The sequence below is a fragment of the Actinomadura montaniterrae genome (assembly GCF_008923365.1).
GTDB classification, from domain to species: Bacteria; Actinomycetota; Actinomycetes; order Streptosporangiales; family Streptosporangiaceae; genus Spirillospora; species Spirillospora montaniterrae.
Window position 1 is genome coordinate 1 of the sequence record NZ_WBMR01000076.1, and the last position, 40441, is coordinate 40441.

Below are 40441 nucleotides of genomic sequence, written 5' to 3' on the forward strand. Positions count from 1 at the left end.
CGCGCCGCCGCGGCGCCCGCCGACGCCCCCGGCCCGGCCGCCGAGATCAGCGCCGTGCGCGGCGAGATGCTCGCCCGCCTCGCCGCCCGCGGCCGCCTCTCCGGAGTCCAGCAGGCCCGCCGCCGCGCAGCCCGGGCCCGCCAGGTCACCGACCCGGCCAAGCCCAGGACCAGCGGCAGCGCGCCCGCCGTCCGGCAGGGGCTCGGCGTGATGCTGCCCGGCCCCGCGTGCCTGCCGCCGCTCCAGCCCAGCACCGAACCTCAGCACCCGGCCGCCGCCGAGGTACCCGCGCTCACCGTCGCCGACCTGCGCGAACTCCAGCAGGCCGCCGACAACACCGCCGCCATGGCCGGATGGGCGGCCGGCACCGCCGCCCCGCACCGGCCCGACCAGCAGACCGCCCCCACTCCCACGCCGCCGCCCGCCGCCGAGGTACTCGGCCGCGCCCGCCCGCGCCACAGCGACGCGGCCCGAGCCCGCGCCGCCGGACCCGCCCAGCTCGGCGCCCTCGCCTCCGACATCCTCCAGCCGCCCCGAACCCGGTAGGTAGGCAGCCGAGATCACCGGAAACCGGCAGTAACGATCTTGGTCCGTACTGCACTGCTCACAACGCCGGGGCTTTGTTAGTCCGGGTAGGTCAACTCGACAGTCCCCTCGATCCTGGTGTCGCCGGGGCTCTTGCTGATGACCGTGTAGTACTCGCCCTTTGGGAGATTGAAGTGGAAGGCTTGCTCGGTGCCGTTGCAGCGCGCGTACCGCTCACCCCACATGTGCTGCTTGTCGGAGTTGCGGTTGATCTCGATGGTCACTGCCGGGCTGAAGCCCCCTGTGCTGGCGCAGGTCAACTTCAGGATCACCGGTCCAGCGCCCTGTGACCAGGGCGGAAGTCGGACATGATGCTGGATGGAGAACTGGAGTTTGTCGGTTCCGGCGCTGGCAGAGCCGGTGGACAGGAACTGCCATCCCCCAAGGATCGTGAGCACGGTGAGCCATGCGGCGGCGCGGCGCTTCACACGTGGACGCGGGCGGGTGAAGTTGGATGAGGGCGACACGAGATGCTCCTTCTCGGGGTCGATCCGAACGACAACCGATACCTACCCAGCGCGAGCATACGGACACGGAATGTCACCACTCCTGCGCTCGCCGTCGCCGACCTGCGGGAACTCCAGCAGGCCGCCGACAACGCCCGCCGCCGAGGTACTCGGCTGCACCCGCCCGCGCCACAGCGACGCGGCCCGCGACCGCGCCGCCGGGCCCGCCCAGCTCGGCGCCCTCGCCGCCAACGCCATCCGACCGCCCCTCCGCCGGTAACAGCGCCGCCGGGGCGCCGCGATCACAGGTCGCAGGCGAAGAAGCGTTCCGAGGGGTCGGTGTAGATCCCGGCCGGGACGCTGAACATGTCCAGCGTGACGCCCTGCCCCTCCTTCAGCGCCGTGAGGCCCTGCCGCTGGTAATAGGTCTCCAGGCCGCTCCCGGCATCGAACTGCCCGTACAACCGGTAGTAGCGCAGTTGGCTGTAGAGCTTGCGGCAGGTGGCGATGAGCGCCGCGGCAATCCCGCCCGAACGGTGCGCGGGATCGACCGCCACGGCCTTGAGCTTGATGACCTTCAGCAGCCCCACCAGCGACTCCATCTCCGGAAGGCCGATGTTCGCCAGCACCCGCGCCGGCGGCAGCGCCACCAGCACCCCCACCACACCGTGTTCCGGATGCTCGGCGACCAGGACGCACGACAGCCCGATGACCAGATCCTCCATCGCCCCGTCGCCCTGCGAGGCCGCCACCGCCAGCTCACGCGTCAGCGCCTCCGGCCCCTCGTCGAGCCCCTTCGCCACCACGGCGGCGAGCCGCCCGTCCGGCACCGCGTCCGCGAGCCTGCTCTCCAGGGTGACCCCACTCCCGGTCAACGCGACCAGGCGCCGCGCCGTCTCGACGTCCTCGCCCCTCGCCATGCGGATCCGCACACCGCTCGCCAGCACCAGCCCCTCCGCCAAACCGGCGACGGTCAGCGCAGCGCCACCGCCGCGCGCGGAGGCCAGCGGCGGAGGAGCCGGACGGCGACGCCGGGCGGACTTGTCCTTCTTCGGGTTGGGCCGTTTGGTGACCATGCCGGAAGCGTAAAGGCGCGGGCCCATCCACGCTGTGGCCGCGAAGCCAGGTCCACACCGCCCGCCGAGAACCCCAGCCCTGCGGGCTGTAGCGGCCTTCGGCCGCCCCCCTTTTCCCTCCCAACCGAGGTCGGATGGTACGCGGGCCGCAGAACCCGTCAAGGGCGCCTACGGCGTCGCTACGCGATGGCCTACGGCCACCCTTGACGGAACCATGCAGCCCGCTGGCTCAGGATCTTGTCGGTCGGGAGGAAAAAGGGGGGCGGGGAGGGGAGGTCACGGGGCCCGGTCCCCGTCCGGCCGCTGCTGAGCACGGGGCCGGGGATAAGCCGCCCACCCGCCGCACGGCCCCCGCTCCCTGCGCGGCGTTCCCGTGGTCGCACGGGCGGGCGAGGGAGGGCGACCAGGCCCGGACGACGAGCACCAGGAGCACGAGCTCGGCCCCGCCGGCGCCCGCACCACCCGGGCCGCTCGGCACGGAGCGCCGCCGACGCCGCGCCGCGATGAGCACGGGCACCACCGCCGAGACAGCCGCGCTCGCCGCGGCCGCGACGACGCCCGCCATCGACTGCACAACCAGGATCGTTGTCATGCAGCCAGGCCACACCCCCGCACCAGGTGAACCGCCGGGAGAACGACCAGGAGATCAGCCGGGAGATTCACCGCCACCGTAGATGCAGTTTTAAAACTGCTATCATGGAGCGTGGAGAATCAGCCAAGAGGAGGCGCGTCATGAAGTGCACCGGAGCGATCATCTTCCACGACGACGAGGACGACGAGCCCACCGGCATGTGGTGCTGGGTCTGCGGGTCCGAGGACCACGACCCGCGCCCGAGCTGCATAGACGACTGACCCACAGACCAGAGCGGGCCCCTGGGCAACCAGGGGCCCCGTTGCCGTTAGCGGTCGAAGACGGCCCCGACGAGCTCGGCGACCTCGCTTTGACCGGCCCGGAAGTACCGGCCCGAGGTCGCCACCGAGGCGTGGCCGAGGAGGTATTGCACCTGCGCAGGGTCGGCGCCGCCGCGGCGTAGCCGCGTGCCGTAGGTGTGCCGGAGCCGATGCGGACGCAGGCCCGACAGCCCGGCCGCCTCGCCGACCGCCAGGACCACGGCAGTGATGCCGGAGATGCCCAGCGGCCCGCGCTGCCCCAGCCACAGCGGCCCGTCCTCACGGCCGCGCTCGGCGAGGTAGTCCAGCACCGCCGCCCGAGCAGCAGCCGGGAGCGGCACCTCGCGCACCTGGTCGCCCTTGCCGTGCAGCCGGACCACGCCCGTGCGCGCGGTCACCGCGACGTCGCGCACCTCCAGCCGGGCGCACTCCTCGACCCGGGCGCCGGAGTACAGCAGCACGGCGACGATCGCCCGGTCCCGGGGCCCACGCCGTGCGGCCGCGCGCTCCACCGCGCCGGCCTGCCGGTCCTCCAGGGCGTCCGGTTCGCCGGGCGGCTCGACCCGCAGCGGCCGGATCGTCAACCGCAGGCCGGCGAGCTCGTACAGCAGCCCGACCGCCGCGCGGCCCTGGTTGACAGCGGCGACCGAGGCCCGCGCGTCCAGCAGCGAGCGGCGCCACGCCTTCACCGCGGCGTCCGCCCCGACCACATCGGCGAAGGCGTCGGGATGGTCGGCGCCGTGCTCGACCAGCCACGCCGTGAACGCTCGGCACTGCCGCCGGTAGGCGCGCACCGTGTGCGCCGACAGCGCGGCCCGGTCGAGGTGGCGCTCGACGTCGGCCAGGGCGCGCGCGGCGGCCGCCTCCAGCTCGGCGCCGAGCCCGCGCTCGGCCGGCAGCACGATCGTCCGGGGCTCGCCGCCGGGATACCGCGCGATGACGCCCTCTCCGTCGCCCCCGTTCCAGCCGCCGGCGGGGCGGAGCGGCACGACGTTCCCGCGGTCGTCTCGGCTGTTACCGGCCATCGCGCACCTGCTCACTGTTATCCGCTGAGTTTCGCTCCCGCCGACGAGGGCGCCGGGATCACGTTATCCGCCGAGTTCGCCAAGCAGCCCAGCGGATAAGACTCATTATCCGCTCAGTTGGTGATCCAGAAGAACGCCATGCCGAGAAGCACTGACAGGCCCCACAGGCCCATGAAGACGGTGACTAGGAGACGCCGGGAGGCTCGCAGCTCGAACCCCCGCGGATCGAAGGTGCAGTAACGCACCTGGGCATTAGGCAAGGGAGCTTCGCACCGTAGGTACGGTCGTCCCTCCACCAGAACTCTGAACACGACGCGCTGGCGACGGCCGATCAGCGCCGGGCCGACCAGGAGCGCGCTCCCTTCGGTGCGCGCCTGCGGGATCGGCGTTGCCGACGCCGAGTCAGTCGCCTTCACCTCCAGCAACTCCACGACCCGGGCAGTCAGGTCGAAGCGGATCGGGTCGCCGTTGTCGAAGGCGGCCCGTGGGATGTCACGGCGGCCGCGGCCGATCAGTACCACCTCGGCCAGGTGCGGACGCCTCAGCTTCGTGCCGTGGTGCAGCAACTCCACCTCCGCGCGGCCGTCCAGTGCTCCCAGCAGCGGCGCCACCGTTCGCAGCCCGAAGTCCAGCCGCTGCCGGGCGAACCGGGTCAGGTAGCTGACCGCCACCGTGGCGATCCCGACCAGCAGCGCCACCACCACGCCGGCGCCCGTCCAGAACGTGCCCGAGCTGTACCAATCCCCCGCCAGTGTTGACATGCCCGGCATTCAACCGGGGCCCGCCTGCCCACGCCGGACGATCGCCGAAACCGGCCGCCGAGCACCCCGCCACGAGATCATCATTTCAACATTGCATTTCATTATTTCATCTCATTGCATAGCAAAATGAAATGCAATGCTGCTATGATGAAGGGGTCGGACGGTGAACGGTCACCGTCGCCAACCCGAAGGAGTTCGGGCCCCCATGACCAAGGTCTGCGATCACGCGAGCGTCGGTGTCTTGCTGCGCGACCCGACCGGCGCCGTGCTGCTGATCAAGCGCGGCACCTTCCCGCCCGGCTGGGCGGGCGTCGCCGGGCACGTCTACGACGAGCACCCCGGCTACTACGAGGCCGCCATCGCCGAGGCGCGCGAGGAGGTGGGCGTACAGCTCACCTCCGGCCAGATCCCCGAGCGCGCGACGTGCGGCGGGTGGCGCGACAACCAGTGCCGCCGGCAGCCCTGCCAGGACCCCGAGCAGCCGTGTCCGGGCATCGGGCACGACTGGGCGGTGTGGCTGGTCGACGTCCCCGAGCGGCCCGAGCTGGAGCTGTCCGAGCGCGAGACCGCCGGGGCGATGTGGGCGACCCCGCACGAGCTCGGCTACCTCATGGGCCGCACCGTCGCCTACGCGTCGGGGCACGTGCCCGCCGCCGAGTGGGCCAGCAGCCCGGGGCTTGAGCCGGTGTGGGTGCGTTGGCTGTGCGAGGCCGGGCTGATCGACCTGCCCGGCAGCGTCCTGGACCGTATCGAGTCCCGGCTCAACGGCTGATCACGAGCCCCCGCCCGATCCGGCCAGGGAGGCGGCGCCGGCCGCGCCGCCTCCCGGCCGGAACTCTGAGAGGTTGAACGCCATGACCGACGACACCAGCGCGGCGAGCACCTCGCCCGAGCAGCCGACCGGCGAGGCCACCGCCGACGCGTCCGGGCAGGGCGGCGGGGCGACGTGCGCGTTCCCCGGCTGCACGAACCCGCCTCGCCCGGCCGACCCCGAGCGGCGAGGCGCCCGCCCCAAGTACTGCGACGTCCGCGACGACCAGGGCCGTCCCGCGCACACCGCGCTCACCGCGTTCCGCGAGCGGCAGCGCCTGGAGCGCCGCGCCGCCGGCGGCGCGGCCCAGGACGGCGAACTCGGCGACCTGAACCGGCCGGTGACCATGGCGACGGCCCGCGCCGCCGAGATCCGCCGTGACATCGTCACCGACATGGAGCGGTTCGCCGCCCGGCTGGACGGGATGCTGTCCGCGCTGCGCGCCGCCGGCGACCCCGAGGCCGCCGAAGCGCAGATCGAAGCCGTGCAGGCCGAGGCCGCCGAGCAGGTCAGCGCCGCCCGTGCCGAGCTCGCCCGCGAGGCGCAGCGCCGGCAGGCCGCCGAGACCGATGCCGCCGAGGCCCGCACTGCCGCGGTCGAGGCCGACGAACGCCTTACCGAAGCCCAGCAGGCCGCCGACGACCGGGTGAGCGCCGCCCGCGCCGAGGTCGAGCGGATCCGCCAGGAAGCCGAGCAGCAGGTTGCCGCCGCCCAGGCCGACGCAGAGCAGGCCCGCGCCGAGGCCCGCGACGCCCGCAACGACGCCGCCGCCCAGATCACCGCCGCGCGCGCCGAGGCCGAGCAGCAGGTGACCGCGATCCGCGCCGAAGCCGATGCCCAAGCGGCCCGGGTGCGCGACGAAGCGGCGGGGCAGATCGCCGCCGCACAGCAGAGTGCGGACGAGAAGGTGACCGCGGTCCGCGCCGACGCAGAGGCCCGCATCGCGACCGCCGAGCAGGCCCGCACCGACGCCGAGACCGCCGCCGCCGAGCAGATCGAGCGGGCCACCAACGAAGCCGAGCGGGCCCGCAGCGAAGCCGAGCAGACGCGCGGCGAGGCCGAGCGGCGCGTCACCGAGGCCGAGCGAAGGACCACCCGCGCCGAGACCGCCGCCGAGGAATTGCGGGCCGAGCTCGACCGGGCCCGTGCCGACGCCGACCGCGACCGGGAGGCCGCGCGCGCTGATCTGCAGGCCGCCCGGGACGAGGCCGCCCGGATCCGCCAGGAGGCCGCGCAGCAGGTCGCCGACGCCCGCCAGGCCGCCGACCGCGAGCGCGACCTCGCCGCCGAACGCCTCACCGACCAGCGCGAACGCACCGCCCGAGCCGAGCAGCTCGCCGACCAGGCCGCCGCCCGCGCCGACCGTGCCGAGGCCCGCGCCCAGAACCTCGCCGAGCAGCTCGCCGCCCGCACCGTCGGCGACACCCCGCCCGACGATGACCAGGACCACGACCAGGGCGGACGGTCCAAGGGCCGCCGCAAGACGCAGGAGGGATGACCATGACAACCAGCCACCAGGACGACACCGACGACCGGCACCGCGCGATGGTGGACGCCTGCGAGCGGATCATCCGGTACGGGTACGGCCTGCCGCCCCGCACCCCCGCCGAGCAGGCCGCATACGACGAGTTCGCCGACCTGGACGCCGACGCGCCGCCGTTCGCGATCCGCAAGCAGCGACCGCCCGAGGGCATCACCGACGCCGACATTCGCGCCCGCGCCGAGCGCGAGGTCGCCGCACGGCCCCCGCGCAAGCCCAGCCCCCCGGCCACCGGCGAACCACCCTGGTAAGGAGGCTGAGACCCCATGCACCCCTCCCCCCGATGGATCGCCACGGCGTTCACCGGCTGGACGCTGACGATCGGCACGGCGTGCGCCGCCGGGTCGCTGTGGCGCGGCGAGTCCCTGCTGACCAGCGTCTTAGGCGGTCTGGGCATCGCCGCCATGTTCACCGCGCTCAGCGTCGCCGTTGAACACCAGGAGCGGCGCACCGGCCCCGAGGCCCGCGCCGAGCGGCGCCGCCGCGAGGCCGAGGAGCTGCGCCGCATGGTGTACGGCGACGAACAGCCCCCGGACGTGCCCCGATGAGCCGCCGCCGCGCAGAGCCCCCGCAGCCGACCGGGCAACTGACGTTCGAGGACGCCCTAGCCGAGCTCGCCGACGAGGCGCCGCAGCCCGCCGCCGAGGGCCCGCAGCGAACCGAAGCGGGCGCCGCTTCACCTCATCTCGCGACGCCGGGCGAGCCCGCCGGCGACCCGCCGGAGGAGACCGGAGACGCCCGCCCCGGACAGCTCGTGTTGCTCGGCGAAGCGGGCCCCGATTCGCGACGCGGGCGAGCCGGAGCGATTCCGAGCGAGGTCTGGTCCGCGCTGCTCGGCCACGAAGCGACCCGCCAGCGGTACGAAGCCAAGACGTTCCGCCGCGCGCCCGAGGCGTGCTGGTACTGGACCGGCGCGATCAGCAGCACCGGGCACGGCAAGCTCAAGGCCGCCCGCGAGGACGGCCCCTCGATCGTGGTAACAGCCCACGCCTACGGCTACCAGGCCGCCCACGGCGTCATCGTGGCCAGGCCCGGCGAGGACCTGGTCATCGGGCACACCTGCGATGAGGCGTCCTGCCAGAACCCGGCGCACTGGGAGCTCATCCCCCGCGAGCAGAACGACGCCGATTACCGGGCCCGTCGCTGGCGGCGCCGCGGCCCCCTCGCCGATGTACGCGGAGCGCACGGCCGCGCGGTTGCGATCCGGGCCGCGATCCTCGCTGCGCTCGGCGAGGGCGGCGACGTTGAGGCCGCCATCGCGGCGGCGGCCACCGCCGGCCTCACCGAGGTCGACGGCCTGTTCTAGCCCCCCGCAGGTCAGGCGCGAAAGCCATCCGGTAGGGGCCGTTCCGGCGGCGCGTAGGGCGGGAACCTGCGCGCGGCCACGGCGGCGAGCTGCTCGACGGCGGCCGCGTCGTAGACCGTGGGCAGGCTGGTGATCCAGCGGCGCGCGCCACGGGCCCGCAGCAGGGGAATCCCCTCGATCTCGGGCCGTCGCCAGTACGGCAGCCGGGCGCCGTGCACGGCCAGGACGGCGTGTGCCTGGACGGGCCCGCCGAGCTGCTCGCCGAGTTCCATCGTGAGCACGGTCGACACCCGGCGCCGTTCCAGCGCCGTCCCGGCGACGACTTTCGCGCCGCGCGTCCGGCCGACCAGGAGCTCGCCGCGGCGGTGCCGAATCATCGTGTTCCGGTGCCAATTCTTGGAGTCGACCACGACCACGCCAGTCGGGCCGATCACCAAATGGTCGATGTTGGCGACGTCGGTTTCGCGGCCGAGGCCGCGATCGTGCAGGACCACGTACCCGCGCCGCTCCAGGGGCCGCAGCACGCGAGCGGTCGACCGCTCCCCCACGGCGCCCTTGCGCCATTTCGCGGCGTCGCTGCGGCGCCCGCCGGGGCGCACCAGGATCACCACGGCGACGGCCACCAGGGCGATGCCGATACCGGCCTGGAGCGATTCCGACAGCACCCACGCCAGCACCAGCACGGCGGCGATGATGCCGCCCCCTATCGCCAGCCGCCGGCGACGGTCGACGGCGCCCAGCGAGCGCGCCATATCGGCGGCCGAGGCCCCGGCTCGGGAATTACGGGCGCGGTGCTCTTCCGCGTTCACGCGGCACCTCCAGGTGGTGGGGAATTCCCAGCAGAAAGCCGCGCGGCGCCGCGCGGAAATGGCGATCCGGTAACAGTCCGAGCGGTGCTCACTGCCGCCCGAGCTCCCCCATCACCAGGCCGAGCGGTGGCAGGCCGAGGCGCCAAGCGCTGCCCCGGCGGCGCCGTCAACAGGCGGCCGGAGGCTGGAGGCACCCGCTGACGCGGCCGCCTCCACGAGCACGCGCGGTAACAGTCCATCCGGCGCCGCCACGCACCGGCCGAACCCCACGAACCTTGATCACTCCACGCGCCAACCGCTCGACCCACCAACATCACCGACTCACCTCCAGCCAGTCACCAACAGTGCCCCACAGCACCACTCCCCCACAAGCCAAAGAACGACCTTCACACCTAGGCATTATTAATGATCATGGTAGGCTGGACGCTGCGCGTTGATCTTCGTCAGACGCGCCGCAGGTCAGGGCCGCAGGCGGCCCGCGAGCCCGGGAGGTGAGTCGGTGGCGATCGGCACTCTGGCGCCGGGCTACGATCCGCGCTACCTGACTCGCGAGGTCGGGCGGGGCGCCGAGAACTACTACCTGTCATCAGTGGTGGAGCACGGCGAGCCGCCGGGGATCTGGTGGGGCGAGGGCGCGCGCGCTCTCGGCCTGGAGCCCGGGACCGAGATCGACGCCGCCACGTTCGAGCGGTTGTATGAGCATTTCCACGACCCGCGCAGCCCTGATTTTCATGACGGGTCGGTGCCGGACGAGGAGAAGGAGAGGCTCGGCCGCCGAAAGTCCACGTTCAAGTCGTGGGAAGAGATCTTCGAGAAGAAGATGCAGGCCGAGCCGGAGGCGTCACCGGAACGCTTGGACGAGTTGCGGTATGCGGCCAAGAAGGAAGCGCGTCAGGCGGTCATCCTTTTGGACGCGACGTTCTCGCCGCCGAAGTCGACCACGCTGGTTCACGCCGGGCTTCTAGCGTCCGCGAGCGAAGCGGAGAAGGCCGGGAACGAAGCGCTCGCCGCTCGGTACCGTGAGGCCGCCGACACGGTTTGGGAAGGCGTCATGGTCGGCGCCGAGGCGTATCTCAACTACCTCCAGGAGCACGCGGGCGATGCCCGCGTGGGTTACCACGGGGCTAAGTCAGCGGGCCGTACGACGGGGCGATGGGTCGAGGCCGGGGGTTGGGTAGTGGGCCGGTTCAGGCAGCACACCAACCGCAATGACGACCCGCAATTGCACGTCCATCAGGCCATCCTCAACCGGCAGCAGACCGCAGACGGGAAATGGGTGACGCTGGACAGCCGCGCGCTGTTCAAGGCGCGGCCCGGAGCGTCGGCGGTCGGCGCGCGGGCCATGGAGGAGTTCCATGCCCGGCGGCTCGGCCTGAAGTACGTGACCCGCCCGGACGGGAAGGGCCGAGAGGTCGAGGGCGTCTCGGCGGAGCAGATCGCGGCCTACTCGACCCGGCGCGTGCAGGTCACCAAGGACCTGGAGGAGCGGATCGCCGCCTACGTCTCCAAGCACGGGCGGCAGCCCTCCCCGCGGACGTTGTTCAACATGGCGCAGCACGCCACCAACGCCACCAAGCGCGCGAAGAACAAGGAACACGCCGTCAGCGCGTCGGAGCGGCTGCGGCAGTGGGAGGAGCGGTCGCGGGCTCAGGAGATCGGCGAGCTGAAGGGGATTCCGGGACAGACGCTCGGCCGGATCGCCGAGGGCCAGGCCCCCGAGGAGCTCGGCGCCGCCGAGGTGGACCGGGTCATCTCGGCAGCGGTCGCCGAGGTACAGGCCGGCAAGACGTCGTTCAGCCGCTTTGAGCTGGTCAGAGCCCTTGAGGGGCACCTCCCCGATTACCTGGGCGGGCTGCATCAGGAGCGGGTCGAGGCGCTGCTTGAGGACCTGACGGAGATGGCGCTCGGCAGCCAGGAGACGACCGGGATCCGGCTGCTGAACGCCCCGGAAGTGGTCCAGTTCCCGGCCGAGATGATGCGGCCGGACGGCCGGAGCATCTACCAGGCGCCGGCGGCCGAGCGGTTCACCACGGCGGCGTTCCTGGATCGCGAAGCGACGTTCATCGGCTCGGCGCTTCAGACCGATGCGCCGCGCCTCGATCCCGAGCGGGCCCGGGAACTGGTCGGGATGAGCGTCGAGGAGGCCAAGCGAGCCGCGCTCGAAGGCCAGGAGGTGCCCGACTCCGACGCGCCGCGCCCGTTCCAGGACCAGGCCGACGCCATCGTCGGCCTGCTCACCTCCGGGCGTCGCGTCGACCCGCTGATCGGCGCAGCCGGGACGGGCAAGAGCTTCACCGTCAGCAAGTTCGCGGACCTGTGGCGGGCGGAGTTCGGCACGCCGGTGTTGGGCCTGACGATCGCGCAGAACGCCGCGAACGTGCTGAAGGGCGAGGGCCTGGACGACGCGATCAACGCCGCCCGCTGGCTGACCCAGGTCAACCGCGGTGAGGCGTCCCTCATCCCCGGCCAGGCCATCGTGCTGGACGAGGCCAACATGATGGACACCGACACTCTCGAACAGGTCCGGCAGCTCGCCGACGCCGCAGGCTGCAAGATCGTCGCGGCGGGCGACCACCGCCAGTTGTCCGCAGTCGGCGCGGGCGGCCTGGTCCGCCGCCTGGTCGACGTCGGCGGCTCCCAGCAGCTCACCACGGTCGTGCGGTTCCGCGAGGAGTGGGAGCGGGAGGCGTCGGTACAGTTGCGCGACGGGATGCCCGAGGCCCTGCGCGCCTATGACCACCACGGGCGCCTGTACGAAGGCACCCGCGAGGAGATGGAACAGCAGGCGTTCGAGGCCGCGCTCGCTGACCGGCTCGACGGCAAGCAGACGCTCTTGATGGTCGGCAACAACGAGCGGGCCGCGGAGCTGGCCGGGCGGATCCGCGATGAGCTGGTCGCGCTCGGCAAGGTCGAGCGCGAGGGCCTGCGGTTGCACGACGGGAACACCGTCGCGCCCGGCGATGAGATCACCGCCCGCCTCAACGTCGAGATCGAGGAGGGCGTTGAGCTGACCAACCGGGACACCCTCCAGGTAGGCGCCATCAACGAGGACGGGTCGCTTCTGGCCCGGTGGGTGCGCAAGGACGGGCAGCCCGGCGAGGACCTGGTGACGATCAAGGCCGACTACGTCCGCGAGAACATCGAGCTCGCCTACGCCGGGACCGTCCACTCCGCCGAAGGCCGCACCGTGGACACCGGATACGGCGTCCCCGACGAGCAGACCACCGCCGAAGCGCTGTACGTGATGAGCACCCGGGGCCGGGAGGGGAACTGGCTCTACGTCCCGGTTGAGCACACACGCCAGGCGGACATGCGGCCCGGTCCCGTGCAGGCCCGCGAGGAGTCGGCGGCGCTGCTGCGCGACGTCGACGGGGCGTGGGCTCCCGAAGCCGCACCGCTCGACGACGAAGCGGCGCCGCAGCCGGAGCGGCCGGCCGAGCTCGACGGGGATCGGATCTCGGTGCTAACGGCGATCCTGGAGAACCGCGAGGAGGACCAGACCGCCACCGAGGCGATGATCGAGGAGGGCGAGCGGCCGCGGAACCTGGCGCACCTGGGCGCGATCATCACCGACCAGATCCGGGAGAAGCTGCCGCTGGCCTACATCAGGCGCGCCGAGGAGCGCGGGACCCTGTCCCCCGCCGACGCCGCCGCGCTGCGCCAGGACGAGGCGCTCGGCACGCTCGGCAGGCTCTTGCACCGGCTGGAGCTGTCGGACCACAACGCCGACCGGATCCTTGACGCCGCGATCGCCGAGCGGGAGCTCGACTCCGCCGAGTCCGTCGCCAAGACGCTCACGTGGCGGATCGGGAAGGCCGCTGAGGAACGCGGTATCGATCTTGACCGGCTGGAGATCAGCGAGAAGGCGATCACCACCTCATGGCGGGATCGGATCCCGGCCACCGGGGACCCGCGCACGGACGAGCTGTTGGGCGAGCTCGGCGACCGGGCGCAGATGCGTCAGGCCGAGCTCGGCTACGACACGCTCGACCAGCCGCCGGCGTGGCTGGTCGAGGAGATCGGCCCGGCCCCGGCCGCCGAGGACCTGGACGCGCGGGCCGCGTGGGCGGAGCGGGCCGCGCCCGTCATGGCCTACCGGGAGCAGTACGGCTACGAGGCCGAGTCCGACGCGATCGGGCCCGCCCCGTCCCGCAAGGCGCCCGAGCAGCGGGCCGCGTGGTGGGCGGCGCGTGACGCGCTCGGCAACCCCGACGCCTCCCGCGAGATCAGCGGCGCCAGCGACGGCGAGCTGTGGGTGATGCGAGCCGCCTACGAGCGCGAGGCCGCGTGGGCGCCGGCCTACGTCGGTGACGAGCTCAGCCAGGTCAGCCGGGAGGCGCGGGAGCGAGCCGCCGAGGCCGTCCGGTTGCGGGCCCGCGCCGCGGCGATCGCCGGGCGCGACGCCGAGGCCGCCGCCGCCCTGGAGGCCCGCGCGGACGGACAGCAGACCCTCGCCGACGCGGCCGACCAGCAGCGCCGCGCGTTGACGCAGGTGTACGAGGCGCGCAAGGCGTGGGCGGAGGCCACCAGGGACGCTGCGCTGTTGGCGCAGCGCGCGGACGCGGAGTTGCGGCGCCGCGAGCACATCGACGCCGCGGCGCTGCCGCCGCTGCACGCCGACACCGCCGACGCGCACCAGCGGATCGAGCAGCAGCGCGCGGCCGAGGCCGAGCGGCGCGCCCTGGACGACGCGCAGCGAGTGCCGGACGGTCAGCTAGAGCTCGACCTCGGGCCGAGCGTGGAGAGGCTCGCGGCATGGGACGCGCCCGCGCCCACCACCGGCGAGCAGGCCCGCGAGCAGGACGCCGACCGGATGCCGCCCCTCACCGAGGCCGAGCAGCAGCACGTACGCGAGCAGATGGCCTTGCGGGACCAGGTGGCCCGCGAGCAGGAGGAGTACGACCGGCAGCGCCGCGCGTACGCGCGGGGCGAACTGGACGAGCTGCCGCCCGACCCGCGCGACCACGCCGCGGCCGGGCGAGTGCGCGCCATGGAGGCCGAGGCCGAGCGCGAGGCCGCCGCCGCAGCCGAGCGGCGCGCCCAGGCGATCCGGCACGCCCGAGCGCAGGCCGAAGCCGACCGCCAGGCCGAAGCCCGCGAAGCCGAGCAGCGGGCCGCACAGCTCGCCGAGCAGGCCCTCGCCCGGCACCAGGGCGACCACCGGGACCGCGCCGCCGAACCCGAGCACGCGCCAGAAGCCGACCGGCCCGCCGCCGCGATGCCAGGTCAGCAGGCCCTCGATGTGTTCGGCGTCGCCGAGCGCGGCGAGGTCGACCGGGAGGCGCAGCCCGATCTCGCCGAGCGGGTCGAGAAGGCCGCCGCCGCCGCGGCGATCGCCGGGGCCCGGCAGGAGCGCCAGGAGCACGAGCAGCGCGCGCAGCAGGAACGCGAACACGAGGAACTCCAGCGCGCCCAGGAGCGCGAGCAGGAGCGCACCGAGGCCGAGCGCGCCAAGCTCGAAGCCCGGACACAACAGCAGCAGCGCGAGCGCAGCGCGGCCCAGATCGCGGCCGAGGCGTTCCCCCAGGGAGTGCGCGAGGCCCTCGCCCAGTCGATGGGCCACGAGCGCGACGGCGAGGGGCGCGAGCCCCACCGGCCGGCGCCCAGGCGAGGGCCCGAGCCGCCCAGCCGGGACGGCGGGTTGGGGCGCTGACCCGTCCCGGACACGATCCCTTTCGGCGGCGGCGATGCGCGCTACCGTGAACGCATGAGCAGCGGAGCGGACCACGGGGCACCCGAAGCCCCTTCGCTCGCCGCGCTCAAAGCCGCGTTCGCCGACGCGCCCCGGCCGGATACCCGTCCGCTGTCGGAGGCGGAGAAGACCGCGCTACGCGACCGGCTCAACAGCGCGCGGCCGGGCCAGACGGTGAAGCTGACGCACCGCGAGCACACGGCCCGCACCGAGATGGGCATCATCCGGACCCGCGAGGACGTCGTCTCGCTGTATGAGCTGGTCCAGGGCGAGTACCGGCAGCCGCAGGCCAGCCCGGTATCGGCCGAGTTCGGCGCCGGGATCCTCGCGGCGATCGAGTGGGCCACCGGTGTAGAGGCCATCGGCCCCATCACCGGTGAGGCGGCCGAGCAGTTCCCGCCCAGCGGCGCCCAGCTCTACCACGAGCAGGTGGCCGCGCTCGACGTGGCCGAGCGGCGCCGGCAGCACGCACGCGGACAGAACTTCGCGGTAGGCGTCGAGCACACGCTCATGTGGCTCACCGCCCGCACGACCGAACGCCCGTGGGGTTAATTCGACTGACCACCCAGACACAAAAAGAGGCGCCGACCGGTCAGGGTCGGCGCCTCTTGAGGTCTGGCGAGGAGATCAGCGGCGGTCGCTGGCGTCGCCTGCCTGCGGCGTTGCTCGCCGCGATCGTACGTACTCGTTGAACTGCTCTTCGGTTACGCCGGTCTCGGCGATGATCTGCCGCGTTCGCTGGGTCGCCGCCTCGACGTCGCCAGGCGCGTAACCGGTGTCCGGCCGGATCTGCATGAGGCGGTACAACTCTTCGCAGATCTCATCCAGCCCCGGACGGCGCATGACGGCGTCCAGCGTGGCCGTGTCGTCGCGGGGCGCCGCCGGGACCGGATGCGGGTCGGGGGCGCCCGGCTCGGGGCACTGTTCGGTGCGGCCGGCGGCGCGGTCCATCACGTCATCAAGCCAGCGATGGAAGTCGCCGGCGGCGTGCGGTTGGGCCTTGGGCATGTCGTAGGCGGCGTTGTAGGCGGCGCGAAGCCAGAGCATCCCGTTGACCAAGTCCGGGTGATGCAGCCAGCACGGCCGTAGCGCATCCTGAGTCCACGGCCAGCCGGTGAACAGGACGTCGCGCACCCAGACGACCAGCTCGCCGAGGACCTCGCGGCGCTCCTCCGGCGGAACGTGGGCCAGGTCGACAGGCCGGGTCTTGGAGTCCTCAGGCTGACGGAGGAGTTGGTCAACCGCGTCGGTGAGGCTCGCCAGGCGTCCGGACAGGATCGGCACGTCGCTCACGAGCTTGTCGAGGTTGCCGACTTGCTCCAGGACATCGCCGAGGTGGTCGCGCAACTCGGCGAGGTGTGCGCGGGTCTCCCCCTGCTCGGCGGACAGGATCGCCAGGGCGGACAGCACTTGCCCCGGGCCAGGGTCGGCGTTGCCAGACCCGGCGGGTGAGGCTTTGCCAAGGTCACCGAGGTAGGAGCCCCCGGCGTCGGCGCCGGTCGCGGCGCCGCCGTTCGGGGACTCCTGCTCAGCAGGGTCGATCGTGGTCACGCGCCGCCCACCCTACGGTGGAAGGGCGAGAACCCCGGCGGGATGGCGTCCGCGCCGTCCTGCTCGCCGGTCTCGACGTCGCCGGCGTCGGTCGCGTCCCCGAACGGAGCCGGGGTCGAGATGGTCGACCAGGGCGACGGCACCGGCGGCGCCGCAGGCGGCTCGACCGGCTCGGCCGGAGCCGGTACCGGCCGGGGCGGCGCCGGGCGGGGCGGCTCGGCCGGACCACGCGGCGGCAGGGGCAGCGGCGGCGCCGCCGAGGGACGCCGTGCCCGCCGGGCCGACACCTCATCGATCACCGGCTCGGGAGCCGGGGCCGGACGCGGGACCGCCAGCTCGGGCCGCACGGTCGGGAGCTCCCGCTCGGGAACGTCCACCAGGCCCTCCACCGGACGCCCGGCCTTGACCCACCGCTTGAACTCGCGCAGGCGCCGCAGCGCCGTCAGCGTGATGATGGTCGGGGCGCTGGCCGTGCTACGCAGCACCAGCGCCTTCCCGGACGGGATCGCGCGGATATCGGCGACCGGGGCGATATCGACCTCGGTCCACCGGGGCCGCTTGACCTGCCGTCCCCGCGAGTCGTAGGTGATCTCGTCCGGCTCGCGGACATCGGTCTTGCCGATGAGCTTGGACATCCGCTCCAGTACGGCGGTCTCCGTCACGCCCGCACCGATGATCTTCATCTTGCTCGACCCCCAGAGCGCTTCGGCGCCGTGGTGTCCCCAGCGCTCTTGGATCCGGGACCAGGTCTGGAAGTACATGAAGATCACGATGCCCGAGCCCGCCGACCAGCTCGCCCACTGGTCGACGGGGATCGGGGCGGTGTTGCCCAGCTCGTCACCGACGATCGTCAGCGGCGGGTCCAGCCGGGAGATCACCCGGCCATCGGTGGTCTTGTACTTGTTGCCGAGCTGGTTGCTCACGGCCGCGAGCTCGGCGAGGAAGGCCGAGAAGACCGGAGCGGTCGGCGCCGTGCCATCGGTCGAGGACACCAGATAGACGGTGTCCTTGCTGCGCAGGAACTCCGCGAAGTCGAATGCGCCGCCGACCTGCGGGCACAGGATCTGTGTCATCTCCGGGTGGATCATGAAGCGCAGCACCCGCGACAGGGTGGTGATGACGCCCTCGCGGGTCTTGTCCGGCATGGCGTACAGGTGCCGGAGGACCTGCAGAGTGACCGGCGCGGCCTGCCTGTGGTCGGACAGCACGTAGATCGGGTGCTCGGCCTCGCCCGGATCCATGATCCAGGTGTAGACGTTGCTCATGTTGCCGCCCATCAGGGCGGCCGCGTGCATGAACGACGCCAACGTCATCGACGCCATGTCCTCCCAGAACGCCGCGTCGCTCAGGCCGCGCGCCTCAGAGGCTTCCACCATGTACCCCGCGCGGCGGACCGCCGTCATGACGTCCTCGCAGCCGGCGACCGGGTTCCACCGCATGTTCCCCGCGTAGGAGCCGACGCCCTCCGGGTTGAAGATCCAGGTGTATCCGCGCTGCTGGCGGAGCCCGGCGGTATCGCGGATCAGGTCACCGCGGATCGAGGTCACCACCACCGGGCCAGGCGCCCGGACGATCGAGGCCGCCGCGTGCTGGCTCTTGCCCTCCTGCGGCGGGGCGATGAACAGCACCAGGTCCTCGAAGGTGCTGTAGACCCCCCAGCGATGCAAGAGCCCCTGCGCGCGTCCGTGCAGCGCGGCGTACTCGGGCCACTGGCCGAACCAGCGGTCCCGCCGGGACAGCGAGGGCCGCCCGTAGCGAGCGATGCGCCGGGCGGGCCAGCGCCCGTACTGCCGGTAGAGCTGCCCCCGGGTCGCGAAGCCGTGCCCCGGGCGGAGCCTCATCTTCGCGCGCGTCCGAGGCGACAGCGACCGGCCCCGCCGGCGGCGGCGCTGCCCTCCCGACCCGAACCGCTGCATCGCTCCGGCGGCTGCCGCCGCCGCGACCACCCCGGCGCCCAGCGCGGGCGCCACCGGCCCCAGCCGGGCCAGGTCGTGCAGCGGACCGGCCAGCGGCAGCAGCGGCGCCCCAGCAGCCGCGTACATGGTTCCGCCCGACCAGCGGGCCCGAAGGCCCGCCGAACCCGTCCGCGATGGCGTGCGCTCATCGTCGCGCACCCGATCACCTCCCCACCGGCCGCCACCCACGACGGCCCCGCCGACCTTTGCTCGATTGGTCATTGTTGTTGCTGAGACTGTCAATTCAGAGCGGATTTCGGCCGCACCGGTTCCGACGATCTCCGGATTGCTCATGCCATCGCCTCATCTCTGGCGATACCGGACACGTACTCGTAGAGGTAGTTGCGGGCCGTGCCCTCCGAGGCCAGGCCCGCACCCTGGTACAGCTCGCGCGCCACCTCGGCGACCCGCTCACGATCGCCGTACCGCAGGTCACCGGCGGACCGGAGCCGCTCGTACGCCGCGATCAGTCGCGCCTTGCTGGAGGTGACCTCCAGCAGGAGCGCGTGCTCGGCGCGGAGCTCGGCCAGCTCGTTGGCCAGGGCCCGCGCCTGCTCGGCCGCCTGCTCCCGCTCGGACTGCGCCTGACTCGTCCAGCCCTGCCACTCGGCCTCGCGCTGCGCGAGCTCGGCCCGGTGCTGCTCGCGGGCCCGCTCCAGGGCGGCCGCCATCTCGCGGCGCATCCGGTCGAGCTGCTCGGCCGTCTCCTCACGGACGGCGCTGATCTCCTGATCGGTCCGCTGCGCCGCGCCGCTCACCTGTGCGTCGGCCGACGCCCGGACGGCCGCGATCTGCCGCTCGGCCTCGGCCCGCGCCGCCGCGATCTCCTCGGCCGCCTGCTGCCGGGTGTGCTCGGCCTCGGCCCGCGCGGCGTCCTTGATCTGCTGCGCCTCGGCCAGCGCCGCCACCCTCACCCGCTCGGCGGCCTGCTCCACTCCCCCGGCCTGCTCGATCGCCGCCTGAGCCCGCAGGCTCGCCGCCGTCCGGCCGGGCGCGAGCGGCGCCTCATCGAGGATCCAGTCACGCACGCCCGCCCAGGTGCCCGACCGGTCGAACCCGAGCCGCAGCACCCACAGCAGCAGCCGGGCGATGATCTGGGCTGTTACCAGCGGGAGGCGGACGACGGAGGTCAGCAAGCCCGACAGGATCGGGCTTTCGTCCAGGTCCAGGCCCCGCCGGGTGGACGCCCAGCGGCGGACCTCCACGACGAAGCTTTCGAGCATCCACGCCAGCGCGATCGGCGCGATGACCGCGACGAGCACGCCCTCCGGCGTGCGCTCGGCGTACATCACCTGCGCGCCCAGGGAGAGCGCGAAGAAGATCACGACGCCGATGCGGGCCCGCGCCGACGAGCGGCCGCGCAGTGCCGCGACCAGCGCGACCAGCGCCATGGCGACCCATCCGGCGTCCGGGAGCGCCGCGGTGATGGCGGCCCGTGCCTGGTCTCCCCCGTTGTGAGCGACGGAGAAGAGCCTTTGCGACTCGTAGGCGACGTAGCCGGCGCCGACCAGAGCGGCGGCGATGACCAGGCCCGCCGCCGACAGCAGCGACCCCGACAGCAGGTCGCGGCCGCCGCCCTCGCGCCCCGCGCGGGAGCGGCCGGTGTAGGCGTACTGGCGGATCTCGCGGACGCCCGGCTCGGACCCCCAAGGGGTGCCCGGGGCGACCTCGCCGCCGTTGATCGTGCGCGGCTCGACCTGGCCGAGGTCGGCCCCGCCGCCGCCCGCGCGGCGCCATAGGCTCTTGATGCTCATCAGTGCTCCTTGCTGGTGAGTCGCGGGCTCGGGACGCTGGTCTGTGGTGGAGTGGCGTCCCGGGCCACCTCTTCGGCGAGGTCTCGCAGCGACGGAAGCGCGCTGTCGAGCGCGGCGGTGACCGCCTCGCCGATCGTCATGTCGCGTACGGCCGCGAAGAGCCTCAGCCGCCGCTCCACATCGCTGGCGATGCGGGTCGAGAGCTTCTCGACCATCGGCGCGGTAGCCGTTCTGCCCGAAAGCCTGGAAGCTGGCATTTCACCTCCCGTGAATCGCTGGCTCATCTACCTGCGATGTCTTGTATAGAGCAGCTAGAGAACAAAAGTCAACGATCTCTGCGAGACTCTTACCTAGACCAGGTAGAGGAGACAGCCCAGTGAGCAGAGCCAGGGACGCCGCGCTCGGCGACATCAAGAGCCGCATTGCGGCCCGCCTGCGGCAGGAGATCGCGGCCGGGACCTACGGGCCCGGTGACGCCCTGCCCAGCACGAACGAGCTTGCCGCCGACGAGGACGCGGCGCCGATGACGGTCCGGGCCGCGTACGCGATGCTGATCGGCGAAGGGCTGGTGATCAGCGTCCCGCGCAAGGGCTTCTTCGTGCGCGAGCAGCTCGCGATGACCTGGCACATGAACGCGTGGCAGGACCCGCGACGGCTGGAGAAGGTCCCGCTCGACGGGTGGACCGCCGACGTCGAGGCCGCCGGGTTCGTCGGCCGGCAGACCATCGAGGTCCGCATGGTGACCGCCGATCACCGCATCGGCGGGCACACGCTCGGCGAGCTGCTGGAGCTGCCCGCCGGCGACCCGGTCGCCGTGCGCGGCCGGGTCCGCTTCATCGGCCGCCCCGAGCACGGCGGCACCGAGCCGGAGTCGATCGCCGATAGCTACTACCCGTACGCGCTGATCCGCGACACGGCGATCACCCGGCCGGAGAGTGTGAACACCGCGGCGATCCTGACCGAGCTGGGGGCCGGGCTACACCACTACGACGACGAGCTCATCCCCCGCCTCGCCACCCAGGCCGAGGCGCAGCAGCTCCAGCTACCGCCGAGCACGGCCGTGCTGGAGATCATCAGGTCCGGCTACACCAGCGAGGGGCGCCCGGTGCTGATCCAGCACATGATCCGCCCCGGCCAAGGAAGCCGGTTCGTCTACCACGTCAGCTACCCGGAGACCGACGAGCGATGACCTCCCCCTCCCCCTACGCGCTGCGCCGCGCCGAGGCCGACGACGTGCCCGCCCTGGTCGCCCTGCGCCGCGAAGCCGAGCAGTGGCTCGCTGAACGCGGCATCGAGCAGTGGACTGCGAAGTGGACCACGGTCGGCGCCGAGAAGCTGGAGCGCGCGACGCGGCAGGGCCGCGCGTGGGTACTCGAGGACGCCGGCGAGGTCGTCGCCACGGTGACGCTCGGCGGGCCCGACGAGGATCTGTGGCGCGTTGAGGACGGCCCGGCCCTCTACCTCTACAAGCTCATGGTGGCCCGCAGCCACGGCGGCCGCGGGATCGGCGAACTGCTCATCGAGTGGGCGTGTGACCAGGCCGCCCGCTACGGCTACCCCGTCCTGCGGCTGGACATCTGGCCGAACAACCACGGGCTCGGCGTCTACTACGAGTCCGCCGGGTTCCGTCACGTCCGCACCGTCGACGTCCCCGGCCGTGACACCGGCCGCCTCTACGAGCGCCCCGCCGCGCACGCCTCCCCGGCCCGCCTCGCCGAGCTCAGTCAGTAGGCCCCACTCCCCCGCGCCAGGAATCTGGCAGACCGTGTTGACGGGCTGCTCTAGCTGCTCTATACAAGATAGAGAAGCAGTTAGCCGTGGAGCCCAGGGCGCCGACATCCGCCAAGACGTAACGCCCCGGGCCCACCTCACACGAGGCGAGGACAAGTATGTCCGATCAGCGCACCAGCAGCGGCGGCACCGTCACCACCAGCACCAAGGGCATGTGGGGCAAGAAGCTCCCCCACGGCGGCGAGGACCGGACGGGGAAGGGCAAGTGAGCGCCGGCGGCGCCTGCTGCCCCACGTGCGGCAGCGCGCAGAACGTGAGCTACCTCCGCCGCGAGGGCGGCACCGGCCGCAGCACGGATGTCTGGCGCTGCGGCACGCACGGCCAGTTCACGACGCCCGCCCGGTAGCGAAGCGAGAGGAGCTCCCCGTGGGTGCCACCGACAAGCAGCTCGAAAAGATCATCAACCAGCGGAAGGGCAAGGACTGCATCTGTGGCGACTGCACTGATGCGGTCGTTCGCGAGATCGCCAAGAAGAACTGAGCGAGGCGACATGAGCTGCAAGGAGTGCGGCGGATCTCTGCCTGAGGACTGGCCGGGAGAGTTCTGCTCAAGCCAGTGCGCGCAGGCGTACGCCGCCACGAACTGACCAAATCTCAATCCCAATGTGGCCGTCCCCGTCGCGGGGGCGGCCACATTGGCATAATCGCGGCCATGTCAACGGACGTGACCGCAGCCCCGGCCGACGCCGAGGGGGCGGACGACCGCACTACCGCGTCAGGTGCAGGAGAACCGCCCATGACCCAGACAGCCCCGCCGACCGGGACGCGTGCCCTCAAGCTCCCGCCCGTCCTGGTGGTGGCGATCGGGAACCTCAAGGGCGGCGTTGGGAAGACCACCTCCGCGTTCTTCCTCGCTGTCTACTTCGCCGTTGTGCACGGCAAGCGGGTCCTGGTGATCGACGCCGACCCGCTCTCGCAGAGCGGGTACTCCTGGTACCGCAAGCTCCGCAAGCGCGGGCTCAAGTGGCCCTTTGACTTGGAGAGCTTCCCCAGCAAGCACGTAGACGACTTCATCGAAGACAAGATCGAGTCTGCCCAGTGGGACGTGATCATCGTCGACACCGGCGGAGAGTCCCCCGAGATCCTCAAGGCCGCCGTCCGGTGCTCCCACGAGCTCCTCATGGTCGGGGCGCCTAACGACGCCGAGATGGAGCGCATCCCCTCAACCTTCGAGGCCGCCGCCGAAGCTACGGCGGGGAGCGCACGAGCCATCAACGTCCGCGTGCTGCTCACCAAGATCCCCACCGTCCGCAATTCGACCGAGGAGAAGAAGTCGCGCAAGGACCTCGCCGAGGCTGACTATGAGGTCTTGACCAACGGCGCGCACAACTGGCAGTGGTACCGCGAGGCGGTAGGCAGCACCAACCCGATAGACGACCTCGCCGAGTACCGGGCCATCGGGGACGAGGTCGTCGCTGAATACATGGTGGACGCCGCCTGATGCCGCCCAGGAAGAGCAAGAGCCGCATCGGCGGCGACAGTAACCCTCTCGCCGACGACGCTGAGCACACCGCGCCAGTCTCTCCGTTGCACGATCAGCCCTACGAGCGCGGCGAGAGGCCACAGCCAGAGACCAGCGCCGACGCCAACGGAGCATCGCCGCCGGCGACCGTGGAACAGGCGCCCGCGCGGGTCGCCGAGGTCGAAAAGGTTCGGCCTCCCGCGACTCCTCAGGAGATGGTCGAGTACCTGGACTCGTTCACTCCGCTTGACGCTCCTCTTGCGGCTACCGCTGACCTCACCGACAAGGAACGGCAGATCCGCGACCAGTACGAGGCCGCCATAGCTGGCGCAGATCTCGGCTTCATCGTGGAGGGCATGGTTGCCAAGTGGACCCAGGCGGGAGAGCTGTACCGGGACGAGTACGCCGAGTTCGAGGACTACTGCCAGGCGCACGACCGGTCCATGCGCCGTATCAACCAGCTCATGCAGGTTGCCCCGCTCGGGCTGCACATCCTGCGGCGGCTGGGAAAAAATTTTTCCCGGCTCCGGCTGAACGAGTCGCATGCGAAACACCTGCTCCCCCTCGCCGACCGGGCCGGGGACGATGCCGCTGTGTTGGTGTACGAGACGCTTCTACGCGCCAACGAGCGCGTCACGGGACGGCTTCTACAGGCCGTCCTCGCCAGGCTTCCAGAGGACCGCTGGAACCCCGATGAGGCCGTGACCACCATTGAGGCGTTCCTCGCCGAGGGAAGCCGGGTCCTGCCCGCCGAACGAGAGCAGGCCCCAGCCGCTCCGGTCGAAGCCGAGATCGGTCGCATCCAGAAGACCGTTCAGCGCGCCACCCGCCTTGCACACCGGCAACCCGACCTTGCGCGCCGGATCGCCGCAGAGTTGGAGCAGGCAGCTCAGCGCATCCGAGCCGAGCTGAGAGACGGCGAGCCGGGAGCGTAACGGCAGGCCACGAGCTCAGCACGCATGACCATCACGTGGAGCGCATCAGCGAGCGGCCGGGGGACGACCCCGGCCGCTTTGCTGTGGAAGACACGGAAATAGGGCACCGCGGCGAGGAACGCGCCGCGCGTCCGCCAGTACTCGGCCGGGTCGATCTCGCGCGACAGGCCCCTGTTGAGTACCGATTCCAGCGAGACCGCCTTATCGGCGGTGCTGGCCAGCAGCGTGGGCACGTCGCCGAGGGGCGGCTCGGCCTCGCCAGCAGCGTCGAGGGCCTGGTGCTCGTCAGCGAGGGCCCGGACCACCCGGGCGACCCCCGCAGAGAGCTCGGCAGTGATGACTCCGTACACGTCTTCAACGCCCGCGAGCGGGGCGAACTCCGGGCCGTCGTGCACCAGCGCCGCAGCGATCAACTCAGGCGTTGCGGAGGGCACGTGACGGCCAAGGCACGTCGCGACCCTGACCCCATGCCCCAGCGCGGGCGCGCCGTCGATCTGGTGCCCCTGACACCAGGCCCGGGCGAGCCTCAGTCCGGTCGACACGAGCGGGTCAGTGCGAAATCGCAGAGCCATCGGGGGAGCCTTCCTATCCTGTGGGGTGTGAGTGGGAGCGGGCCGTTGCCGCAGTGGCCGGATGCCACGTGCGTGGTCTGTCCGGGACAGAACCTCGGGCCGGGAGAGTTCGACGTTGTCGACCGGCCGGACCCGACGCGGGCTTACGACCCGGCCGCCGGGTGCCGAGTCGACCGCGCCACGGGCGCGCCGGTGTGCGTGCATCCATTCCGTGTCGGGCTGCCGCCGGGCCGGTATGCCTCCGCCGGCGAGAGCCTGCCCGACCTCACCGCTGCGGCGACCCCGTCCCGGCCGGGCGTGGTCGAGGCCGTGTTCGTGCCGACGCGCGAGCAGCTCGAATTGCCCGAGGCGGTCGAAGATCTTGAGGGTTGGCTGATTGCGATGCTGCGGACTGCGCGGCCGGATGAGCTGCGCTCCGCACTCGACCAGGCCGAGACCGCCGCAGCCGTCCGGTTCAGCGGCGAGCAGATCATCACTGCCCTGCGGCGCGTGCTGGCGACCGAGCTGGACACCGCCCGGCCTACCGGGCTCTAGGCGCCGTCCGGCGCGTTCCTCGTGGGCGGGGGAGGGCTCGGCGTCACGGCCATCACTTCGGCGACGCCTTCCACGCAGGCGTCAATGCCGTCCAGGAGGCCGAGCGGCATGCCGCCGCGCGGCCCGTCGAGCCAGCGGAACACCTCCGCTACGGGATCGGGGGCGATCCTCCAGGGTCCTTGCCCGCGATAGGTGACCACCAGGCACCGGGCCTCTTCGGCGCCGTTGGCGCCGCTGATGAGCTCGCGGACGATGGCGGCCGCCATGACCGGAGTGCGGCGGCGCAGGGCCGCGTGAAGGGCGTCGATCGGCTCCCACACGGGACGGGGCAGCGGCGGCAGGTCGGTGGATTCGTCAGCAGTCGACATGAGTAGGGACTCCAGAGGTAGGGAGGGATGCAGATGGCCTCCGTCCCACGGGGTGCGGGCGGAGGCCATCACGGGCAGGGCGCCACCAGGGCGCCGGGCGATGGGGGCTAGCCGGCGTGCAGCTCGGCGGGGGTCCGGTCGCCGGCGTCCGCATCGGTGTCGCCGAAGTCGAACCCGTGGTGCCTGCCGCCCTTGTGGATGCCGATCGAGGAGTACCGGGCCTCCAGCAGGGCCAGGCGGCGCCGGGTCTCGTCCTTGCCGATCCAGTACCGGGCGGGCGGGTCGCCCCATCCGGCCGCGCGGTAGCACTGCTCGGTGTAGTCGCCGTGGTCCCAGCCGAACCGCTCGCGGTCGGTCATGTGGACCAGGTCCACGCCGGTGCGGTCGTGGATCCGGGTGCACAGCGTGGCCTGCGCGATGACCGCGTGGACCATCTCGTCCACCGGGGCCGACACCATCAGCTCGGCGATGCTCTCGTTGCCGTTGGTGAGCTCGTACACCGCGGCCTTGAGGGCCAGGACCCGCATCGCCTCATCGAAGAGCGGGGCCGAGTCGCGGTCGAGGTCCCAGCGCGCGACCAGCGGGTAACCGGTGAAGGTGGCCCAGCAGTCGGCGTAGAGCTGCGTCGAGGATGCGAGCCGTTCGTACTCGCGGTCGGCCTCCAGCGTTGCGAGGATCTCCGCCGCGCGGTCCCCGACCTCGCGAGGCGCGGGCAGGGTGTTGGTGTGCTGTTCGTCCATCAGGATTCCCTTCCAGAGGTTGACGGGTGGACGAGCGACGACGGCGGCCAGGCCGCCGACGAGTGGTAACCGTGACGGCGCGGGGACGGGGGCACCGCCGCGCCGCCACGGTGGTCAATGGGGGAGCCGACCCAGGCCGGCGCCCGATGCTCGCGCTCGGCCTCGCGCATCGCGGCGAGTAGGCCGCGCGGGTCGGACGAGCTGAGGGTGAGTGCCGGAGCCTTCGGCCACGTGGGGAACGCCCAGAGCCGTCGACTCGCTGGGCCGTACATCAGCCACCAGCCGGGGGAGGACATCGCGAGCTGGTCGACGGCCGCGCGGCCCCGGGCGAGCGCGTCTGCATCGTCTGCCCGGCGCCGCAGCGTCTCCGGCGTCCGGACTCTCACCGGTCCCCGCCGCCCTCCGCAAGAACCTCGCTGCGCCGTGCCTGGAGCCGCTCGGCCTGAGTCTCAAGCTCGGCGCGCAGCCCGGCCAGGTCGCCGGCATCCACCGTTACCCAGACCCCGCCGCCGCGGAGCTCCTTAGGCAGGTCGGCCCGCCGGGTCGCGTACCAGTGCCCGGCATCGCTGGGCCAGATCGCCCAGTCAGGGAAGTCCGCCGCCAAGCTCGCGCGCTCAGCAGCCGAGGGAGCGGGTTCGAGCGTCTTGCCGGTCATGACGTAATCACCTGCTGTTGGCCCGGGAATGCTGGTAGAACACTGTAAACTACGCCACACACTGAGTGTTTGGCGAGTACCTTGTCACCATTCCCTGGGAAAGCCGGTAAAGCTTGGGAAGCGGAGCGTGAGTAATGCCGATCAATCCGTCACCGGATCCGCGATCGTCCATGTGGGCGTGGATAGCTCATGACCTGCGGCTTTACCGTGAGCGGCGAGGGCAGTCCGGGCAAGCGGTGGCCCGTCTGCTGAACGTCGGCCGCTCGTCCATTTCCAGGCTGGAAAACGACCAGGCCCGCCTGACAGAAGATCAGGCGGTAATCCTGGATAAGGCGTGGGACACAGGAGGGCATTTCACCCTCATGGTCTGGTATGCCAGCAAAGGCCACGACCCGGAATGGTTCCGGCAGCACGTCGAGATCGAGCGACGCGCCCGCGTGATCAAGATCTGGGATCTCGCCTGGATACCGGGCCTGTTCCAGACGCAGGACTACGCCCGCGCGAGCCTGCTCGCCGGAAGGCTCGCCGGAGGGTTCTCCGACATCACCGACCTGCTTGAGGCCCGGCTCCTACGACAGCAGATCCTTCACCAGGACGAGCCGCCCGTCCTGCTCGTACTGATCTGGGAGCCGCTGCTCGCCGTCCCCGTAGGCGGGCCGGAGGTCATGCGGGACCAACTACGGCACCTGCTGGAGGTCTCCCACCTCCCGAACACCTCCGTCCGAGTCGTCCCCACGGCCGCCGGCGCGCACATCGGACTGGACGGATGCTTCAAGATCATGACATCAGGTGGAAGTGACGTAGCGTATGTGGAAGCGCCGGGCGGCGGGCGACTTGTCCCCACCTCAGCCGAGGTGCTGTCCTACGCAATATGGTGGGACACCATCGGCCAGGAAGCACTACCCGCAGGCGCCTCACGAGAGCTCGTCACGCGGTACATGGAGGGCATGCAGTGAACCTTGTATGGCGGAAGGCGAGCCGAAGCAGCGCCCAGGGAGGTGACTGCGTCGAGCTCGCATCACTGACGGCCAGCGTTGCCGTACGTGACAGCAAGGACCCCGAGGGCCCCAAGCTCATGCTCGGCCGCGACACCTTCCGGGCACTGCTGGCCGACCTGAAGCGCTCATAGATCACCACCCCGCAGCATGAAGGGCCCCGGTCACCCGGGGCCCTTCATGCTGTTCACGGCATGGACGGTCAGATGACCGGCACCACGCCGCCGACCAGCCGACCAGCACGAGCGGCGGCCGCGAGGCGCTCGCCGATCCGGTCCAGGGCGGTGTGCGAGCCGAGGCCGGAGGCGACCAGGAGCACGCAGCCGCCGACCACCGCGGCGGCCGCCGCCCACCCGTCCGGGAGGACGAGCTCGCCGTCATACAACCGCGTCCGGTCCGGCTGCGTGAGGGTCAGCCAGTCCGGCCCGAGAGCGGCGCGCCATCCGGTGGCCGCGCCCAGCTCGGCGAGCCGGGCGAGATCGGCGACCAGGTCCAGGCCGAGGCCGAGCAGGTGCGCGGCGACCTTGTCGACGCGCTCGCCGCCGGGATCGCCGCCGGCGACGGTATCGGCCAGGTCGACGACCAGGAGCGGCACGTCTCCGGCCAGGCCCGCCGTCGCGGTCGCAGGCCGGGACTCCGCGAGCGCCTCCCGCAGCCCGGCCACCTGCCGGACCGGGGCGTCCGGGACGCACCACGGGTGCGCGAGCCGCGCCGCGGTCACCAGCCCCTCGCGCAGGAGCACGACCTCCGCGATACCGTCCACCGCGCCGGCGTCGCCGCAGACCGCGCACGTCCACCCGTCCGCCGCCGCGCGGGCGAGCTGCTCGACGTCGGCCGGGTCGATCTCGCCGACGAGCTCGGGCGCCACATCCACCGTCAACACCACGTACGCCCTTCCGTCCAGGTCACCGGGTTCCCACGGTAGGGCGGGCACGGGGTCGAGGCGGGCCGATTCCCAGCGTGGCCGGGGCCGGTCCGTGGTCGGGGGAATCGCTGCCGCGGAGCTTCCGGTGCTCGGGCCGTAGACGGCCCTGCGCTCCGGGTCTCCTTGCCCTCGAATCGACCGTGCTGCAGGACGGTGGCCGGGGCGCCGGTGCAGGTCAGCGCGCCACGGTCAGGCCCGTACAGGGCGGGGAGACGGGCTGAGGTTCGCAGGATTCAGGAGGAGATCAGGGGAGAGGTTCGGTGCGCAGTGCGGCGTCAAGGGCCAGAAGTTCTGCCGCACGGTCGGTGAGGATCGGCCAGCCGCGCCGCCGTCCGGCCAGCGCCACCGCGGCCGCCGTGATGTCGGTCGAGGGCGGTCGGGCGCCGGCGAGGAGATCGGCGGCCGCCGCGGCGTCGCGCTCGCCGAAGGGCTCGACCACCACCACCGCGACGCCCAGGAGCGCCGCGAGGCCCTGACGGCGCAGCGGCCCGGGAATCCGCGCCAGCCCCACCGCGAGCGCAGGAGCAGGGATCGCCACGGCGTTCCCCTGCTGCAAGGCGGCCGCGATCATCGCACGCGCGTACAGGGTGCGGCCCGTGATCGCCGTCTCGACGGCGGCAACGTCCAGCAGACGTCCGCTGATCACCGATCAGGACGCGCGACGGTGCGAGGAGGCGTCCAGCGACCGCCGGGCCCGCTCGACCTCGCCGACCGGCAGCCCACCGGGCAGCGCAGCCAGCGCCGTCAGGGCGTCATCGGTCGAGGCGACCGGCCGCTCATGCTCATCAGCCAGCCGCAGCAGCGCCGCCGGCAGCTTGGCCGCGTCGAGCTCGTCGACGAGCCGGTGCAGCTCGGCGCGCCGCTCGGCCGCGTCGTCCTGGTGCTCGCTCATGGCCCCGAGTGTACGCCGCAGGCCCCCGCACGCCCGGACGTCCGGCCACAAGGCCGGACAACACCCCGGCCTCCGGCCGGGGCTCCCCCTTTCCCTCCCGACCCGAGGCCGGATGGTACGTGCCGCCCGGAACCCATCAAGGGCGCCTACGGCGTCGCTACGCGATGGCCTACGGCCACCCTTGACCGAACCCGAACGGCACTGGCTGAACTCTGTGTCGGTTCGGGAGAAAAAGGGGGAGCGGGAAGGGCACCCACGGGGCCGAGGCCCTCGCCCGACTACCGGTGAGCACGGGGCCGGGCACAAGCCACCCCCCGAACTCGAACAGGCGTTCGGTTATGGTCGGTTCGTGCAGGTGAGAGACCCCGACCAGGACGAGCCGCCCAGGATGTGCCCCTACGGCCACGACCTCGCCGCGACGGGCACCGATGTGGGCTGGTCGCCCTGCCAATGCTCGGCGGCGATCGGCGACCGCAGGCGCGGGCTGTGGGGCCACCGCACGTACATGTGCCGCGAGTGCCTTTGGTACGCGATCACCAGCGTGTGTTACGACCCGCCGCACACCGGGGGAGACGGCCACCCCAACCGGTCCGGCGGTATCAGGCATCGCCGCGGCGATCACGCCCAGCGGGCCGGCGCCCCCGGATCGCCGATGCCGCCCACGGCCCCGACCGAGGGCGGGAACGGCGCCGGAGGGAACGGCGGCAGCGGTGGCCGCCGCGGCGCGTGACCCTGGTCGAGCTCGGCTCGCGCGTCATCGCCCAGCACCGCCCCGACGAGCTCCAGGACCAGCGGCGGCGAGCACGCCGGCGGGCCCGACCGCCCCGCGCCCCACGGCCCGACGAGCAGGAGCGGCACCTCGCACTGGCCGCACCGGGTGACCCAGACCGTGACCCCGTGCGCTACCCGGGCCGGATGCCGAGCGCCGCGCGGATGGTCGGTCAGCTCGGCGACGTCCGCCCGGCTCCAGCTCGGCAAGTGCGTCCCCCCGGCCATGCAGCCGCCACCGCCGACCAGCCGCAGCGACGCCCGCGCCGAATGGCCAGCGGTGATGACGGCAGGGACGACGGGCTCGGAGTCCAGGGGATCGCTCATGGGTCGCACCGTAGCCACGACCATCCCGTGTTGCGACCGTACGTAGTGGCCTGTATGCATTCTGTGATGCGATCTCGACTCCTGATCCGGGGGACCGGCTGATGTACGGCGATCTCCCGCCCTCCGCGTACTCGCGCATCCCGCCCGAGGCGCCCACGCACCCCGAGCCCGGCCACGTGCCCTACCGGCAGCCCACGCGCCGCCGCTGGCTCGTCCCCGCCGTCGCCGGTCTCCTCGCGGCTTTCGCCGTCGCCGCCGTCATGCAGCTCGCCGACGACGGCGGGCACAGCGGGGCCGACGCCGCCACGAGAACGAGCACCAGGCCGAGCCCGACGAGCGCCAGGACGAGGACGTCGGCGCCCGCGGCGCCGCTCCCGAGCGCACCGGCTCCGGCCTCGCCGACGCCCACGAGTGCCAGCCCGACCCCGAGCGGCAAGCCGCACCACCAGCAGCACCACCACGGCCGGACGCACCACCACCACGGCGCCGCGGCGCCGGCGCCCGCACCCCGGCCGAGGCAGCCCCGCCCGCACGCCCACCGCCCGCGGCCGCGCCCGCACCACCACCACGCCCGACCACGCCACCGGCGCCCGGCCGGATGGGTGCGGACCGAGTGCCGCCGCCGGTACCACGACGCCGCCCACATCGCCGCCTGCCAGGCCGCGCTCGGCGGCATGTTCCGGTAGGGCCCGAGCCGCGAAGAACCTGCGGTGATCTGCCCCAGCGCCCGCAGTGCAGTTTTAAAACTGCTACAATGAGAAGCGGAAGGCAGGACCACCACCGAAGGAGCCCCGAATGACCCTCGCCGCGATCACCCTGATTGCCGCCCTCGCCGCGCTGCTGCTCTACCTCGCCCCGCTCCCCACGCTCGCCGGCGCGGTCGCCCTCGCCGCGCTCATGCACCCCGCCGCCACCACGGCCGCCGCGCACCTGCTCGCCGTCCTGGTCATCGCCGCCGCCGCCACCGTCACGTGGCGCGAGCTGCGCGGCAGCGGATGGCGCCTGCTCGTCATCCGAAGCTAGTGCAGTTTTAAAACTGGAGCCACGATGCCGGACAAGCCCCGCCCCCGTCTCGACTGGAGCAAGGCCCGCGTGAGCGCGACGCCGGAACCCTGCGTGATCTGCGGAAAGCCCGCCCTGATGCGCAGCCCGGACCGCGACGTCCCCTGCCACAAGACCTGTGCCGAGCAGTGGCTCGGCGAGCGCGACCGCTGAGGAGGCCGCCCCCGATGATGACCGACACCGCCGCCGCATGGGTCCGCGAGCACGCATGGACCCCGGCCATGGGCAAGACGTTCGCCAGCACCCCCGGATTCTTCACCGCGTGCGCGTGCCAGTACACCGGCGGGGAGTGCCGCCACGGCGACCGGTGCCAGCGACGCGAGCCGCTCACGCTCCCGATCGGCAGCGTCCTGCGGCGCGGCGGGGAGTACGGCGCGTTCCACCCCGAGCCCTACGAGCACCCGACGCCGACCGCCACCGGCCCGCAGCGCACCGCCCACGCGCAGGTCTGGTACGCCGACCGCACCTGCCGATGGGTCTGCGACTGCGAGTGCCACAGCGCCGCCGGACGCGCCGCCGTCCTCGCATGGGTGATCAGGACCGGCCTCTACCCCGAGGACGCCACCGAGGACGAGCTCACCCCGCCGGCCTACCGTGCGTACCGCGCCGAGATGGTCACCCGCCGCAGCATCCAGGCCAGCAAGGAGCGCCGCGAGCGCAAGGCCGCCGAGCTCGCCGAGCGGGCGGCCGCCAATGACGCCGAGGCTCGCAGGAAGCGCGGCCGCCGCGACGCGATGCGCGAATGGGCCGCCGAGCACCGTTGGCCGATCGGCAAGGGCCGCATCCCGGCCGCCGTCGCCGAGGCGTACGCCGTCGACCAGGAGGGCGCCACCGGACAGGGCGTGATCTTCTAGCGCGCCGCCCACGCGACGCAGTTTTAAACCTGAGACGAAGGAGGTGGGGGATGATCTGCGACGAGCAAGCGCTCACGTTCTACCTGGGCACGCACCGGCCGGGATGGCTGCTCACCGCGCCGCGCGAGGTCGCGCTGTTCATCTCCCACCGGACCCTCCGCAAGCTCGTGACGCTCCCGCGCCCGGACTACCGCCACTACGCCGTGGACTCCGGAGCGTTCACCGAACTCCAGCGCTACGGCCAGTTCCGGACCGGCCCGCGCGAGTACATCGAGGCCCTGGCCCGCTACGACGAGGAGATCGGCGATCTCGCGTGGGCCGCCCCGCAGGATTGGATGTGCGAGCCCGCCGTCATCGAGGGCGGCACCTGGGCGGGGCAGCAGTTCGCCGGGACCGGGCGCAGCGTCGCCGAGCACCAGGCCCTCACGGTCGCCAACTTCGTTGAGCTTGAGGCCCTTTGGCCGCAGTACGGGTACGGCGAGTGCCCCGTGATGCCGGTCATCCAAGGATGGACCGTGGACGACTACCTCAGGTGCGTCGAGCTGTACGAGGAGGCGGGCGTCCGGCTCAGCACCGATTACCCCGTGGTGGGCGTCGGGTCGGTGTGCCGCCGTCAAGGCACGGCGGAGATCGGCACCATCTTCCGCGAGCTCGCCGCTCTCGACCTGCCGCTACACGGGTTCGGCGTCAAGACCGCCGGGCTCCTGCGGTACGGGCGCTGGCTCACCACGGCCGACTCCATGGCGTGGTCGGCCGCGATGCGCCGCCGCCCGCCGGCCCCGCAGTGCGCCGGGTACCGCAAGCACTGCGGCAACTGCATGCACGCGGCGTTGTCCTGGCAAGACGACCTGCTCGGCCGGTTCACCGCGGCAATGGACGCGCCGCAACAGCTCGACCTCATCCACGACAGCGACGACCTCGCCCTATGCTGACAGTTTTAGAACTGCTGAAAGGAGTTCCGCCATGCCCGCCCGCGACGAACCCACCGAACACCGCGGCGCCGAGCCCGTCGAGGCCGTCGACCTCGCCGAGCACGCCCAAGCCCTCGCCGAGGCCCGCGCCGCCGGAACCGAGCCCCCGGCCGGACGGCTGCTCGGCCTGCCCGAGCTACCCAACGCAGACGTGTGGGTCGACACCGCCGGCGCGGCCGCCGTGACCGGCATCGCGCCCAAGACCATCAGCGGTTGGCTCACCCGAGGCGGCCCGAAGGCGTTGCCGTTCCCGGCCGCGCATCGGTTCCTCTACCGCAACTACTGGCCGCTATCCGAACTCGAGGACTGGACGGAGGCTTACCGGGCCGAGTCGGGATGACCGGGAGCGCGGGCGCCAACGATCAGGCCCCACAGCGGGTAACGGTGTCCTGCGCACAGCCGAGTCCTTGACGGCATGATCACCCACCGGGCCCGCCCGCCTCGGGGCCGGTGGAAGTAGACGTGACCGCCGACCGGGCAGCGGAAGGCGCGGTAGGTACGCAGGTGCAGCGCCATCCCCAGCATCGTGACTGCCCCGAGTGCGTACTGCACGATGTGGTAAGTCGAAAGGTCAATGACACCAGTCAGCCCCATGATGGCAAGCACCACGAACAGACCGCCCGGCCCGCCCGCAAGGGCGTAGAGGCTCGGCGTCATGAGGCGATCCTCAGCGCGCCACCTACGACGGCCCAGGTCTCTGACGAATGGCCGTCGCTTCCGCTGAGCAACGTACGCCGCGACCAGCCGGTGGGCGCTCCTGCTGATCCCTCTTCCCAGACTCTCGGCTGTGGCCGCCCCGGCGTACCCGCACGCGGTGGCCAGCTTGAGCACCTTGCTGGGACGGTCATCGATGAGCGCCGTCAACTCCTCAGCGCGGATGGCGCCGCGTTCGGTGGCGCCATACCGGCGGCGAGCCGACCAACATACCAGCTTGCGGGCCGTCCAAGGGGCGAGGTCAGACCACTCGCCCACGACCAAACCGACCGCGGCGGAGACCGCGATTGCTGTCCAGGAGGTCATCGGCCCTCCGCCCTGCGCAGCGACCAGCCACCCGCCGCCGTGCCCGGGAGCGGACGTGCCGCCGGCTGCAATGCCCGCGGCCGCCGCTCGCCCAGGAGCAGACGCGCTTCAGTGACTCCGACGCCGGTCAACTGGTAGAACCGCCGCCGGGGACGGCTGGGATCAGGGTTGTGCTGTTCCCACCGGCCCGCTACCCATCCGGCATCTTCCAACCGGTCGAGCACCCGGTAGACGGTCGGTCCGGCGCGTTTGGTGCTGTGCACAAGGGCCCAGCCGTGCAGTTCCTCGCCCCGCAGGTGTGCTTGGAAGAACTCTTCCAGCACATCCAGGAGCGGACGAGTGACGCGTTCGATGCCGCTCATCCCCTTATCGTATCTAGGTACTAGAACGTTGGATGGCGATCTGACGCATTGCCTCGCGCTTCGGTTCCGCGCCTAGCTGGTGGGGACTGAGGGGGCGAACAGGTGCATCGCCCGGTGCCGCAGATCTTCCGCCGCGACGAGCCGCGCGGCGTCGCTGGCGTCCGCGGCCACCGCGCGCCACTCACCGCAGGCCGAGCAGTCCGGCACGTAGCCCGGGACCTGGTCGAGATGATCCGCGACCAGGTGCCGGGCGAGCTCTTCCTGAACCGTCAGGGTGGCGGCCTGCCGCCCCGCGGTGAGATGCGAGCGGTAGAGCTCGTGCAGGTCCGAGCAGACCACGCACGCGAGCAGCCAGGCCGGGGGAGTGGGCAAGGGGACCATGGCCGCGACCCTACCCCCGCGAAACTCAGAACGGCCCTGGACCGGTGAGGGTCCAGGGCCGCCGCGTACACGCGTCGACGCGTCAGGGGCCGGGATCGAGCCGGGCCCGCGCCGGAGGGAGCGCCCGCCCGCCGGGGGAGAGGCCGGGACGCGGCGAGCGCCGCGGCGTCGAGGACGAGGAGGCGTCGCCAGCGTCGGCTCGGACGCGGACCGGCGGGCCCGCCGGCGTCACCTCCACCACGACCCGCAGGCCGCCATCGCGGCGGTTGGGGAGCTCGGTCTCGTCGCCGACGTGCAGGAGGCCGGAGGCCCGCATCAGCGGGAGCAGGAGCTCGGCGACCTCGCGGACCCGGTCGGGATCGCTGTGCATGATCCGGAGCTGCACCATCACGCCTCCCGGTTCGCGGTGGGCAGCGTGGCCAGCGGCGACCGGCGCCCCGCGGGCGTCGCGCGTACCGCGTCCAGGTCAACGCCGGCGTGCTCGGCGACCGTGTCCAGGTCGAGGGCCCGGTACAGCGGCACGAGCTGCCCGTAGTAGCGCGAGTTCCCCCAGTCGGCCGGCGCCACGACGCCGGCGCGCACGAGGTGCCCGAAGTCGCTGCGCCGGATGCGCAGGTAGGCCGCCGCTTCGTCGGCGACCATCAGCCGCCCGTCCCGCTCGGCCTGTGCCAGCACTGCCGCGGCGTCCTCCCGCCCGGCCAGCGCCTCCAGGGCCCGCCCGCAGTACAGGGGCCGCTCCTTGTACGCGCCGACTACCGGGAGTTGCCCAGTACGGACCAGCTCGCGGACGGCGTCGCCGGACACCTCGATACCGAGCCGCTCGCCGAGCACCTCCACCGCGCGGCCCGCGCCCATGTCCGGCAGCGCCCCGACCTTGGCCCGCAGCTCCTCCAGCCCCTCGCGGATCCGCTCGGCGGCGTCCGCCGACCAGCGCCCGTCCTCCCGGTCCGGCCCGTCGACCAGGCCGAGGCGCCGCGCCCGCCCCAGCCACCACCAGTGCGGCACGCCCAGGTAATCGGCCAGCTGTAGCGGCCCGAACGACGAGCGCCGCCGCTCCTTCGTCTGCGTCATCACGTACCCCGTTCACCGGCCCGCCGGCAGCCGGGCCGCACTCGCCGGACAGCGCCCACAGGACGCCGAGAACGACCCGAACGTAACCCCCACGGCGCCCCGTCGCAACCGACTCGCGAACCTCGGAAAGTGGCTCTGACCAGTCAACTTTAAAGTACGTTCTTTATCTATGCTGCGTTGACACGTACGTGTCAAAGCTGCGAGGATGGAGCCATGACGACGACATCCGCCACCACCGAAACCGCCCCGGCCGAGAGCATCACGCTCGCCCTGGTCGACGCGATCGAGCGCACCTGGGCCGCGATCCGGCGCCGTCACCCCGATGTGCCGCGCGTGGTCGTCACGATCGGATCGGGCACGATCGGCGCCGCCCGGGGAGCGGTCACCCTCGGGCACTACGCGGGTGCCCGCTGGGTCCACCAGGAGGACGGCGACCTTCCCGAGCTGTTCGTCGGGGGCGAGGGGCTCCAGCGCGGCGCGGTCGACGTGCTCGGCACGCTGCTGCACGAGAGCGCGCACGGCCTGGCGGCCGCGCGGGACATCAAGGACACCAGCCGTCAAGGCCGCTGGCACAACGCCCGGTACAAGGCGCTCGGCGAGGAGGTCGGCCTCACCCTCGCCAAGGACGAGCGGATCGGCTGGTCGCTCACCAGCGTCCCCGACGAGACCGCCCAGACCTACGCCGCCGAGGTCGAGCGCCTCGCCGCCGCGATCACCGCCTACCGCCGGTCGGAGCACATCGCCCGTCTCGGCCCCGGGACGGGCGGCGCCGGGGGAGAGGACGAGGACGGCGGCGCCACCGGGAAGGACACCCGCGCCAGCAGCAACAACGGCCGCGCGGCGGTGTGCAGATGCGAGCCGCCCCGCCGGATCCGGGTCGCCCCGACCGTCCTCGCGCTCGGCGCGATCACCTGCGGATGCTGCAAGAGCGAGTTCCTCGCAGGCCAGGACGAGGAGGAGCAGCCGCGATGACCGTCGAGGAGCTGCGCACCGCGCTCGCCGGCCTGCCCGGCGACATGCCCGTGATCCTGGTCGGCGAGGGCGGCGCCTACTCGCCCGCCGCCGGCGTCGACGTCGCCCAGTACCTCGCCACCAGCACGTGGGAGGGCGAGCGCTACGAGCAGGACGAGGACGCCCCGGACGGCGCCCGCCGCGCGGCCTACATCGCTGCCACCTGGTGACTTTAAAGTACGTTCTTAAGGATGGCCGCGGCGCGCCCACCCTTAGCGTGTCTCGGCGTCGCCCTGGTCCGGCCACAGGACGCGCTGATATCCGGCGCGCCAGATGTCGCCCGGGGTGACCACCCGCGCCGAAAGCTCGTTGTACTCCCGCAGCCGGCGCCCGGTCAGCAGCCCGGGGAAGGCGTCGCGGAACGCCCGCAGCTCGGCGATGGGGGAGGAGTGCCAGCAGGCCGCGCGGACCTGCTCGACCAGCGAGGCCGGCAGGTTCGCGCCGATGCGCTCGGGCCAGCCGCTCGACCGGGCTCCAGGCCACCGCCCCGAGACCGCTGTTTCCGGCGCCGCCGGCCACTGGTGATCCCATCCGCGCTCCGCCAGCTCGGCGCGTACGCCCAGCGCCAGGACCGCCGCGGCGGTGTCGAGGAGCTCGCCCCGCTCGCGCAGCTCGGCGAGCCACGCCACCCGGCGCAGCTTGACCCGCCCCCGTTCGGCGCCGCTGAGTCCGGAGTCGTCCCAGCGGGGATCATCGGCGACCAGCAGCCAGCGGCGCGCTCTCTCGGCGTTGGTGAGCGCCGACAGCCGCGCCTCAGTCCCGAGGCGCACCCACGCCACGACACGCACAAGCCCCTCAGCCACCAGAAGACGCGCCCCTCCCATGATTTAGACCACGTACTTTTTTGTTCGCCGGTCAGTGGCCATCCTGCCCGCTCAGCAGCGGGCGCGCGATACGGGACGCGATCAAATAGTTACGGCGACACGTCCCCAACATCCCCCCGCAGCGAATCTGTTTCCGATAGAACGGGGCGCATGAAGAACGAGCGCCTGGTCGCAGCGGCACGGAAGGGCGGCCGCAAGAGCAAGGGCCCCCGGCGCGCCCGCACGCTCCGGGTGCCCATGGACTTCGACACCCAGATCGAAGAGGCCGCCGAGCGGTCCGGCTTCGATGACGTGAACGGGTTCCTACTCGACGTGCTGACCCGCGCCGAGGCCGCGGGGCTGTTCGAGGTCGCATCACCGCCCATGCGCCAGCAGCGACTACGGCTCGGCGCGTAGCTTCCCGCCACGCCAGGCCCCTGAGGAGGAGCGCCACCCAAACACTTAGACAGCAAAGAGGCCCCAAGCGCACGGCCTAGGAAACCAAACGCGCTTTAGAGCCTCTCCCACCCGGTCCCGACCGGCGGCTTTTTCATGCCGTCGGCACCGGGCCACGAGCTTGGAGCCCAGGATACCTGAGATCCCTGGGCTGGGTCTCCTATGCCCCGATTCGGGCGCGTCGCCGCAGGTCAGCGACCTAGACCCAGCCGATACGTCACGCAGCAGCACCCGCCGCCCTCGCGGCCGCCGTCCTGCTCGCCCGGTCCGGCACGTGAAGGTTCCCGCGCCCGGGATCGGGCGGCGGATGGCGGTCGCCCGCGCGCTGGCCGAGCTGGACGGCTCGCGGCGCGCGGTCACCATCGCCGAGTGGCTCGACTCGCTCGACCAGGACGAGGAGCTCGCCCTCGCCCGCGCCGACCGGCGCCGCAACGTCCTCGCCGTGCTCGGCGCGCTCGCCCGCTTTGCCGAGTGGCCGGACATCCCCGGCCGCTCGCCCGGCCAGGAGATGACTAGCCGCCCCACCTGGGAGTGGCTCGCCGCCGAGGCCGGCGTCTCCCGCGCCAGCGTCGCCAGCATCCTGGCGTGGGCCCGCCGCCGGGGCCGCCTCGCCGTGGTCGAGACCGGCACCACCCCCACCATCCGGGCCGGACTGCTCTACCCGCTGCCCGACCCGCACGCCGACCAGGGCAACCGCGCCGCCGTCTACGTGCTCGCCGTGCCGATCCCGCCCGACGACCGCCCCGACCCCGCCGACGACGAGCAGCCCACCGCCCCCCTGGGGACAGAAGTTGGACCCCTCCCCGCCTCCGTAGGAGCGGGGATCTCTAGCCGTGCGTGCGCAGGTACGCGCGCGCGCGAGGAACAGGGCGAAACCCGACAAACCATCAACGAGGGCCGCGGGCTGTGGAAAACCTCGCCCGTGCCGGGTAGCCGCAGCGGCCGCCTCGCCGTCGCGGCCGCGATGCGCGCCGCTGACCGGACGCTGTCACGGCTGTCCGCACGGTACCTGCGGCACCTGTTCCGCCCCTGGTGGGACGCCGGATGGACCCCATCCGACGTCATCCACGCGCTGAACCACGAGCCCACCGGGCAGGAGTGGCCGTACGCCTACGCGCCCGGCGACCTGCGGCACGTCGCCGGATGGGTGCGCCACCGCCTGGCCCACTGGCTCGGCCCGGACGGGACGCCCGCCACCTCCCGCAGCCAGGCCCTGGCCGCCGCCCGCCGCACCGAGGCCGCCGAGCAGGCCCGCCGCACCGCCGCGGCGGCGGCCGCCCGCGCC

At 72.4% G+C, this 40441-nt stretch carries 47 protein-coding genes and 2 pseudogenes; 26 read left to right on the top strand and 23 right to left on the bottom strand.

Annotated elements, in window-relative coordinates:
* Positions 1–546 (top strand): annotated as a pseudogene (locus tag F9B16_RS51135) (hypothetical protein); the annotation flags it as partial.
* A gap of 77 nt (positions 547–623) precedes the next feature.
* Here the strand turns inward: F9B16_RS51135 and F9B16_RS24275 are convergent.
* The gene (locus F9B16_RS24275; RefSeq protein ID WP_151542427.1) at positions 624–1052 is read right to left on the bottom strand and encodes a hypothetical protein; all 429 of its coding nucleotides are present in this window, start codon (positions 1050–1052) and stop codon (positions 624–626) included.
* 70 nt (positions 1053–1122) lie between these two features.
* Here F9B16_RS24275 and F9B16_RS24280 point away from each other — a divergent pair, with 70 nt between their 5' ends.
* The gene (locus tag F9B16_RS24280) at positions 1123–1311 is read left to right on the top strand and encodes a hypothetical protein (RefSeq protein ID WP_151542428.1); all 189 of its coding nucleotides are present in this window, start codon (positions 1123–1125) and stop codon (positions 1309–1311) included.
* Positions 1312–1333: 22 nt separating this feature from the next.
* On the opposite strand, the gene F9B16_RS51140 is transcribed toward F9B16_RS24280, so the two are convergent.
* The 3 genes from F9B16_RS51140 to F9B16_RS24295 form a co-directional block, all read right to left on the bottom strand.
* Entirely contained in the window at positions 1334–2107 is a 774-nt protein-coding gene (locus tag F9B16_RS51140) for a GNAT family N-acetyltransferase (RefSeq protein ID WP_192808971.1), read from the bottom strand.
* A gap of 899 nt (positions 2108–3006) precedes the next feature.
* Positions 3007–4023, bottom strand: a complete 1017-nt coding sequence (locus F9B16_RS24290) for a tyrosine-type recombinase/integrase (protein ID WP_151542429.1) — start codon at positions 4021–4023, stop codon at positions 3007–3009.
* Positions 4024–4136: 113 nt separating this feature from the next.
* Complete coding sequence (locus F9B16_RS24295; protein WP_151542430.1) at positions 4137–4784, bottom strand: hypothetical protein; 648 nt, start codon at positions 4782–4784, stop codon at positions 4137–4139.
* 205 nt (positions 4785–4989) lie between these two features.
* On the opposite strand from F9B16_RS24295, the gene F9B16_RS24300 reads away from it, so the two are divergent.
* From F9B16_RS24300 to F9B16_RS24320, 5 genes are all read left to right on the top strand, one after another.
* Positions 4990–5556 carry an NUDIX domain-containing protein gene (locus tag F9B16_RS24300; RefSeq protein ID WP_151542431.1) on the top strand — a complete coding sequence of 189 codons (567 nt, stop codon included), beginning with the start codon at positions 4990–4992 and terminating at the stop codon, positions 5554–5556.
* An 82-nt stretch (positions 5557–5638) separates the two neighbouring features.
* A complete protein-coding gene (locus F9B16_RS53675; RefSeq protein ID WP_151542432.1) occupies positions 5639–7093 on the top strand; it encodes a coiled-coil domain-containing protein in 1455 nt (484 codons plus the stop codon).
* Positions 7094–7095: 2 nt separating this feature from the next.
* Positions 7096–7386 (top strand): hypothetical protein, encoded by a 291-nt coding sequence (locus F9B16_RS24310; protein ID WP_151542433.1) that lies wholly within the window; start codon positions 7096–7098, stop codon positions 7384–7386.
* Positions 7387–7401: 15 nt separating this feature from the next.
* A complete protein-coding gene (locus F9B16_RS24315; protein WP_151542434.1) occupies positions 7402–7683 on the top strand; it encodes a hypothetical protein in 282 nt (93 codons plus the stop codon).
* On the top strand, positions 7680–8441 hold the full coding sequence (locus F9B16_RS24320; RefSeq protein ID WP_225991905.1) for a hypothetical protein: 762 nt from the start codon (positions 7680–7682) through the stop codon (positions 8439–8441). Before F9B16_RS24315 ends, F9B16_RS24320 begins: the two co-directional genes overlap by 4 nt.
* 11 nt (positions 8442–8452) lie before the next feature.
* Here the strand turns inward: F9B16_RS24320 and F9B16_RS24325 are convergent, their stop codons facing one another.
* Positions 8453–9250: a nuclease-related domain-containing protein gene (locus F9B16_RS24325; RefSeq protein ID WP_151542435.1), complete on the bottom strand. Its 798-nt coding sequence runs from the start codon at positions 9248–9250 to the stop codon at positions 8453–8455.
* Between the two features lie 499 nt (positions 9251–9749).
* Here F9B16_RS24325 and mobF point away from each other — a divergent pair, with 499 nt between their 5' ends.
* Positions 9750–14903, top strand: coding sequence for a MobF family relaxase (gene mobF, locus F9B16_RS24330; RefSeq protein ID WP_192808972.1), 5154 nt, complete (start codon positions 9750–9752; stop codon positions 14901–14903).
* Between the two features lie 54 nt (positions 14904–14957).
* The gene (locus tag F9B16_RS24335; protein WP_151542437.1) at positions 14958–15494 is read left to right on the top strand and encodes a hypothetical protein; all 537 of its coding nucleotides are present in this window, start codon (positions 14958–14960) and stop codon (positions 15492–15494) included.
* Between the two features lie 75 nt (positions 15495–15569).
* Here the strand turns inward: F9B16_RS24335 and F9B16_RS24340 are convergent, their stop codons facing one another.
* The 4 genes from F9B16_RS24340 to F9B16_RS24355 form a co-directional block, all read right to left on the bottom strand.
* Positions 15570–16493: a hypothetical protein gene (locus tag F9B16_RS24340; protein ID WP_151542438.1), complete on the bottom strand. Its 924-nt coding sequence runs from the start codon at positions 16491–16493 to the stop codon at positions 15570–15572.
* Positions 16490–18607, bottom strand: coding sequence for a type IV secretory system conjugative DNA transfer family protein (locus F9B16_RS24345; RefSeq protein ID WP_192808973.1), 2118 nt, complete (start codon positions 18605–18607; stop codon positions 16490–16492). The genes F9B16_RS24340 and F9B16_RS24345 overlap by 4 nt, the downstream gene beginning before the upstream one ends.
* A gap of 131 nt (positions 18608–18738) precedes the next feature.
* Positions 18739–20202, bottom strand: a complete 1464-nt coding sequence (locus F9B16_RS24350) for a DUF2637 domain-containing protein (RefSeq protein WP_151542440.1) — start codon at positions 20200–20202, stop codon at positions 18739–18741.
* The gene (locus F9B16_RS24355; protein ID WP_151542441.1) at positions 20202–20417 is read right to left on the bottom strand and encodes a hypothetical protein; all 216 of its coding nucleotides are present in this window, start codon (positions 20415–20417) and stop codon (positions 20202–20204) included. The genes F9B16_RS24350 and F9B16_RS24355 overlap by 1 nt, the downstream gene beginning before the upstream one ends.
* Positions 20418–20578: 161 nt before the next feature.
* Here F9B16_RS24355 and F9B16_RS24360 point away from each other — a divergent pair, with 161 nt between their 5' ends.
* The 4 genes from F9B16_RS24360 (at position 20579) to F9B16_RS24375 (ending at position 24389) form a co-directional block, all read left to right on the top strand.
* A complete protein-coding gene (locus F9B16_RS24360) occupies positions 20579–21391 on the top strand; it encodes a GntR family transcriptional regulator (protein ID WP_151542442.1) in 813 nt (270 codons plus the stop codon).
* Positions 21388–21933, top strand: a complete 546-nt coding sequence (locus tag F9B16_RS24365) for a GNAT family N-acetyltransferase (RefSeq protein ID WP_151542443.1) — start codon at positions 21388–21390, stop codon at positions 21931–21933. The genes F9B16_RS24360 and F9B16_RS24365 overlap by 4 nt, the downstream gene beginning before the upstream one ends.
* Positions 21934–22644: 711 nt before the next feature.
* Positions 22645–23433 (top strand): ParA family protein, encoded by a 789-nt coding sequence (locus F9B16_RS24370; RefSeq protein ID WP_151542444.1) that lies wholly within the window; start codon positions 22645–22647, stop codon positions 23431–23433.
* Entirely contained in the window at positions 23433–24389 is a 957-nt protein-coding gene (locus tag F9B16_RS24375) for a hypothetical protein (protein WP_151542445.1), read from the top strand. Before F9B16_RS24370 ends, F9B16_RS24375 begins: the two co-directional genes overlap by 1 nt.
* Here F9B16_RS24375 and F9B16_RS24380 read toward each other — a convergent pair.
* Positions 24344–24961 carry an HD domain-containing protein gene (locus tag F9B16_RS24380; RefSeq protein WP_151542446.1) on the bottom strand — a complete coding sequence of 206 codons (618 nt, stop codon included), beginning with the start codon at positions 24959–24961 and terminating at the stop codon, positions 24344–24346. The genes F9B16_RS24375 and F9B16_RS24380 overlap by 46 nt on opposite strands.
* A 45-nt stretch (positions 24962–25006) precedes the next feature.
* Between F9B16_RS24380 and F9B16_RS24385 the strand changes: the two genes are divergently transcribed.
* Positions 25007–25495 carry a hypothetical protein gene (locus F9B16_RS24385; RefSeq protein ID WP_225991906.1) on the top strand — a complete coding sequence of 163 codons (489 nt, stop codon included), beginning with the start codon at positions 25007–25009 and terminating at the stop codon, positions 25493–25495.
* Here the strand turns inward: F9B16_RS24385 and F9B16_RS24390 are convergent.
* From F9B16_RS24390 to F9B16_RS24400, 3 genes are all read right to left on the bottom strand, one after another.
* Positions 25492–25863, bottom strand: coding sequence for a hypothetical protein (locus F9B16_RS24390; protein ID WP_151542448.1), 372 nt, complete (start codon positions 25861–25863; stop codon positions 25492–25494). The two genes, F9B16_RS24385 and F9B16_RS24390, sit on opposite strands and share 4 nt — an antisense overlap.
* A 107-nt stretch (positions 25864–25970) precedes the next feature.
* Positions 25971–26603: a hypothetical protein gene (locus F9B16_RS24395; RefSeq protein ID WP_151542449.1), complete on the bottom strand. Its 633-nt coding sequence runs from the start codon at positions 26601–26603 to the stop codon at positions 25971–25973.
* Between the two features lie 382 nt (positions 26604–26985).
* Complete coding sequence (locus F9B16_RS24400) at positions 26986–27258, bottom strand: hypothetical protein (protein ID WP_225991907.1); 273 nt, start codon at positions 27256–27258, stop codon at positions 26986–26988.
* A 134-nt stretch (positions 27259–27392) separates the two neighbouring features.
* Between F9B16_RS24400 and F9B16_RS24405 the strand changes: the two genes are divergently transcribed.
* On the top strand, positions 27393–28214 hold the full coding sequence (locus tag F9B16_RS24405; RefSeq protein WP_151542450.1) for a helix-turn-helix domain-containing protein: 822 nt from the start codon (positions 27393–27395) through the stop codon (positions 28212–28214).
* The gene (locus F9B16_RS24410; RefSeq protein WP_151542451.1) at positions 28130–28387 is read left to right on the top strand and encodes a DUF397 domain-containing protein; all 258 of its coding nucleotides are present in this window, start codon (positions 28130–28132) and stop codon (positions 28385–28387) included. The genes F9B16_RS24405 and F9B16_RS24410 overlap by 85 nt, the downstream gene beginning before the upstream one ends.
* 68 nt (positions 28388–28455) lie before the next feature.
* Here F9B16_RS24410 and F9B16_RS24415 read toward each other — a convergent pair whose 3' ends face one another.
* The 4 genes from F9B16_RS24415 to F9B16_RS24430 form a co-directional block, all read right to left on the bottom strand.
* Positions 28456–29139 carry a hypothetical protein gene (locus tag F9B16_RS24415; RefSeq protein WP_151542452.1) on the bottom strand — a complete coding sequence of 228 codons (684 nt, stop codon included), beginning with the start codon at positions 29137–29139 and terminating at the stop codon, positions 28456–28458.
* 283 nt (positions 29140–29422) lie between these two features.
* Complete coding sequence (locus F9B16_RS24420) at positions 29423–29824, bottom strand: hypothetical protein (RefSeq protein ID WP_151542453.1); 402 nt, start codon at positions 29822–29824, stop codon at positions 29423–29425.
* Positions 29825–29827: 3 nt separating this feature from the next.
* Positions 29828–30070: a hypothetical protein gene (locus F9B16_RS24425; RefSeq protein WP_151542454.1), complete on the bottom strand. Its 243-nt coding sequence runs from the start codon at positions 30068–30070 to the stop codon at positions 29828–29830.
* A gap of 618 nt (positions 30071–30688) precedes the next feature.
* Complete coding sequence (locus F9B16_RS24430) at positions 30689–31165, bottom strand: hypothetical protein (protein ID WP_151542455.1); 477 nt, start codon at positions 31163–31165, stop codon at positions 30689–30691.
* A gap of 101 nt (positions 31166–31266) precedes the next feature.
* On the opposite strand from F9B16_RS24430, the gene F9B16_RS53680 reads away from it, so the two are divergent.
* From F9B16_RS53680 to F9B16_RS24455, 6 genes are all read left to right on the top strand, one after another.
* On the top strand, positions 31267–31851 hold the full coding sequence (locus F9B16_RS53680) for a hypothetical protein (protein WP_151542456.1): 585 nt from the start codon (positions 31267–31269) through the stop codon (positions 31849–31851).
* Between the two features lie 109 nt (positions 31852–31960).
* Positions 31961–32188 carry a hypothetical protein gene (locus F9B16_RS24440; RefSeq protein ID WP_192808974.1) on the top strand — a complete coding sequence of 76 codons (228 nt, stop codon included), beginning with the start codon at positions 31961–31963 and terminating at the stop codon, positions 32186–32188.
* A gap of 24 nt (positions 32189–32212) precedes the next feature.
* Positions 32213–32380, top strand: coding sequence for a hypothetical protein (locus tag F9B16_RS51145; protein WP_192808975.1), 168 nt, complete (start codon positions 32213–32215; stop codon positions 32378–32380).
* A gap of 14 nt (positions 32381–32394) precedes the next feature.
* Positions 32395–33081, top strand: coding sequence for a hypothetical protein (locus tag F9B16_RS24445; protein WP_151542458.1), 687 nt, complete (start codon positions 32395–32397; stop codon positions 33079–33081).
* Between the two features lie 50 nt (positions 33082–33131).
* Positions 33132–34013, top strand: a complete 882-nt coding sequence (locus F9B16_RS24450; protein ID WP_225991909.1) for a deazapurine DNA modification protein DpdA family protein — start codon at positions 33132–33134, stop codon at positions 34011–34013.
* 31 nt (positions 34014–34044) lie between these two features.
* Positions 34045–34392 (top strand): helix-turn-helix transcriptional regulator, encoded by a 348-nt coding sequence (locus F9B16_RS24455; protein ID WP_151542459.1) that lies wholly within the window; start codon positions 34045–34047, stop codon positions 34390–34392.
* Here the strand turns inward: F9B16_RS24455 and F9B16_RS24460 are convergent.
* From F9B16_RS24460 to F9B16_RS24480, 5 genes are all read right to left on the bottom strand, one after another.
* Positions 34371–34709, bottom strand: coding sequence for a hypothetical protein (locus F9B16_RS24460; RefSeq protein ID WP_151542460.1), 339 nt, complete (start codon positions 34707–34709; stop codon positions 34371–34373). The genes F9B16_RS24455 and F9B16_RS24460 overlap by 22 nt on opposite strands.
* Positions 34710–35068: 359 nt before the next feature.
* Positions 35069–35434, bottom strand: a complete 366-nt coding sequence (locus F9B16_RS24465) for a PadR family transcriptional regulator (protein ID WP_151542461.1) — start codon at positions 35432–35434, stop codon at positions 35069–35071.
* Between the two features lie 72 nt (positions 35435–35506).
* On the bottom strand, positions 35507–35815 hold the full coding sequence (locus F9B16_RS24470) for a hypothetical protein (RefSeq protein ID WP_151542462.1): 309 nt from the start codon (positions 35813–35815) through the stop codon (positions 35507–35509).
* 82 nt (positions 35816–35897) lie between these two features.
* Positions 35898–36203, bottom strand: coding sequence for a hypothetical protein (locus F9B16_RS24475; protein WP_151542463.1), 306 nt, complete (start codon positions 36201–36203; stop codon positions 35898–35900).
* On the bottom strand, positions 36203–36886 hold the full coding sequence (locus tag F9B16_RS24480; protein ID WP_151542464.1) for a hypothetical protein: 684 nt from the start codon (positions 36884–36886) through the stop codon (positions 36203–36205). The genes F9B16_RS24475 and F9B16_RS24480 overlap by 1 nt, the downstream gene beginning before the upstream one ends.
* Before the next feature lie 213 nt (positions 36887–37099).
* On the opposite strand from F9B16_RS24480, the gene F9B16_RS24485 reads away from it, so the two are divergent.
* Both F9B16_RS24485 and F9B16_RS24490 read left to right on the top strand, forming a co-directional pair.
* Positions 37100–37858, top strand: coding sequence for a hypothetical protein (locus F9B16_RS24485; RefSeq protein WP_151542465.1), 759 nt, complete (start codon positions 37100–37102; stop codon positions 37856–37858).
* Positions 37855–38067 carry a hypothetical protein gene (locus tag F9B16_RS24490; RefSeq protein WP_151542466.1) on the top strand — a complete coding sequence of 71 codons (213 nt, stop codon included), beginning with the start codon at positions 37855–37857 and terminating at the stop codon, positions 38065–38067. The genes F9B16_RS24485 and F9B16_RS24490 overlap by 4 nt, the downstream gene beginning before the upstream one ends.
* A gap of 42 nt (positions 38068–38109) precedes the next feature.
* On the opposite strand, the gene F9B16_RS24495 is transcribed toward F9B16_RS24490, so the two are convergent.
* The gene (locus F9B16_RS24495; RefSeq protein WP_151542467.1) at positions 38110–38667 is read right to left on the bottom strand and encodes a hypothetical protein; all 558 of its coding nucleotides are present in this window, start codon (positions 38665–38667) and stop codon (positions 38110–38112) included.
* Between the two features lie 204 nt (positions 38668–38871).
* Between F9B16_RS24495 and F9B16_RS24500 the strand changes: the two genes are divergently transcribed.
* Both F9B16_RS24500 and F9B16_RS51150 read left to right on the top strand, forming a co-directional pair.
* Positions 38872–39117 carry a hypothetical protein gene (locus F9B16_RS24500; RefSeq protein WP_151542468.1) on the top strand — a complete coding sequence of 82 codons (246 nt, stop codon included), beginning with the start codon at positions 38872–38874 and terminating at the stop codon, positions 39115–39117.
* A gap of 313 nt (positions 39118–39430) precedes the next feature.
* Positions 39431–40441, top strand: a pseudogene (locus F9B16_RS51150) (hypothetical protein); the annotation flags it as partial.

Coding starts and splice junctions, on each gene's coding strand:
- F9B16_RS24475 (WP_151542463.1), bottom strand. CDS start 36,203: ATGGTGCAGCTCCGGATCATGCACAGCGATCCCGACCGGGTCCGCGAG.
- F9B16_RS24400 (WP_225991907.1), bottom strand. CDS start 27,258: ATGACCGGCAAGACGCTCGAACCCGCTCCCTCGGCTGCTGAGCGCGCG.
- F9B16_RS24460 (WP_151542460.1), bottom strand. CDS start 34,709: ATGACGCCGAGCCTCTACGCCCTTGCGGGCGGGCCGGGCGGTCTGTTC.
- F9B16_RS24395 (WP_151542449.1), bottom strand. CDS start 26,603: ATGGACGAACAGCACACCAACACCCTGCCCGCGCCTCGCGAGGTCGGG.
- F9B16_RS24405 (WP_151542450.1), top strand. CDS start 27,393: ATGCCGATCAATCCGTCACCGGATCCGCGATCGTCCATGTGGGCGTGG.
- F9B16_RS24370 (WP_151542444.1), top strand. CDS start 22,645: ATGTCAACGGACGTGACCGCAGCCCCGGCCGACGCCGAGGGGGCGGAC.
- F9B16_RS24280 (WP_151542428.1), top strand. CDS start 1,123: ATGTCACCACTCCTGCGCTCGCCGTCGCCGACCTGCGGGAACTCCAGC.
- F9B16_RS24485 (WP_151542465.1), top strand. CDS start 37,100: ATGACGACGACATCCGCCACCACCGAAACCGCCCCGGCCGAGAGCATC.
- F9B16_RS24425 (WP_151542454.1), bottom strand. CDS start 30,070: ATGAGCGAGCACCAGGACGACGCGGCCGAGCGGCGCGCCGAGCTGCAC.
- F9B16_RS24445 (WP_151542458.1), top strand. CDS start 32,395: ATGATGACCGACACCGCCGCCGCATGGGTCCGCGAGCACGCATGGACC.
- F9B16_RS24470 (WP_151542462.1), bottom strand. CDS start 35,815: ATGGTCCCCTTGCCCACTCCCCCGGCCTGGCTGCTCGCGTGCGTGGTC.
- F9B16_RS24315 (WP_151542434.1), top strand. CDS start 7,402: ATGCACCCCTCCCCCCGATGGATCGCCACGGCGTTCACCGGCTGGACG.
- F9B16_RS51140 (WP_192808971.1), bottom strand. CDS start 2,107: ATGGTCACCAAACGGCCCAACCCGAAGAAGGACAAGTCCGCCCGGCGT.
- F9B16_RS24430 (WP_151542455.1), bottom strand. CDS start 31,165: ATGAGCGATCCCCTGGACTCCGAGCCCGTCGTCCCTGCCGTCATCACC.
- F9B16_RS53675 (WP_151542432.1), top strand. CDS start 5,639: ATGACCGACGACACCAGCGCGGCGAGCACCTCGCCCGAGCAGCCGACC.
- F9B16_RS24480 (WP_151542464.1), bottom strand. CDS start 36,886: ATGACGCAGACGAAGGAGCGGCGGCGCTCGTCGTTCGGGCCGCTACAG.
- F9B16_RS24355 (WP_151542441.1), bottom strand. CDS start 20,417: ATGGTCGAGAAGCTCTCGACCCGCATCGCCAGCGATGTGGAGCGGCGG.
- F9B16_RS24380 (WP_151542446.1), bottom strand. CDS start 24,961: ATGGCTCTGCGATTTCGCACTGACCCGCTCGTGTCGACCGGACTGAGG.
- F9B16_RS24490 (WP_151542466.1), top strand. CDS start 37,855: ATGACCGTCGAGGAGCTGCGCACCGCGCTCGCCGGCCTGCCCGGCGAC.
- F9B16_RS24335 (WP_151542437.1), top strand. CDS start 14,958: ATGAGCAGCGGAGCGGACCACGGGGCACCCGAAGCCCCTTCGCTCGCC.
- F9B16_RS24375 (WP_151542445.1), top strand. CDS start 23,433: ATGCCGCCCAGGAAGAGCAAGAGCCGCATCGGCGGCGACAGTAACCCT.
- F9B16_RS24455 (WP_151542459.1), top strand. CDS start 34,045: ATGCCCGCCCGCGACGAACCCACCGAACACCGCGGCGCCGAGCCCGTC.
- F9B16_RS24350 (WP_151542440.1), bottom strand. CDS start 20,202: ATGAGCATCAAGAGCCTATGGCGCCGCGCGGGCGGCGGCGGGGCCGAC.
- F9B16_RS51145 (WP_192808975.1), top strand. CDS start 32,213: ATGCCGGACAAGCCCCGCCCCCGTCTCGACTGGAGCAAGGCCCGCGTG.
- F9B16_RS24320 (WP_225991905.1), top strand. CDS start 7,680: ATGAGCCGCCGCCGCGCAGAGCCCCCGCAGCCGACCGGGCAACTGACG.
- F9B16_RS24465 (WP_151542461.1), bottom strand. CDS start 35,434: ATGAGCGGCATCGAACGCGTCACTCGTCCGCTCCTGGATGTGCTGGAA.
- F9B16_RS24310 (WP_151542433.1), top strand. CDS start 7,096: ATGACAACCAGCCACCAGGACGACACCGACGACCGGCACCGCGCGATG.
- F9B16_RS24290 (WP_151542429.1), bottom strand. CDS start 4,023: ATGGCCGGTAACAGCCGAGACGACCGCGGGAACGTCGTGCCGCTCCGC.
- F9B16_RS24450 (WP_225991909.1), top strand. CDS start 33,132: ATGATCTGCGACGAGCAAGCGCTCACGTTCTACCTGGGCACGCACCGG.
- F9B16_RS24390 (WP_151542448.1), bottom strand. CDS start 25,863: ATGTCGACTGCTGACGAATCCACCGACCTGCCGCCGCTGCCCCGTCCC.
- F9B16_RS53680 (WP_151542456.1), top strand. CDS start 31,267: ATGTACGGCGATCTCCCGCCCTCCGCGTACTCGCGCATCCCGCCCGAG.
- F9B16_RS24365 (WP_151542443.1), top strand. CDS start 21,388: ATGACCTCCCCCTCCCCCTACGCGCTGCGCCGCGCCGAGGCCGACGAC.
- F9B16_RS24295 (WP_151542430.1), bottom strand. CDS start 4,784: ATGTCAACACTGGCGGGGGATTGGTACAGCTCGGGCACGTTCTGGACG.
- F9B16_RS24410 (WP_151542451.1), top strand. CDS start 28,130: ATGGTGGGACACCATCGGCCAGGAAGCACTACCCGCAGGCGCCTCACG.
- F9B16_RS24300 (WP_151542431.1), top strand. CDS start 4,990: ATGACCAAGGTCTGCGATCACGCGAGCGTCGGTGTCTTGCTGCGCGAC.
- F9B16_RS24500 (WP_151542468.1), top strand. CDS start 38,872: ATGAAGAACGAGCGCCTGGTCGCAGCGGCACGGAAGGGCGGCCGCAAG.
- F9B16_RS24440 (WP_192808974.1), top strand. CDS start 31,961: ATGACCCTCGCCGCGATCACCCTGATTGCCGCCCTCGCCGCGCTGCTG.